This is a genomic window from Alteromonas sp. KUL17 (assembly GCF_006538305.1).
GTDB classification, from domain to species: Bacteria; Pseudomonadota; Gammaproteobacteria; order Enterobacterales; family Alteromonadaceae; genus Alteromonas; species Alteromonas macleodii.
Genome location: NZ_BJKJ01000006.1, coordinates 115,343 through 173,013 on the forward strand (window position 1 = coordinate 115,343; position 57,671 = coordinate 173,013).

Sequence of the window (57,671 nt, forward strand, 5' to 3'; positions counted from 1 at the left end):
TAGAACACTTGGAAGTTAGCTGAGTCACTAATGCCTACTAACGGGTTTTGCTGTTCAAGGTTGTACGGGTCGTATTTTACATCACCGTCAACAAGCGTTGCGTTTGCGCCAAAACCAAAACCTGTTTCACCAAACGTATGTTGCACTGCAAGTTCAATACCTTCGACGGTTCTTGAATCGCTCAGATTACGAGGCTTTACTACACTCCATTCCATAAGCGGGTCATCTGAGTTTGGCTCAATTACACCTTCAGTGGCATAACCCGCTGATAAGAAGTAATCGTAAATGTTGCTATCAGTAGCTTGGATTCCATCAGCCTCAAGAGTAGTCACAGCCTCTTGCCATCTTGGGCCCTGATAAATATCGTAAAGGCCGTCAAAGATTTCAAGTGCACCTTGCGTATCGATGTAGTTTTTCACAGACTTTCTGAATATTCCGACTGACGCATAGCTCGCTTCGTCGTAGTACCACTCGAAAGACAAATCTAGGTTAGTTGACTCGTAAGGCTTAAGGTCGGTACTCCCTTCAGACACTACTCTAGAGCCAATTTTGGGGCTACCGCTAAATGAGCGTCCGCCTTGCAAGAAGCCAATAGGTGCGCGTGTAATCGATTTACCCCAAGAGAAGCGGGCAACAATATCGTCCGTCACATCGACTTTTACGTCGAACATTGGAAGAAGAACATCATACTTACCGGTAAAGTCTTGCTCTTCAAAGCCATCTTGGAAAACAGTGATCCACTCGCCAGCGGCAACCCAGTTTACTTGAATGGGTACGCGAACTTCAGCTGTGCTTGGCACTTCAGATTCTTCGTAGCGAAGGCCCGCATTAATTTGAACGTAATAATCGCTAATTTCAAAGTCCCATTCAGTCTGCACGTATATGGAATCGGTAGTTTCTTCTACACTGCTCACCGTTGGATCGCCGTTAAAGTATGGGTTGATAGAGTAAGCGTTACTCTCGCCAACAACATCACCGGTAATGAATGCAAGTTGACGGGCAATGGCTTCATCAAAATCATAGGTGTAGTAGTAACCTGGATTCATACCTGCGCCGCCACCATCAAAGGCGTCTAAGAAGCCTGAGGTGTCGTTGCGAACGAACATACTGTCTGGGAAGATTTCCGTGAAAGATGGACTGAAACCTGGACCACCGCGTAACCCACTCCAAGCTTCAAAGCCTGTTAGTGACTGCTCTGTTCGGGCGTAACCAAAGTCAACTTTAACGAGTGGAATGTCGAACGTTGAGTTGTACCACGTGCCGTCAAGCTGCAGCTGCTCAATATCAGAACGACCCGGTGAGTAAATGAATTGGCTGAAGTTAGAGTCAATTTCACCCGGCATAATTTCATTAGTGCCGTTATTCCAGTTTACATAGACCTGAGGGATTTCACCTTCACGGTAGTCATAAACTTTAGACTCTAACTGGTTTGAACCAAGAATGATCTGCCCGGCGCTACCCAGTCCTTCGTCATAACCATTGTCGGTTTTGTTGTAAGAATCATGGTAATCCAAACGTAAATGCCAATCGTCATTTATCATCCAGTCTAAGTTTACACCAAGTGAACGTGCGTCAACGCGGGTAGTATTGCGGCTTGCGGTAAATGAGCCGTCATCGCCACTGATATCTGCATAAACAGCCGTGCCATTCTCATCCAGTTCGTAGGCATTGATATTTGCGCCAAAATTATTCCATATACCCCAGCCCACAGTGTTAGTACCTGTTGTTGCACGAGACGCGGTATAGTCGATGGTTGCGGTAAACTCATCCACAGGGCGGAACTGGAAAGTTACCTGACCATTTGAACGCTCACGCTGAACGTCAGTAATGCTGTAGTTCATGTCTTTAGGGAAGAACGCAGCGTCGGTAATATTGGTGCGGTTATCAACAACATTGCTTGGGTCTATATTTTGAGGAAGGTCGTCATTCTCTTGAAGGACCCAGCCTTGGATGCTAGCGGCTTGTTGTTGAAAATCACGCTCTTGATGAGAGAATGAAACACCGAACCCGAACATGTCATCGGCAAACGTATTGGTGTATACACCCGCAATTTCAGGGGTTACGTCATCACCTGCTTCGTTAGACGAGTCGTAAATACCTTTCACTGACAACGTGGCATTTTGCCCTGATTGCGCCAACGGCTTCATAGTAATAATGTTTACCGTTGCACCTAGTCCCCCGCTGGGATTTTCTGCTCGGGCAGTTTTGTGAAGCTCAAGCGTGTTTACACCTTCAGAAGAAAGGTTGGCTAAATTGAAGGAACGGGTAAAGCCCGTCCCCGGCATTTGTCTACCGTTCAGGGTAATTAGGTTGAACTCAGGACCAAAACCACGAACGGTAATTTCACTACCTTCACCGTTTGAACGACTAATACTTACACCTGTAATGCGTTGAAGTGCCTCAGCCAGGTTGGTATCAGGAAATTTACCTAGTTCTTCAGCGGATATGGCATCTACTACGCCGCTTGAGCTGCGTTTCAAATCCATAGAGCGGATCATACTGCCGCGAATACCGCTTACTTGAATAACTTCAACTTCGCCCTCTGCCGGTGTTACCGCTTCTGATTCTTGTGCGTAAGAGGGAAGAGCTAGGGTAGAGCCCATCAACAAAGCCATTGATGTGGCAAGCTGGGTCTTTTTAAATGGTGTGTTTTTCATAATTGCCCTACTAATTCTTATCAATTGGTCACTGCCGCTTTAAAGGCTAAAGCGGCATTTGCTTTGTTACTGTGCTGCTATTTCTACATTGTCGATGCGATAAACTGCACCTTCGCCTTGTCCCCATGCTGGGAACATCATGATGACGTTGATAGCGCTGATATCTAAGCCTGCGTCATATAGGGTTTGTAGTGGGAAAGTGTATGTTTGCCATTCACCTTCAACCGGATCAGCACCTTCCAAGCTGGCCGACATTGGAAGTTCAACAGCAGAAGAGACATTAATGGACTCTACTTTGAACAACCAAGGTGCAGAGGCGTCGTTAGGCATTGAGCTTACTTTCATTTCAAACTTAATCGCGCCATTTGAAAGTAGTGATGAAGCATCGAATGATACGGTTTCATCAGCTAAGAAACCCATCACCGTTGGTGTAGCGCCAATGCGAAATTCTGCTACTGTGCCGTGTTCCGCGTCGTCTACTTCTTCAGTTGGCGTTGAGCCACCACAACAATCCCAGATTGACCATTGTTCAGCTGCTGTATCAGCAAAGAGCGTGATGCCCGCACCTGACGCATCTTCGCCGCTGTCAGGGTGGTAAAATTTCACATTGTCTAAGCGATAAACCGCGCCTTCACCTGTGCCCCAAGCTGGGAAAACCATAATGACGTCGATAGCACTTACGTCCAAACCACGTGCCTGCAATTCTGAAATAGTAAATGTGTAGGTTTGCCATTCACCTTCCACAGGCTCCTGACCCTCAACGCTATCAGAAAGTGGCAATTCAACAGCAGTAGATGCGCCATTAGACTCGATTTTGAATATCCAAGATGCTTCGGCGTTACTAGGCGCACTCACTACGCGCATATCAAACTGCAATAAGCCACCGTCGGTAAGTGCTGTAGCATCGAACGGGGTGTCACCGCCGCCAGATTCAGGACGCGTGATAAAGCCCATTACAGTCGGTTCTGCGCCAATTCGAAATTCTGCAGTTAGACCGTGTTCTTCGTTGTCCATTTCTTCAGTAGGGGTAGAGCCGCCACAGCAGTCCCACATAGGCCAGTTAGGGTTTTGCCCATCTTCGAAGATGACTAATTCTGGGTAGCTAGCTCCGCCTTCTTGCGAAATTTCAACATTAGCCATGCGATAAACCGCGCCATTGCCGGTATCCCACGCAGGGAAAACCATGATGACATCGATAGCACTTGTATCTAAGCCTGCTGCTGCAAGCGCGCTAAGTGGAAATTCGTAAGACTCCCACACACCCTGTTCAGGCGCAGCACCAGCGGTGTCTGCGGGTCCCACATAGCCGTCCATCAGTGGAAGTTCTGCGGCAGTTGAACCTTCAGAACTTTCAATCTTAAATAGCCAATTAGTTGTCGCATTTGCAGGCAGCGATGTAACTTTCAGATCGAATTTAACACTGCCAGTTTCTTCCATTGGAGACGCATCAAACGGAGACGCTTCACCTTCTGGGTCGGTAATGAATTGAGCTCGACTGATAAAGCCCATTACCGTAGGTGTTTCATTAATAGCAAATTCGAAAACCTGTCCTTGCTCTGCATCTTCTACAAGTGCTGGTGTTGACCCACCACAGCAGTCCCACGCAGGCCAGTTTGGATTAGGTGTTCCGTCGAAAATAGTAAGGTTTTGTGCAACACCGGTTGACGGTGGTGAAGGGATAGGCGCCTCGCCTTCCACTAATGCATCGTCTAGTGAGTTGTAACCTGGGCGAACAGTTTCACAGCCCTTGCCGGTGTCTGGGTTCGATGCACATTCGTACACTCGAACATAATCGACCTCGTAAGTCTGACCTTCGGCAAACGCTTCAGCATCAATACCTGTTTCGTTTACGTTAGCTGGCCAGTCGCCACCTACTGCAAAGTTAAGGATAATGTAGAATTCTTGATCGAATGGCGCATTGTCCCAGTGAGTGGTTAGCTCACCTGTGCCTTGCTCAAAGTATTCCGCATACCAGCCGCGGTGAGAAAGTCCAGTTGCGTCACCGTTTACGTTATAACGAACTTCTGAACGACGCTGCGTAGCGTAAAGGTAATCGTCCATGTACCAGCGAATTTCGCCTTCTTGCCATTCAACGGCGTAGGTGTGAAAGTCGTCTGCTGGATTCGCTCCATCAGGAAGCGAGTAGGCTTTGCCTGAGCTATCGTTATTTGGCCATTCTTGACCATAGTGAAGGGTGCCGTGAATATGGCTTTCAGGATTGCCGTCAGCATTTAGTGCCTTAAGGTTTACGGCTTCCATGATGTCAATTTCGCCAGAACGAGGCCAGCCACCGTAAACCTCATCAGTAGGCATCATCCAAAACGCCGGCCAACTGCCTTGACCAGAGGGTAATTTAGCACGCATTTCAATACGGCCGTATTTAAAGTCTGCTTTGTAGCGCGTGTTTAGACGGGCTGACGTATAAGGCTTTTGCGCTCCTTCTTCCGCGGGTAGAGCAACAATTTTTAGGCTACCGTCAGACACAAATGAATTGTCTTCGCTGTCGGTATAACACTGAGATTCATTATTGCCGCCACCGTCGCAGTTTACTTCGTGAGTCCAGTTGTCATCGTCAATACTGTTCCCATCGAATTCGTCGCTCCATACCAGCTCCCAGTCAGAAACGGGTGCCGCAGGATCAACAACGTCGATGTCTGTAGATGTGGTTGCTCCGCCTCCACAGCCAAATAGGGTTGCGACTGAGATCGCGGCAGCTATCCGCGAAAGTTGAGATGCTTTTTTCGTCATTGTTTTCAGCCCTGATCTAAAGAAATTGGGTTTTTATGTAGTGGCAAATGCCACGTAAAAAGCTTTTTGTAAGCGCTTACAATTTAGGTCAAATAAAAATGGCTGTTTGAAAGCGCTTACATTACATTAAGCGACTGACACATAAAGATCAATACTGTTCTCAAAAAATTAACATTTGGCTGTCGGTCTTATTTTTGTTGTTTTTCGTTTATTTTCAAATAAAACAATAATATAAGGTTGTATTAGAGGGTGGGTTAAAATTTAAAGGTGCTTGTTTCACTCACTATTTACAAATTATCTCAGGGACTTGTTAATGATCTGTGCTCGATATTTTGTTCGCACCTGGGTACACATCACGTTAAGCTCAATATACGATCTCATGTGAGTTGTTATTATGCATCACCACAATCACAGCACTACCGCCTCCAATCATCATAAAGGTCAGCATCACGGCCATCACCACGGTGCGCATGCTGAAGCGCTAGGCACAGATTCCACACGCATTGGATGGGCGTTCTGGCTAAATTTCATCTTTACTATTATTGAATTCATCGGGGGTTGGCTTACTAACAGTGTCGCCATAATGGCAGATGCTGTTCACGATTTAGGAGACTCTCTATCCATAGGTCTGGCGTGGTATTTAAGTAAGCTCGGGAATAAAGCATCTACCGAAAAGTATACGTATGGCTTCAAACGGCTAAGCCTTATGGGAGCTATGATCAACGGCGTTATCTTGGTGATTGGCTCAATTTGGGTGTTGTCTGAGGCCATCCCTCGTTTATCTAACCCCGAAATGCCCGTTACAGAGGGTATGATTGGATTAGCGATCCTCGGTATTGTCGTGAATGGATTTGCAGCTTATAAACTCCACGGCGGTCATTCGATGAATGAAAAGGTGCTTAACTGGCACTTAATTGAAGACACGATGGGGTGGGTAGCGGTACTGGTAGTAGCCATTGTGCTCCATTTTGTTGAATGGCCTATACTTGACCCAATTTTATCTATTGGTTTTACGCTATTTATTTTGGTCAATGTTGTTCGGTATGTTGTGCAGACCATGTCTTTGTTTCTACAGGGTGTACCTGACTTGGCTACAAGGAATGCTATTAGCAACACGCTTTTGAAAATCGAGCACGTTGAAGAAATTCACCATGTACATTTTTGGTCGCTTGACGGAGAGCAGCACGTGCTTACTGCACACGTGGTAATAAACTGTGCAATAGACAATGACAAACTGAGAGCACTCAAAAAGGAAGTTCACGAGCGTTTAGCCCCCTTTGAACTTGCTCATACCACGATAGAGTTTGAGTTGCCGGGTGAGCCATGTCGTGATGATAATGACCATTTACACGCCCACTCTCATGAACACCAGCACGAAGAGATAAATTAATACTATTATTTGGTCAAAGGCGTTTGTTTTGATTTTCAGGGACTAACAGTCTGTAGTTGTGCAAAAAAGAGGGGCGTTCACACGCCCCTTTCAACACACACGTTTTTTAATTTATAACGAGATTAAAACCTTGCTTTAAATGCTACGCCGTAATAGCGATCTGCATCGCGCGGTATTTGATAGCGGAAGTTGTCGCCGCTATATGTGGTCGCGTAGCTTTCATCAAGCAAGTTCTTCGCAATCAAAGATACGCGGAAGGCATCGTCTTTGAATGAGAAGCTAACGCTTGCGTTAAGCATGCTGTAGTCAGGTAACAATGAGTGAGGATTGAATACACCCGTGTTGCCTGGCAAGTCAGAGTACTGTTCATCGGTATAGATGTAAGACGCGTTGTAGTAAACGTCAAAACCATGCTCTGTTTCCATGAAGTACTCCGCTGACAGTGAGTATTTCATGTCAGGTGAGAATGGAACATCCAATCCCGAACGGTCGGTACACTCTGCCTCTTCAGGACAATTAAATCTATCGATCTCAGCCTTGGTGTACGCAGCGCCACCGATTAGCGTTAGGTTGTCGGTTGCGTTCCACATAAAGTCTACTTCAACGCCTTGGGTCGTCACATCACCAGCATTGGTAAGGCGCGTGATACATGCGCCGTCAGAACAATCAAAGTTGTTTGCTTGGAAGCCTTCAATGTCAGTGCTAAATAGCGCGATATTTAAAAGTAGATCGCGACTTGCGTACTTATAGCCAATTTCGTAAGCGTCAGATTCTTCCGCGCCAATAGGGCGTCCGTCATTCTCTGGGTTGAAGTTATAGTAAACATTGAAACCAGGGCCTTTGTAGCCTTGAGAATAGGTTGCATAAACCATTTGATTTTGGTCGAGATCGTATTGAACACCAAGGCGGCCAGACAAATTGGTTTCATCTACCACACCTTCTGCATCGGTGTTCTCGGTCGCAGGGCGAACGCCCACACCACGGCGTCCATATTCGTCGTTACTTATACGACGGTGAGTGTAAGACACTTCATCATCGGTATAGCGAAGACCGAAGATAAGGCGTAAGTCATCGCTTAAGTCGTAGGTGCCATCTCCGTAAACGGCCCAGTTATTAAACTCAGTGCTCATGAATGCCGTGGCAGACACAATGTCGTTGGCATTACATGTCGCACCTAGCGAATTAGCGTAAGCGTCTAGGTCAGAAAGTGCGTCTGTCAGCGCGTCTCCAGACAGGTTATTCTGCGCATAGAATGTCAGTGCTTGGTCAAGTTGAAGGTTATTGTTTTGGCAACTTGCATCACGAGTGAAGTTACGCTCTGAATCCATGTTCCAGTAGAACATACCGGCTAAGAAGTTGAATGGGCCAGCTAGGTTTGATGCAACACGGAATTCTTGAGAAAACTGACTCCATTCTTGCTCACCTACGTCATGCAGCTGAAACGGCACTCCAAATACTGGCTGGTCGCTGTCGCCAGCAATAGACGTAAAATCACCTTCGCGGAATTCTGTATTTTCCCATGAGCGCTGGGCAGTGATCGACGTGAAGGTGTAGTCACCAATGGTTTTGTCCACTTGTACGGAGAAGGCCGAATGGTCGTCAATAGTGCGAGATTCGAAGTCATGATCAATTTGTCGCTGTTCTAAATCGATACCGTCGGCAATGGTTTCACTGTTGGGCGCTGCCTTTGAGTCGGGATTTCGACCGCTAGATACGCCTTCTAAATCAGCACAACAGTCGTCATCCGCGCTGTAAATTTCGCTAATGAACTTTACTTTTAAATCATTGGTTGGCTCGTAAACCACAACTGCACGGGCACCTTCACGGTCATAACCGTTTACTTTTTCATTGTTGTAAACGTTGTCGATATAGCCGTCGAATTTACCTTGGAAGACGGTTAAGCTGGCTGAAATGTCGTCGGTTAAGCCACCACTTACTGTGCCTTTTAAACGGTATTCGTTATCTTGATAAAACTCGGTAGAAAGGCTGCCTGTGAGCTCCTGAGAAGGATCTTTTGTGGTGATGTTTACCACACCAGCAGAGGCGTTCTTGCCAAATAAAGTACCCTGTGGACCACGTAATACCTCAATTCGATCTACATCGTACAAATCGGCAAACGCTTGACCAGAACGCCCTAATACAACGCCATCTACCACCGTGGCTACGCTTGGCTCTGCGGCGATACTAAATGAAATTGTTCCAATACCACGAACGGTTAAGGCTGAATTTCGAGTTGTTGTCCCTTTGCGGAAGCTCACAGAAGGCACAAGCGCTTGTAGATTTTCAACATTGTTAGCAAAGGCAGATTCTATCTGGTCACCGCGTAACACTGATACAGCAACGGGCACATCGCTGATGCTTTGAACACGCTTTTGCGATGTAACGACAATTTGTTCAAATGATTTATCATCTTTTGAGGCGTCGACTTGCTCTGTATCTGCCTCTTGCGCAAATGCATTGGTGTGAAGTAGCAATCCAGATGTCATAGCAAGAGTTACCGCCTTGCTGATGAGTGATCTCTTTGTATTCATGTTGTTCTCCAGGGTGTTTCGCTTATCACGCCCTCACTTACACCTTGCTACCTTTAGTCGGATACAAAAGCATTTGAGCAAGTAATCGGCGTTTCGTTTTTATTCTGGCTGCGTAGGGTACAGCGCTACGCGTATTATTCTTTCAATAGCAAAATTCAATAGCGTAAAAATACGGTCTTCTATATAAAAGATATCTTGCATCTGATGTCTTATATAAGAGTAATTAAGTTAAACAATTGTTAAGCCGTTTGCAAACGTTATGTTAATTTTTTGTGTTTTTTCTATACAAAAATGATGAAGGAGAGTTAGGCGTGCTGAGAAGCAAGGCGCTTCAAGCCTTGCTCATACTTTACTCGCCACCATTTCAGACTTATACCAATTGCCACGAAACATGTTGCCCACAAGCCGACTAGTGCAGGGACAAACGCGTTGCTTAGTCCATTCACAAAGCCTACAGGAGAGAACATCAGGTAAAGCGTTGCGATAAGGCCAACAAGCACGATGGCGCAGGGAATGGCATAGCGCCATGGCGTCATATTGACTTCAGCCTTTGCAGTGAAATGCCATGGAGTAGTCATTGGGTAGAGCCTGCCTATAGTCAACATAATAGCCAATTCAATAGCGAACAAAATGGCGTAGATATGGATAAAGTTAATATCGACTTCCCATACGAACTTAAGCAGCCCATAAGCAATTACGTGGAAGATAATCGCGACTTTTGCCGCCAGCGCAGGAACGCGTTTTGTAAATAAGCCAACAAGCACAATAGTGATAACGGGAATATTGTAAAAGCCGGTAAATATGCGAATGATTTGCCACAATCCTTCAGGGGCAAACATAAGTAGCGGCGCCGTGATAAAAGAGAGCACAGCAATAACAATACTGGTGATCTTGGCAACGCGAATAAGCTTTTCGTCGCTCACTTTGTCTTTTTTGAAGGGTTTGTATACGTCTAAGCAAAATAGGGTGGCAGCACTGTTAAGCAGTGAATTAAAAGAGCTAAACACCGCACCAAGCAATACTGCTAAAAAGAAACCCGACAAATACTGTGGGAGTACATCTTTAACTAAATGAGGGTAGGCAAGATCGATGGTTTGAAGATTTTCATCTTGATATAAGTGATAAGCAATCACGCCTGGTAACATCATCATAAAGGGCACAAGCACTTTAAAATAGCCAGAGAACAACACCCCTTTTTGGCCTTCAACCAGATTTTTAGCGCCTAAGGTTCGCTGAATTACGTATTGGTTAGTACCCCAGTAAAACAAATTGGCTAAAATCATACCCGTGAAAATAGTACCAAAAGGAACAGGGTCGTCGGGACCACCTATAGCATTGAGCTTTTCAGTTTCCGTTGTAGCAATAGTAGATAGACCTTGGCTAAAGCTGCCGTCGCCTAAGGCCACCAAGCCAAGAACGGGAACCAATAAACCCACAATTAAAAGGCCAACTCCATTAATCGTGTCTGATACGGCTACCGCTTTTAAACCACCGAAAATGGCATAGAGAGCGCCAATCGTACCGACTATGACGATGGTAAGTACCAGTCCCACCTCATAGCTTACGTTGAAAAGCCCGGGTACATCAAAAAGCCTAAGCACGGCAATAGAGCCAGAGTAAAGCACCGATGGAATGGTAACTAACGAATACCCCACCATAAACAAAACTACCGTCATTCTGCGAACGCTATCGTCGAAACGGTCGCGTAAAAACTCAGGTAGGGTGGAGAAAGCGCCTGCTAAGTAACGAGGCAAGAAAATAAGCGCCATAATAATGGTAGAGATACCAGCGGTAACTTCCCACGCCATAGCGCTTAAGTTATACCCAAAGGCAGAGCCATTTAATCCAATAAGCTGCTCTGCGGAAAGGTTGGTAAGGATCATGGACCCAGCAATAAAAGTGCCGGTCAACCCTCTTCCTGCAAGGAAGTAACCGTCTTGCGTGTTTACTTCCCCTTTTGTTTTCATGTAAGAAATAACGGCAACCAGTGCCATAAATGCCATGCATGACAATAGGGTAAGGGTGATATCCATGAACTGCTCCTATGCGCTACGCTGGCCAATGTGTGGTGTTCGACATATCCATATCGGTATGTTGAACATCTGGACCCATTACAATGCGACTGCCTTTTTGGATGAACACCGCCACATCGTTAAGCGCAAGTATTTCTTCTCTGTATTGCTCACCCTGCACGACTTCTTCGGTACCAAAACGTATCCATTCACCTTTTGGTAAGTAGTATTTAATTTTCCCGCCGGGCACCACGCAAGGCACAACAAGTAGGTCATCACCGCACATAAATTGTTGTTCAAAACCATGCGAGAGCGGCTGTTCAGGGAAGGCTAAAGCCATGGCGCGCTGAACCGGAAGTCCTGTTTGTGATGCTTTTTCTGCGGTTTCCTTTAGGTATGGAATAAGCTTATATCTTAGCTTAAGGGCCTCAAATACTGCATTGGAAGCGGCATCGCCGTAGGACCAGGGTTCACGAGGGCCAATACCGTGCAATCGCATGTGGGCACTAAACACTGACGCTTGTGCCCATCTTACGTAAAGTTCTGCATCTCGGGTGTCTTTGTAAAACCCGCCTATATCGGTAGCGAAAAACGGCCCGCCTGACATCCCCCAGGACAAACTGCCACGAATACTTGCGGCTAGGCCATGCCAGTCGGCTTGCGGGTCGCCGCCCCATTGTGATGGGTAGCGCTGACTTCCTGTCCAAGCTGAACGGCTAAATAGGAAAGGACCTGTTTTACAGTAAGCTTCTGCGGCTTCGTAAACACAACGGTTGTAGAGCATACTGTAAACGTTATGTAGACGATTACCTGAATCACCGCTATACGACAGCATGTTGTCGTCTTCAAGTTGTTCGCCAAAATCGGCTTTTATCATGTCCACGCCAAGGTCAAATAAAGGCTTGTGCGAGGTTTTCCAAAATTCGTAAGCGTCTGGGTGGGTAAAGTCTAGAATACCCGAGTCTGGTAGTGGCGTAAGCACTTCGCCAAAAGGGCTTAAATCCCACTCATACCGGTAAGCTTCTCCGGTTCGTTTGTCCTTTATCAGCCAACCCTTTTCGGCCGCCTTTTTGTAAAGGGGGTTTTTCACTGAAATCATGGGGTATTCCCATACGCAAATCTTAAAGCCTAACGCTTTAAGTTCATCAATAACCGGTTGAGGATCGGCGTAGCGTTTAGGGTCCCACTCAAAAGCAAAGCGGGTATCTGTGTCTTGCCATGCGCGGCCATCAAGGGTAATAACATCGCAAGGCATATTCTTTTCGCGCACTTCGCGGGCAACGGCGAGTAGCTCGTCGGCGTCTTTATAATACGCTTTAGACAGGATTACGCCTAAGCTCCAAGTTGGAGGTGTTGGCGCAAAGCCTGTTAACTCACTGTAGGTTTGAAGGCATTTAGCTGGCGAGTCTTGATGGAACAAGAACATGTCGAGTAGGTTATCTTCTACTAAGCACACGTAAGCTCGCTGTGACCAAAGTGCGTAGCCGACTCCATGGGTGACGGGGGCTGGAGTGTGCACAAACAAATTCCAGCCTTCAGGACTCCATGCGTAAGGTGTGTTTTTATAAGACTTTTCGGCGTTTACGCCTAAAGCGTCGTGGTTGTATGAGCGAATTAGCTGGCCGCGTTTATCAAGCTTGCCCCATTTCTCTCCAAGACCATAAACGGCTTCGTCGTAGCTAAGCTCTAAACTTACTAACCAACCTTTGTCGGTTTTAGCGAATGGCGGTAAGCGATGCTGACGTACAAAGTGGCCGTCGGTGGCGCTTTGCTGAACTAAAACGTCATTTTTATACAGCTTGAAATGAAGAGGTGCGGCAAAAACTTCTAATCGATAATCGCCTGCTGCCAGGGTGCTGTGAGACTGATCACCGGAAAGTACTAGCGATAGCCTCTCCGGCGCTTGAGTAAGCATACCAAAATCATCTGCTGCATTTACGTCACTTTGAATGCGTAAACCAAACTGACTAATACTTAGACTCAACTCACCATATTGGGTGGGGATAATAAGTGTCTTATCATCCGACAAAAAGGGCTGCTCAGTAATGTCAGCGGCTTTAATATCGTTCCATTCTGGCTCATTTACACAAAACGCGTTACTCATTTCTACATTACCCTTCATGTCTTATATAAGACATAAGTTAATGAAATGTAACTTGGGTGTCAATCTGCAATTAGAAAATTATGAAGATTTAGATCCGCGTTCACTATCAAGCCGTCTTATATACTGACATTTTGGACAATAAGGGTTACGCCACTTAATGCAAGCATGGTTAAGGCTAACAGTCGAACAGCGGCAGCGGATACGCGAGCAGCGAGAATTCGTCCTAATCGCGTGAAAATTAAAATGACGGGAATGGCGAAAACAGCAGACAGAAACACTTCTGTTGAAGGCAAAGTACCAAACGGTATTATAGCAAGGCGTATAAGTGAGGTAACACTAAATACGGCCAGCAGCGTTATCCTGATTTCATTAATTGGCCAGGTTTGTCGATAACACTGAAATACCACAGGTGGGCCAAAGGTAGAAAAAAGACCACCTAGCAATCCACCTAGAGCGCCAGCGATAGAAAAACCGTATGCGCGACCAGATGGCTGTGTCCGCTTTCTTTTTATTAATAAAAGGCCACAGCAGCTGAGAATAGCCAAGCCAAGCAGTAAATTGAGCCAAGTTGCCATCCCAACGGACAGGTATTCCAACAATGCGTAGCCTACAGCCATAAATGGTATACCGCTAACCAGTATAATAGTGAAAGCACGTCTATTTATTTGCTCCGTGTTTTTCACTACTAAGCTGATGGAATTGAAAAGACTTAGAAAACTCACCATAAAGGTGGTCGCCGTAAGCGGCAAGATGCCGAATAACGTAAAGCTTGATACAACCATAAGGCCAAAACCAAACCCGCTTAAGGTCTGTAGCAGTGTCGCAAGCCCTAATAGCGCAAACATGGGAAGCAGTGTTTCCAAAAGCATCACGTGTAATTCCTGCAATGTATGTGATTTATATCAAAAGTGCGCTATAACTCTTGTGTATGATATAACAACAAAAATTAAGCGTTTAGGTTAGGGTTCATGTCTTCATCTCAATTCGATCACAAACTCAGCGGTCCAAGTCTTGCCTTTCAGCCACTGTATCAACAAGTCGCTGAATACATAAAGCAGCTTATTGTCGAGCGCCGTTGGCAACCAGGCGAGATGCTACCTAGTGAGTTTAAGCTTGCTGACGAATTCAATGTTAGCCAAGGAACCGTTCGCAAAGCGCTAACATTGCTGACAGATACCAAAATTGTAACCCGTCGTCAGGGGGTCGGTACATTTGTTTCTGAGCATACGGCACAAGATGCGCTGTTTCGTTTCTTTCCGTTACAAGCTGACGGAAAAGGTGCTGACCTACCCAAAGCTGAACTGTTAAGTAAAGAGCTGGTCGAACCAATTGAAAGTGTCCAAACTGCACTATCAATTACCGCTAAAGACAAAGTAGTGAAGCTTAAGCGTAGGCGAATTCTCGATAACGAATTTTGTATGCTTGAAACTATTTATTTACCGTCTAAGCGATTTCCTGACATCGAGAAGCGAGAAGATATTCCGCATACTCTGTATCATTTTTATCAAACGGACTACAACCAAACTGTATTTAAGACCCGTGACAGCATTAAAGCGGTTTTGGCCTCAAAAAGTGATGCAAAAAGCTTAGGTATCGAAAAAGGAATGCCGTTACTTATGGTTACGCGCGTCACTGAGTCTATTGACGGTAAACTCATTGAATATCGTGAAAGCAAATGTAGAACTGACCACTACCATTACCAAGTTGAACTTGATTAATCCTTTGCTATCAGCGCCAAACTGTTCAACCACAACGTTTTAAACGTCCGTTCCTATCAAATTGTTTCTTACCGACTCTCGAACACCTAGCATAACAAGGTAACGCTTTATCTTGTTATGCCACCGCTAGACATTTCTTTTTGTTGCACTTCAAACTTTTCATTAAGTTTGTTAACACTTTGTTGACATCAGTATATCTGTGTAATAACTTATGTCTTATACAAGACTAAAGTTTGAAGCTAAAGTTATACAAGAGCATACTGCAAAAGTAAACCGCGGCTTTTTATCTTTGCAGTACGTTTAAGAGAAAGTCCGTACTAGCTTAAAGCAACGAATTCTAAGGTGAATGAAACAATGAATAAGATACCAGAGGTAGGTTTTGGTTTTTGGAAGGTCGATACTGCCATATGTGCGGAAACCACGTACCAAGCGATTAAGGCTGGCTATCGACACTTAGATTGTGCCGCTGATTACGGCAATGAAAAGGAAGTGGGTGAAGGCATTAAGCGAGCGATTGATGAAGGCTTGTGCACCAGAGAAGAGCTTTGGGTTACTTCTAAACTATGGAATACCTTTCACGCCCCTGAGCACGTGGGTCTTGCTTTAGAAAAAACCTTGTCAGACTTACAGTTAGATTATGTAGACTTATACCTGATCCATTTCCCGATAGCGCAGAAATTTGTGCCTATCGAGACCCGTTATCCACCAGAATGGTTTTACGAACCTGATGCTGCCGAGCCTAAAATGGAACTCGCGCCTGTACCTTTGCATAAGACATGGGAGGCAATGGAGTCGCTTGCCGATAGCGGAAAAGCAAAACAAATTGGTGTGTGTAATTACAACACCGGTTTGCTTAACGACCTGATGAGCTATGCGCGTATTAAGCCAGCCATGCTGCAAATTGAATCTCACCCGTACCTTACGCAAGAGCGACTAATTCGTTTGGCAAAAGACTATGGACTGGAGGTGACGGCCTTCTCTCCGCTAGGTGCCTTATCTTATCTAGAGCTTGAAATGGCTGATCAGACGGAATCAGTGCTTGAGCAAAGCGTAGTAAAAGCCGCGGCAGAAGCCCATGGTAAAACGCCCGCGCAGGTTGTCTTGCGTTGGGGAATTCAGCGCGGTAACGCCATCATTCCAAAAACGTCAAAAGTTGAGCGTATGAAAGAAAACCTCGCACTTTTTGACTTCTCACTCAGCGACAGTGAAATGCAGGCAATATCTGCATTGAACGTAAATCGCAGATTTAACGATCCAGGGCACTTCTGCGAAGCTGCCTTTAACCGTTTCCACCCTATTTACGACTAGGAGTTAGCTATGAAAAACGTCAATGACAGCTCTGCGGTAGCCTACGCAAGTGTACCTACTCAGCACAATTATAACGGCGGTGTGTTCCCTGAAATAGTCGTGAACAACGAGGGTTGTACAACGGTAGAAGAGACCGTTGCATTTGTAAAAGCAAATCAATCAGAGCTTGAAGCAAAACTTGCAAAGTCGGGAGCACTACTTTTCCGAGGGTTTCCAATTGATTCCGCAGAGACCTTTGACGTTTTCTCAGCAGGCTTCGGCTATCCTAACTTTACCTATCAGGAGTCGTTGTCTAATGCCGTGCGTATTAACTTTACTGAGCGCGTATTCACAGCAAATGAAGCGCCGAAAGACGTAGAAATTTTTCTACATCATGAAATGGCGCAGACGCCTATTTCACCTAGCAAGCTGTTTTTCTTTTGTAAGACTGCAGCGGATGAGGGGGGAGCAACGCCTTTGTGTCGCTCCGACAAATTGTTTGAAGCATTGAAGGAAGAAAATCCTGCGCTTGCTAAAGACTTTAAAGAGAAAGGCCTTAAATATACGACTACTATGCCAGCAGCCAATGATGCCAATTCTGGCCAAGGAAGAAGCTGGAAAAGCACGCTAAGCGTTGAGTCATTAGAAGAGGCAGAAGCTAAATTAAAAGAGTTAGGATACACCTGGCAATGGTTGGAGGATGGTAGTCTAAGAGCCATTACGCCTGTCTTACCTGCGGTTATCGAACTTAGTGACGGCTCAGAAGTGTTCTATAACCAGCTAATAGCTGCGTATATGGGATGGAAAGGCGTAAGGGAAAACCCGTCGTCGGCAATTACTTTTGGCGATGGAAGTGCAATTCCTAAAGCCGGTTTAGAGCGCGTTGCAGAACTGTCTGAAACTTACACCTTTGACTTAGAGTGGCAAGATGGTGACGTGGCTATTGTTGACAATTACCGTGCAATGCATGGCCGCCGCCCTTATTCTGGCGAGCGAAAGCGCGTAGTGCTTGTTGCGCTTGTGGCCTCAGAGCGATAAAAGAAAATGAACGATATAGCAGTAAAATGTAAAAATATTTGGCCCGGGCTAGGAATTGCAACCATTACCGGTATGGCGGCGCTCTTTTTGAGTGAGCATTACAATGCCCCTGCTATGTTGTTCGCATTACTTTTGGGTATGGCCGTATCGTTTTTGTATCAGAACGATACGCCCTGTGCGTGTGGTATCGATTTCACGGCAAGTACTCTTCTTCGCGCTGGAGTTGTTCTGCTTGGTCTACGCATTGCGCTAGGTGACTTAGCGGTACTTGGGTGGCAGACCGCTCTTATGCTGGCCGCTGCCATACTCACAACAATTATTGTCGGAGTGGGTCTCGCCAAATTACTCGGGTTACAAAAGCGTTTTGGTGCATTAACGGGAGGCTCAGTAGCCATTTGTGGTGCGTCTGCGGCTCTCGCCATTTCCACCATTCTTCCCAAGGGAGAAAACCACGAAAGAGACACGTTGCTGACGGTTATTGGCGTAACCGCTATGTCGACCATCGCCATGGTGCTCTACCCAATTGTGGCGGCGCAGTTGGGCATGAATGATACGGAAGCTGGCATTTTCTTAGGCGGCACTATTCACGATGTGGCGCAAGTTGTGGGGGCAGGTTACTCGGTGTCTGACAGTGCAGGCGACATGGCGACACTGACCAAGCTGGTACGAGTAGCCATGCTAATGCCAGTAGTACTCATTATGATGATTGCCATTAAACACTTTTACAAAGCCAAAAGTCAGGCTGACGGGGCGCAAGTGCCTAAAATGCCGATGTTTCTAGTTGGCTTTATTGTACTTATGTTACTCAACAGCTTTGTAACCCTACCCGAAGTAGTTATTGAAACGGGGACCCAGATATCACGCTTCTTCTTAGTCGTTTCAATTACGGCAATCGGTATGAAGTCTAACCTTGGTAAGTTAGCCGAAGTCGGTATGCTGCCAATTGTGATGATTGTGGCAGAAACGCTGTGGATTGCACTGCTTATATTGGGCTATTTGTTCGCAATATAGTGGGATTTTTTGCGCGATTTATCACAATTATTCTTAATGCACTCTTAATACACAAAGCACTCAATGACGAGGTGGTAGCAGTGAAAAAACATGGCCTTCACGAACTGTACGCTAAGGACCCTGTAAAGGCCGACGAGCAGGTTTTTCAGCGAACTAGCAACGCGCTGACTCGGCGTGGTTTTATCAAAGGTCTGAAGTCTCTGTCTTTGCTACTTGGTGCTGAAGTCGTTTACGGTCAGTTCATGCCAGCAGGACTTATTCCCGCTGCATTTGCTCAGTCGAATACACCTTTTTCTATCAAGGGAAAAGACGGGCTAACAATACTTAACGACCGGCCAATTAACGCTGAAACGCCAGCGCACCTACTTGATGATGCGGTTACGCCTGCCTCTCGATTTTTCGTAAGAAATAATGGTATTCCCCCGCAAAAGCCAGACGCGAGTACGTGGACGCTTACTATTGAAGGGGAGTCGGCCGAGCAGTCAAAAACCTTCACGTTGGAAGAGCTCAAAACCCAATTCAAACATTACACCTACCAACTAACGCTGGAATGCGGCGGTAATGGACGTGCCGAGTTCTCGCCAGCAGCGACGGGGAACCAATGGGCTACCGGAGCTGTGGGATGCCCTAAATGGACAGGTGTAAGGCTTAAAGATGTACTCACGTCAGTGGGCGTAAAAGATAACGCTGTTTACATTGGCTATTATGGTGATGACCAGCATTTAAGCCGTACACCGGGCAAAGCGGCTATTTCTCGCGGGGTGCCGATAAACAAAGCGATGGAAGACGAGTCGTTGATTGCATGGGCAATGAATGATGAACCTCTGCCTTTAATGAATGGCTATCCGCTCCGACTGGTATTTGGTGGTTGGCCAGCGTCTACGTCTGGTAAGTGGCTTAAGAAGATAGTGGTCAGAGACCGCGTGCATGACGGTGCAAAAATGCTGGGCAAAGCGTACCGACTCCCTTGTAAACCCGTTGCTCCGGGGGCGAAAGTAGCCGATGAAGATATGTGTATCATTGAAGCTATGCCTATTAAGTCACTCATTACTTTTCCACAATCGGGCACTGATCATCCTTTGGCCAAGAAACTAAGCGTGCGCGGTCATGCATGGAGTGGTGAGGGTAAAGTGGCTGAAGTGTACACATCTATTGATTTCGGACAAACGTGGCAAATAGCAGAGCTCACGCTACCCGTAAATAGACATGCATGGCAGCAGTTCACTACAAAAATAGCCTTTCCTCAACAAGGTTATTTCGAAATATGGGCCAAAGCCGTAGATGAAAATGGAAAAGCACAACCTATGGTATTGCCGGGCTGGAATCCAAAAGGCTACTTAAACAATGCCTGCCATCGCATTGCTGTGCGGGTTGTGTAAAACACATGGTACCGAGTAACGTGTTTGAGATATGGCGCGCTCGCATGCGCCGTCTATTCGTTTTTGTTTCTATTATGGCAGGGTTAGTTAGCACACCACTGGTTGCGGCCATCAATGAAAGTAGCGATAAAAATAGCGGCTCAAGTATGCATTCCGCTGACGCCACGACTGTGTCTGTTGACCCCCAGTCAGGTCTTACTGTAGCGCCCGGCTATAATCTAGTGGTTGCACACTGTAGCGCATGCCATTCGCCTTCACTAATTACACAGAACGCAATGAGCAGAGAGAGATGGCTTGAAACTATTCGATGGATGCAAGACACGCAAAAGCTATGGCCATTAGGTGATGCAGAGCCCGCTATCCTAGACTATTTGACGTTGTGGTATGGTCCTAAAAAAGGCGCCCGTCGCCCGCCCCTAGAGCCGCATCTACTGCCACAAAAATAAAGCTCGTTTCAACCGAGCGTTTTATTTCATCAGTTTTTCAGTTTTCCGCCGATACTCATAGCATAACGCTACTTCAGACTAATAGTTAAATGGTCTGGATATCTGTTAATCTGAACAAAATAACTCTATAAAAAACATATCGGTAACCACACATGTTTGTATCTCGCAGTAAATACGAAGAAAAAGAAGCGCAAGTACGTAAATTAGAAGCAAGAGTGCAAGAAGCCTTAGACAAAATTGACGTTTTAGAGGCAGAAAATAGTGAACTCATTAATGCCATTGAGGCTGCGAACGGCCAGCATGCATCGTCGAACGATTCCGTTGTAATGAAGTGCATCGTTGATGCAATGCGTCAATTAGAAGGTATTCGTGAAACGGTGTTGGCTACTTATCAACGTATCGATGCTGAGAACCAGTCTGTTGCTAATATTAATGAGTTGTTTAGTGATTCTGCGACTACATTAAGCAAAATTGTTACCGACATGAGCGGGCTTAATGTCCAAATGGGCAGCATGAGCGAACGTATATCGGGGCTATCAACAACAGCAGATAACATTAATAAATTTGTTACTACTATTACGAGTATTTCTGACCAAACTAACTTACTTGCGCTAAACGCTGCAATCGAAGCTGCGCGAGCAGGCGATGCAGGCCGCGGGTTTAGTGTTGTTGCTGATGAAGTACGTGCATTGGCGACAGAAACCAACAAATCAGCAACAGAAGTATCTGAGTTGGTGAACGGTATAATTCAGTCTACTTCCAAAGCGGTTTCAGGTGTCAATGAACTGCGCGGAAACAACGAGCAGCTAGAGACCGGCATTAATCAGCTAAATGGCAGCTACGAAGTTATGGTGCAACACTGTGACAGTATGAAGTCCACCATTAGCGAAGGCGCAATTGCTACGTTCATTCAAACAGTAAAATTGGATCATGTAGTGTGGAAGGCCGAGGTTTATGCAGTGCTGTGCGGCTACAGCAATAAATCTGTGGCGGACTTTGGCGATCATAAGAACTGCCGCCTTGGGCAGTGGTATAGTGACAATGCTAACAAAGCGATTGGCCAGACAACGGCATTCAGAGAGATTGAAGCGCCGCATGCAAAAGTGCATAGTAGCGGTATCGCTGCCGTTCTAGCTAAACAAAATGGCAACAATGCTGAGGCAGATGCTAAGCTTATGGAAATGGAACAAGCCAGTGAGAGAGTACTAACACTACTTGATAGGCTAGTTAATTAGCGCCCGTAGAGCCTTGCGGTTCAACTGGCCCTATTGAAAAGCGTGGCGCCCGAATTCATAGCGGCGCCCTAAACGGAGGGCTTTTTGGTGAGTGAAACATCGTATTCCACCGAACAAGAGCGCATTCTAGCGCTGGAAGCCCGCGTTAACTCTTTAGAACGACAGCTTAAACGTCAAAAAATAGCGCGTAAAAACGCAGAGTCTTTTCTTGAAACCTACTCACAAGATGCTTACTTAGCGAATCAAGCGCTAAGAAAAGCCTTAAAAGATTCAAAACAGCGGGAAAGGGAGTTGTTGTACCTTAACCGTGCTGCATCACAGCTTTCAAATGCTCAGCCGGGTAAGAGTTTTATATTTTCTGCGCTGGAATCGGCGGTCGAATTTAGCGGTGCTCATTGTGGAAAAGCATTTATTGTAGAAGGTGAAGCGCTAACGGTGGGGGATGATAGCCAGGTGCTATCTCACGAAAATGGATGGTATAGCTCTCCCGAGCTCGCCAAACTTCTCAAAGACGAAACCCCTCTGACATTGCGTGAGAGCTATTCCCACTGGTGCGTTAATGCAGTGGAGCGACCAGATACAAAAGAAGAAGCAAGGCTACTTCACTTTATGCATGAAATGGCAGACGGCGAATTCGCTTGGCTCGTGTTGCTTACCAAAGACGATCACTTAGAAGAAGAAACGCTACACGTTCTTGATACCACCAAACATTATCTAAACATTACGTCTCGTTACCAGAACAAAAAAACTGAGCTCACCAGTCGGCAAATAGAATTGAGTTCGGTTAAAAAAGACAGAGACTTTCTAGAAGAAAGGCTGGTTAGTGCAGACAAGATGGCGATGTTGGGACAACTTGCTGCGGGTATAGCACACGAAATCAATAACCCTATCGGTTATGTTCGAAGCAATACGGTGGTTGCAAAAGAAATTTTTAGCGATTATCAACACGCGTTAGAAGAAATAGGCAAGCTTTGTCGCACTGCTGGTGGAGAGGTAGAGTCGCAGTTCGAGGCGCTGGAAAAACGCTTTTCGCTACAAGAAAGTGCGAGCGAAATTACAGAGATGTTCAATGAATCTCACGAGGGCATTGAACGTATTATTGAAATTGTAAAAGCGCTGCGAAGTTTTTCGTATCCTGGTTCAGGAAAGCATACACAAATTAGTGCCATTGACGCCATGAACACGGTGATCAAGCTCACGAATAACCTGCACAGGTACAAAAACAAACTTAATGTAGAAGTACCCGATAAGGATGTCTATTTCCTTGGTAATGCAGGACAGATTCAGCAGGTGTTGGTTAACTTTGTGACCAATGCTATTTATGCAACCCCAGAAGGGAAGTCCATAACACTAAAAGTGCAGCAAGATGACAAAAGCGCCATGCTTATCGTAGAAGACGAGGGTATTGGTATGTCGAAAGAAACGCTGGATAGAATATTCACGCCCTTTTTTACAACTAAACCACCCGGCGAGGGAACAGGGTTGGGAATGTCTATTTCCATGACTATTGTTGAAGAGCACAACGGAAAGATAAATATCACTAGCGAAGAAGGAAAAGGTACGCGCGTTACCGTTTTGTTACCTCTAGCCTAAAGTATAAATTGCTTTCCTAAATAGCTGATAGAATATAGAATTTCTCTAATTTTTTCTTCCTGCTAGACAGAATTTGTTTATGTTCTAGTCTTAGGAGGTAAGCAACATTTCCTACGATTAACGGATGATTGCTTTGCTACATGGAGAAAGCACCCAATGAGAAATAATCAGCCAGTTACCCAAAAAGAGTACAAGTTTCCCGCACATCATCGTCTTATTTCATCTACCGATAAGCGCGGTGTAATCCAGCATTGTAACAGCGCATTTGTAGAAGCAAGTGGCTTCAGTCGCGAAGAGCTCATTGGCAAAAATCACAACATTATCCGTCATCCAGATATGCCTGCTCCTGTCTTCAAAGAAATGTGGCGTACTTTGGAATCAGGGCAAAGCTGGATTGGGTTAGTCAAAAACAGAAGAAAAAATGGCGATCACTATTGGGTTTCGGCGTTTGTGACTCCCGTTTATGAAGGTAAGTCAGTAGTAGGCTACGAATCTGTTCGAGTGCCGGCGTTAAATGACGAAATAGCACGCGCATCTAGCGTTTACGCCAGAATGCAGGAAGGAAAATCTGCGGTATCGCCGATGTCGCGACTGGGGCAAGGCCTCATGCACATGGCGCCAACAATACTGTTAAGCGCCCTACTTGTTTTAGTACTCGCGTTTACCCATGGTTGGGCAGCGGCAGGCATTGCGCTGCTTGGCGCTGTAGTTTTAATGATTGCTCAAGAAACCAAGACAAGAAAAGACTGGGGCACGCTGCTTTCTCTTAGCCCAGAAAGCTACGCTAATGAAACTGTGGCACAAACCTACTTCCCAGACCCCCCTCACATAAGCCAAGCCAAACTTGCACTGGGGTGTGAACTTGCCAGAAATCGCACGGCATTAACCCGAATTAAAGATGCGTCAGCGGGGCTCGAATCAATTGCTAGCACTACGCATCAACAAGCAGAAAGCACCAGTGCCGCGGTTGTTCAGCAAAATCAAGCTACACAGCAAATTGCGTCTGCGGTAACGCAAATGAGTCAAGCGATTCAAGAAGTTGCCGAACGAGTAGAAAGTAACGCAAAGAGCGCAAGGACAGCGGCATCTAATGTAGAGACAGGCAACCAAAAAGCAGAACAAGCCATGCAGGCGATTGTCGCCTTACGCGAGGCGGTTGAGTCTATCTCTACCACAGTGACAGAGTTGGCTCAGTCAACCAGCGATATTGGCGAAGCGGCCAATATCATCTCGACCATCGCTGAGCAAACTAACCTGTTAGCGCTTAATGCTGCGATCGAAGCTGCAAGGGCTGGCGAACAAGGAAGAGGTTTTGCGGTTGTTGCCGATGAGGTTCGTACTTTAGCTTCGAAAACTCGCGAATCGACCGATAAAATCCACAACATCATTAATGAATTGGCTGAGCGTTCTGATCGAGCTGTAAGGGTATCGACGGAAGGGCTAGCTTCAGCTGAGCACGGCAGCGCTATAGTAGAAGAAACCCGAGGTGCATTGTTTGAAATTAACAATGCAGTGAAAGGTATCGCTGATGCCACGGTAGAGATGTCTTCAGCGGTAGAAGAACAAAGCACGGTGGCAGAGCATATTAACCAGCAGTTAGTAGAAGTCGCTGACGGCGCGTCTGAAACCCAGCGTTCATCTGAAGCATCGCTTGCAGCAAGCCACGATTTGCGCGCAACGGTTAATCAGGTTCACGAGCTAATATTGCGTTTCAGTACAGATAAGCGAGTGGGAGAGTAATACTCTCTCCAGCTCGCTTAAGCTCGCTCCATTAAAAGACCTATTGCCTATTGGCGCACAGATGTGGGGCTAAATAAAAGCCTATAAAACCGGAAACAACGCTGTAGGCATGGGTATTTATGAGTTCGCGTTTAGTCCCGCGTGTAGGCCGCGTCTGTAGGCCGCCACAGCGGGGAATAGCGAAACCAAGTATGTGCACCCCAGTATCAGTAAAATGATAATGACACTGCTTTGTCCAAACAGCGGGCTGCTTAAAAACAATCCATAGGTACTGCTTAACCAAGGTTTTAGTGCGCTCATAAGCCCAGCTACCAAGCCTAAACTCAGTGCGGCACTCAAAATCGTAAGCAGCATCGCTTCAATCTGTATGAGTAGCAGTAAGGTAAACGGTCCTGCGCCTATAGTTCGTAAAACGGCGATTTCTTGATAACGCTCTCTCATCGTTGCCAGCAGCATAGTCGCAAGCCCAATTAGCGCGCAGATGACGATAAGACCGGAAAGGCCAAGCAATAGCGATTCAACATTTCCCATAATTTGCCAAAGTTCTGCGAGTGCCATGCCCGGTAGAATAGCCATTAGCGGCTCTTTTTTACTTTGATTAATTTGATACTGAAGCTGCAGTGCAGTTACCCGATGTTTAAGCCCCAGCATCACCACGGATACTGACTCAGGCGTAAACGCTTCGCTATTGTAAACTGCATGTTCTTTTGTATGCTCGTCATGCTCATGCTCATGCTCATGCTCATGCTCATGCTCATGCTCGTTCGCCTTGTCAGCAGATTTACGGCCTAACATTGAGGTGGGGGAATGTTTAGGTCCTGTGTGGGCTTCTTCAAGTCCCTGTAGGGTAACGTATACGGCTTTATCTACGGGCGTACCGGTTTTCTTAACTATGCCTGAGATAGTGAAAGGGTGATCATCATGGTTGTTGAACGATACGCTACCCAGACCATGGGAAATAATAATCTTATCTCCTACCTTGTACCCCAATGATTTGGCGATGTCTGCGCCAATAACGGTAGACAGTGGCTGCGTAAATGTCGAGCCTGCTGCCATTTCAAGTGATTGCATATCACCGTATTTAAAGTGGTCGAAAAAGCTGTTGGTCGTACCTACTACTCTAAAACCTCTGTGGGTATCACCCAAAGATAGTGGGATAAGCCACGATACCTGCTTGTTAGATTGAAGCGCCGCAATACTTATATATTCAATACCTTTGGTGGGAGTGCCTATATTAAACACTGACGACAGGAGTAAATTAAGCTGTCCACTTGGTGCGCCAACGATAAGATCAACACCAGAAACGGTGCGCGTAAAACTGGTTTTAACTTGGGTGCGAATAATGTCCACGCACAAAAGTAAACTAATGCTGATGGTAATGCTTAAAAGTGTGAGGATTGCCGTTGTTTTCCTGCGCTTTAAGCTTTCAATAGCAATGGTACTTAGCATTACGCACGCTCCTGTGCTTTTGGGGCCTCATCGCCTCGCGTTTTTATGTGGTTTGTACTTGGGCTTAATTCACTCATGCTGAAGTGGCGGTCAAAATAACTCTCCATGGCTTTATCGTGACTAACAAAAATCATGGTGCTTTCACCTGCAACGTCTTTTAACAGCGACATAAAACTATCTCTGGCATCGGTATCTAGGGCAGAGGTAGGTTCATCGACAATTAATAATTGTGGGTCGTTAATCAGTGCTCTGGCAATGGCAACGCGCTGCTGCTGACCAATACTCAATGCGTCAGCTTTCGCATGCAGCACGTGAGAAGGCAACTGTAGCTTGTCCAGTAAATGACGAAGCTTTGCGTCTGATGCTGTCTTGCTGACGTTTGTACTTGCAAAATACACCGCCGCATTAATGTTCTGTGCCACAGAAAGGTAGGGAATAAGATTAAATTGTTGAAAAACAACGCCGATATTGCGTGCTCTAAACTTGTCCCGCTGTCGGTTCGATAATGCGGAGAAAGGCTGCGCTAATAAGGCAATGTCGCCCTGAGTTGGAGCTAATGTTCCGCACAGCAAATTGAGCAATGTGCTCTTTCCGCTACCCGAAGGCCCTGAGAGAAAAACGTGCTCACCTTGCGAAACTTGCCACGCTTTAATGTCAATGATGGGGGGGCTTTCTTTGGTGTACGAAAACTGTAAATTGCTAACTTCAATCGCTGTGTTACGCCCTTCAGACACTGCGTTGCGCTGGGAGTGAGTGCTATTTTTTTATTGATGGTATTCACGCTAAGCCCGACCTGTATTTACGTCTTATGTTCACATTAGCAAAAGCGACACGTCTGTTCACCCAGTTAAAAACCAGAGAAAACACATTGCCGCGTTGAGGTAATGTTATCAAATAACATTTTTGCGTATAGCTATGCTATCAGATCTCATCAGCCTAAAGCGGCAATTGCTCTTATTAATTGCTCATCATAACGACGCAAAAGAGAGGCGCGCCTAAATTATCAGCCGTTAGCTTGTAGCTTTACCACTTCTGCGCTTTCATCTTCTAATACGCTTTCTGCGGTAGCGCCTTTGAAAATCTTACTGATTTTATCTTTGTTTTTAGACAGCATGATGGTGAGCTCTTCCACTACGCTATCGTCTAGCTTGATGCCCTTCGCATGAATGTAGTCAGCAAGGTTATCTGCTGCATCGAGCATTTTGTCATACTGATCGGCTTCTTTTTTGTCGGTAGTTACCAATTTTTCTACCCCTTTGTGCGTAACAACATACTGTGTGGTAATGGCCATGGTAGGTCCCCTGTTTATTAAAGACACAAAAACTGTACAGTATTTTACTGTATAAATAAACAGTATTTTGATTAAATGTCTGAGCGTAGTGTTTGGGGAAAGGGCAAATGATTGTTCTAAAGGTGATTAATGCTTGTGCAATTAGTAACTGCTGCGTATAATGCGCGCCCTTACAGCCATCCCAATTCGTTCCTTGTCTCCATACAGTCGGCTGTACTGTCGAGGCTACAACCGTAAGGAGCTATAATGCGTCATTACGAAATCGTATTTATGGTTCACCCTGATCAGAGTGAACAAGTACCTGGTATGATCGAGCGTTATACCACAATCCTAAAGCAAGACGGTGGTCAGATTCATCGTTTAGAAGATTGGGGCCGTCGTCAACTGGCTTACCCAATTGAAAAGCTGCACAAAGCCCACTACGTACTAATCAATGCTGAAGCGTCTGCAGAAGCTGTTGATGAATTGGAAAATGCTTTCCGTTTCAACGACGTGATCCTACGTAACATGGTTATGCGCACTAAGACTGCTGTGACTGAGCCTTCTCCAATGATGAAAGAAGAGCCTCGTCGTGAGCGTCGTGACGATTCTGCTCCTCGCCAAGATCGCGCGGAAAAGAAAACTGAAACCACTGAAGACAACGCTTAAGGAGATCACCCATGGCTCGTTTTTTCAGACGTCGTAAGTTCTGCCGTTTCACTGCAGAAGGTGTGACTGAGATTGATTACAAAGATATCGCTACTCTTAAGAACTACATCACTGAGAGCGGTAAAATTGTCCCTAGCCGTATTACTGGTACAAGCGCAAAATATCAGCGTCAGCTGTCTTCTGCGATCAAGCGCGCACGTTTCCTTGCGTTGCTTCCGTACACTGATTCACACAAGTAATTTGGCGAATATAAGGGTTAGCTAAGATGAATATCATCCTACTAGATAAAATCGCCAACCTTGGCGGCCTGGGCGACCAAGTGACTGTTAAGTCTGGTTACGCTCGTAACTTCCTTTTCCCACAGGGTAAAGCGGTTCCTGCAACTAAAGACAACGTTGAAAAGTTCGAAGCACGTCGTGCTGAACTTGAAGCGAAAATTGCTGAGCAACTAGCTGCTGCTAACGCACGCGCTGAAAAAGTTGCTGAGCTTGCTGAAGTTACAATCGCAGCTCCTGCTGGTGACGAAGGTAAACTATTTGGCTCTGTTGGTACTCGTGACATCGCTGATGCAATCACTGCAGCTGGCGTTGAAGTACAAAAAGCAGAAGTTAAACTACCTACTGGTACTCTTCGTGAGACTGGTGAGTATGACATCGACTTACAACTTCACTCTGACGTTATCACTTCAATCAAAGTGATCATCATTGCTGAAGCGTAATCGCTGACGTATTTGAAAAAAGCCGCTCCTAGAGCGGCTTTTTTTTGCTCTAAATTTTTGTTCGATACTTAAAGACCAATACCAATCCGCATAGATGATTGCCCACCCAGAAGGCGCTGGCAAGTTTCCTAACAAAGCGTGGGAATGCAGGAATGGCCGTTGCTTTTTAAATTCCCAGAGTGAAGCTTGCCAGACCTTCCCGAAGGGCGAGTTTAAAATATCCCTACCCTCACTCCACGTCGCGACGCCTAATTAACGGTGGGTGTAAGCAAATATGTCCAGCGCCGACAAATGGTGTATTTTTGAGGTCCACTCATCTGCGATAAATAACGTTTTTTAAACGGTATTTAAACAAAATGTTAATAATCGCTGAAATTCTTAGTGTCATGGCTTTAAACTTTTTCTGTCATTCCTGCGACCTATAGTAAACCAAACAATAAAAAGCATAAGTGCCATATTATGGACATCACTAAGCAAGCAATAAAAAACGCGACTGGGGTAGGTATAGGAATAATACTGCTGGTATTTTTAGGGCTATATAGCCTGTTTAATTTACCTGTACAGCTGTTTCCTGACATTGAAAGACCGAATATTAATATCCAGACCTCGTGGCGCGCTGCGTCGCCCCAAGAAATTGAGTCGGAGATCATTGAACCTCAAGAGGAAGTGCTGCAAGGGATCCCTGGCCTTGAGTCGATGAATGCATGGGCAAACCAAGGTAATGCGTGGATTAATCTAGAGTTTGGTTTAGATACGGACATGCAGAAAACGCTCATTGAAGTGATTAGCCGCATGAATCGCGTACCGCCACTACCTCGCGATGCCTTGTCCCCTAATATAATGCTTGCTGGAAGTGGGGGAGACGCCCCCGCTTTGACCTACTTTTTTCTTCAGCGCCTTCCGGGCAATCCAAATGAAATTAATACCTATGTAACCTTTTTTACCGATGTCATTAAACCTCAGCTTGAGGCTATTCCAGGCGTGGCCAGAGCACGTATGGAAAGCGGGGTTGGCGGCGTTGAGGAGTTTCAAATTGTTTTCGACCCGTTTAAAGCGGCGCAGTTAGGCATTGACCTAACGGCAGTTGCCAACGAGTTGGGTCGTGCGAATGATATTTCAGGCGGCTTTGTCGATGTGGGCAGAAGACGCTATACCCTGCGTTTTGAAGGTCGCTACGAGCCTACGCAAATGGGTGAAATGATCCTTGAATGGCGAGACGGCAGCCCTATCACGCTAAATGACATTGCCGAAATTAAAGTCACCCGCGCTGACGGTGCAAACTACAGTGTGCAAAACGGCAATCCGGCTATATCTATTCGCGTAGACAGACAAAACAACGCCAATGTTTTAGCTACCTTAGAAGCCGTAAAAGCAAAAGTTGCACAAATAAACGAACAGGACTTGGCCCCTGAACAGTTAGTAATGGCGCAAAGCTTCGATGCCTCAGTGTTTATCTATAGAGCGGTGCAGCTAGTTACCAGCAATTTATTTATAGGCGTGCTGCTTGCCATTGCCGTGCTTTGGCTCTTTATGCGCCAGCTGCGGGCAACGCTCATTGTGGCATTGGCCATTCCTATCTCACTACTTAGCACTTTTGTGGTGCTTCAACTTACCGGTCGCTCGCTCAATATCATTTCACTGGCAGGACTCGCCTTTGCGGTAGGTATGGTGCTAGATGCCGCTATTGTCGTGCTGGAAAACATTGTAAGAACGCGCAAGAGCGCCGAAGCCGAAATCGAAAATAAAGACCCAAATTCACAAACGCACATGGACGATTGTGCCCATCGGGGAACGAAAGAAGTGTTTGGTGCCCTCATGGCGTCAACAGCCACCACCGTTGCTATTTTTATTCCCGTCATGTTTTTGGAAGATGTTGAAGGGCAATTGTTTGCTGACCTCGCTCTTACCATTGCCATTGCAGTGTGTATGTCGCTAGTGGTTGCGGTAACGGTATTGCCTGTTGTTGCCGCTCGATACCTTAATGGCAATATGCCAGCTGATAGCTTACAGCGGGTATGGGCAAAAATAACCCGCGCTATTATGTCGCTATCAAGTACGCCGCTTCGCCGCCTCGTATTAGTCATAACACTCATGGGCGTGCCTATTACAGGTAGTGTTCTGCTTATGCCTTCCATGGACTATTTGCCACCCGTAAAACGCGATGCCGTTGACGCCTTCTTAAGTTTGCCTGCGGGTGCCAGTGAAAACTTTATTAGCGAAGAAGTGATGCCAATTATTGTTGAGCGATTGCAGCCTTATATGGACGGAGAAAAGCAGCCAGCGCTGAAGAACTACTACATTATTACGTGGCCAAATGGCGGAAATTTGGGTGTGCGCGCTAAAGATCAATCTAAGGTCAAAGAGTTAGAAGCCATTGTTCGCGATGAAATTTTAAAGGATTTGCCGGATACACAGACCTTTTCACAACAGGGCAATTTGTTCGGCGGCTTTGGAAACGGTCGCTCAATCGACATTCATCTTCAAGGTACCGACCAAGCCATGCTCGGCATCGCTGCGCAAGCAGGTTTAGACAAATTGAGAGAAGTTTTCCCTAACGCTAATGCGCGTTCGAATCCTCCACTAGAGCAAGCTGAACCAGAGCTTCGCTTTTACCCCAATGATAGCCGAATGATGGAAGTCGGGTTAAATCGCGGCAGTATGGGGAACCTGGTACGTGCCATGGGTGATGGTATGTATGTGGGGGAGTACTTCGATGGCACCAAACGCATGAATATTATCTTTCGCTCAGCACCTTGGTTTACACCCGAAGACTTAAACAGCACGCCAGTCATGACGCCATCAGGCGAGGTGGTACAATTAGGCGAACTGGTAGGTATTGAAAGAGCCGTAGGACCAAGCCGTATTCAGCGCATTGATGGTCGAAGAACCCTTACGCTAAACGTAAATCCGCCAGAGGGGATGAGTTTAGAAGAAGCCATGAAAGTGATTACCTCTGAGGTTGAGCCCGCCATTATGGCCATGATGCCTACCGATGGCGCTATTAATTATGGTGGTAGCGCGGATAGCTTAAAAGGCGCTATTGCCTCGATGGCTGATAACTTTCTTTTTGCCATGGTGTTACTACTGCTGCTAATGGCGGGGTTGTTTAAATCGTTAAAAGACAGCGTGCTGGTAGTACTTTCTATTCCGCTAGCCACGGTGGGCGGGGTGATTGCTATTCGTATCATGAACATCTTTACCTTCCAGCCCATGGACCTGTTAACCATGATTGGCTTTATTATTTTGCTAGGGCTTGTAGTAAACAATGCCATTTTACTCGTGCATCAGACTCGCCTAGGAGAGCAAGAAGGGCTGACCCGTGATGACGCGGTAGAACAAGCCATCAAACTACGTTTACGGCCTATCTTTATGAGCACGCTGACTTCAATCTTTGGCATGCTGCCCCTGCTGTTACTACCAGGTGCAGGCAGCGTTATTTACCGAGGTCTTGCGGCTGTTATTGTGGGAGGAATGACGGTGAGTACCATATTCACCTTGCTATTACTGCCTACCTTGCTGCGTATGACGGCTTCAACGTCACCTGTAAATATACTCAAACCCCTGGCCGAGCGCATAGAGAGCACTGGCGCTTCGCCGACTACCTCATCCACCGTAAAACAAAATAAATACAACGATCATGTGTAAGGAAAAGACAACCATGAAAGCAATGACTTCTACTCTCGCCCTTAGTGTGTTTGCCTCTAGTTTTCTTGCTTTGCTTATAAGCAGTGTGTCGTTGAGCGCGCAAGCACAGGATAGCAATCAACCACCGCCAGTGCTGGTTCAAATAGATGAAGCCAGAGAGCAAGCGATTTCACAACTAACCTGGGTTCCTGGAACGGTACTAAGCGTTATCGATGCAAACCTTGCTTCTGAGGTAGACGGTCGCATCACTTGGATGGCAGATGTAGGTGATGTGGTGAAAGCGGGGGAGCCTTTAGTTAAAGTCGACGATACTCGCTTAAGCATTACCCGCAATCAAAATGCCTCAAATATTGCCAGATGGCAGTCGCAGGTTGAACTGTTTACCAAACGACTCGGGAGGTACAAAAACCTTCAGGCCAGTCAAAACACGTCCAGAGGCGAGTTAGAGGAAGTGGAAGCAGACTTAGAGAATGCTAAGCAGGAGTTAGCGCAAGCCAAATTGGATTTAGAATTCACCGAATATCAGATAGCACAAAGCAGTATTCGTGCTCCCTTTACGGCTTTGGTGGTTGAAAGGCAGCAGTCGCCGGGCGAATACACTGGGGTAGGGCAAACCCTGCTTCGCGTGGTAAACCCTGATAGCGTTGAAGTTCAAGTGCGCGCACCGCTCAACGTATTACCCTATATTGCTAACGGCATGAGCGTTAGCGTTCACAATAACGTGAACCAAGTAGAAGAATCTATTCGTGCCATTGTACCGGTAGGCAACAGTACATCGCGCATGATGGAGCTACGAATTGCCATCAACCCCGGTGACTTTCCTATAGGCAGTGCAGTGCGCGTGGCGCTGCCTAGCAGCGATACTCATGATGGTGTCACCATACCCCGCGATGCACTGGTACTAAGAAAGTCGGGCACCTTTATCTATCAGCTCAATGAAAATAATGAAGCGGAGCAAGTTAAGGTGACAACCGGGGTGGGGATGGGCGATAGAATTGAAGTGTTTGGCGATGTGAACCCGAAGCGCTCGGTTGTGGTGAGAGGAGCTGAACGTCTGCGTGCAGGCCAGAAAGTACGTTACAACAGTGAGCGTGAGTCTTTGACAGCGAAGAACTGAGAGAATTGTAACAAATGTAAAAGTGCTATCCATTTAGACTAAAGTTAATGAGAATGTTTCTTATTTGTAATTGTTGATTATCAAATGGAGACATCCTTGAAAAAGTTAGTTTTAGCCAGTGCAGTATGCACGCTATCCAGTCCGGTAGTATTTGCGCAATCCCTAGAAAACCAGAATGAAGAAACCAAGTCTATAGAGCGAGTTGCTGTGGTAGGCGCAGCAACTAACTTGAGCATTACTGCCGAGGATATTGAGCAGTTTCAGGCAAACGATTTAGCTGATGTTTTTAGAGAGTCTCCGTCGGTCAGCGTTGGCGGTTCAGTAGGTGTAGCGCAGAAAATCTTTATCCGTGGACTAGAAGATGCCTACCTGAATGTAACCGTAGATGGCGCGCAACAAACCTCAACCCTATTTCACCACATTGGCCGCGTAACGCTAGATCCCGATCTTTTGAAGCAAATCGATGTGCAGGCTGGTGCAGGTGAAGCAACCAGTGGCCCAGGTGCCATTGGTGGTTCAATCCGCTTTAAAACCAAAGATGCGCAAGATTTATTGAGAGGCGACGAACAATTTGGTGGTCGAGTAAAAGCGAGTTATTTCTCAAACGAAGGCACGCGATATAGCGGCAGCCTTTATGGAAAGCTAAGTGATTCATGGGGCTTGCTAGGTTATTACAGCACGGTTGACAGAGATAACTTTGAAGACGGCGACGGCAACGAAGTGCTGGGTACTGCTGCAGATCAAGATCTCATGTTCCTTAAAGCCAGTGGTTACATTGCGGATAATCAATACCTTTCAATAAGCGCAGAGCAGCGCGATGAAGAGGGTGAGTTTTCGGCAAGACCTAACTGGGTAGTACTAGAAGGTGCTCCACTTTATCCTAGTGAAGCAGAGCGTGATACCTACGTAGCGAACTACCGCTTTGACCACAGCGCATTGGTTTTCTTAGAGGCCACTGCATACCAAACTTCATCATCGTTCCGCGGCGGCCGTTTCGATTTCTTGTCTGATATCGATACCTATGGTTTCGATATTAGAAACACCACTGACATTTCAAATCACGTATTCACCTACGGTATCGACTATCGTAAAGATGAGGTAGAAAGTGGTCCTGGCGTAGGTCCTGTGCAGAACGCAGAAGAAGGCAGCGTAATGGGTATTTACGCGCAAGCTCATAGCAATATCACACCAGAGTTGTTGTTGAGCTACGGTGTTCGTTATGACGACTTTGATTTTCAGCAACAAATCTTGATTGATGACTATTACGGCACACCCGTTACCGATGAGCCATCTGGACTAGACGACAATGAACTTAGCTTTAACGTCGGTCTTGAATATCAGCTTACCGAAGCTTGGACCCTTGGTCTTGGTTACGCAGAAGCGGCGCGCGGTAAGCAAATTGGTGATGGTTTCACGCTTGACGAATACTTATATGATGGTGAGGACGTTCCCGTTGTAGCCAGTGACGTGGTGCCTGAAACTGTCACCAATATTGAAGCGTCAATCGAATACAGCGCGAATAACCTTAATGCGCGTCTTAGCGCCTATGAATCTACTATTGATGATGTGCTATTTAGCGGTTATCAAGGCAACTCGGTATTTAATAATATCGGTGACCTAGAATCATCTGGCGTAGAGTTTAACCTTGCGTATCGCTGGGACTCTGTTGACGTGTACTTTGGGTTTTCAAGCGTAGATGTTGAATTGATGCCTCGCGAAGGTCTGTACAGCGTACCTTATAACAGCATCGATATTAACGGATACGAGTTTGTTGGCTTAGGCAATAGTCGCGGTGATACGTGGGTACTTGGTGCAGATTACACCGTTACTGCAGACATTAGCGTCGGCTTTAACATCACTATGGTTGACGACATCAACATAGATACACTACATCAGGCCTTGGAAAACGGTTGGACCGACTCGCTTTATTCACTTAACAAAGCAGACTATACCCTAGTGGATATTTATGGCGAGTGGGAAGTCACAAACGACCTTCGCTTAAATCTGGCGGTAACGAACTTGTTTGATGAAGCGTATATCGACCATTCAAGTGTGGGTGACTACAGCGAAGTATTCCCAAGCGTTATTGGTCCGCAAGAAGCTGGACGAGATATTCGTTTGTCTGTGACTTACGATTTCTAAGCAACGCCTTTAAATGAACTTTTCCACGTTTAAAAGGTGGGTCTTTTGGGCCCACCTCTTTGCTGGCTTATTGACCAGCATTGTCGTTTTCATTATGGCTTTTACTGGTGTATTACTCACTTACGAGCGCCAGTTCAAAGAGCTAAGTGAAATGGCTTATGCACAAACGATTGATATCGAAAAGTCGGTAATCTCGACTGAGCGGGTTGTATCAATACTTCGTGAAAAGCATCCTAACGAAGCGCATATTTTTGTTCGATGGGTCAATAGCGAGGGAGCGGCAATTCCCGCATGGGCCGGCGAACACAGCTATCTTATTCACCCCTATACCGGAGATATATTAAGAGAAGGAGAAGGGGTCGTTGAAGAAGCATTTCATGTCATAACTGACCTGCATCGATACCTTTTAATGGAAGGGGATTACCAATTAATTGGCAAAACCATAACGGCTTATAGCAATCTTATTTTTATTTTTTGCTGTTATCGGGAGTCATCATATGGTTGCCCAAACACATATCGAAAAAATCCTTAAAGCAGCAAATGTGGTTACGGCAAAAGTACACTAATAAACAGCACCGTCGCCGACATTGGCATTTTGTTTTTGGTATGTGGTCACTGCCTTTTTTTAGTTGTGATTGGACTAACGGCTACCCTGTTTTATTTTGAGTGGGCAAACAAAGCATTGTATGGAATGTACGGTGAACAAGTCCCTACTCGCGAAAAGAAAGCTACGCCTGAGACGCTAGACGCCGACGTTGTCAGTTACGACACGCTATTTACCAAAGCTCAGCAACACGCCAATGAAAATGGCTATCAGGATTGGTATTCCATGTGGATGGAAATTGGCAAAAGTGAGGGTGTTGCACGGTTTTATATCGATAAAAGTATAGGGCACAGGCAAGAGTTAGCGTATTCACTGTATTTCGACACGGGAACCGGTGACATTATTAGGACACTGTACAAAACCGATTGGCCCAAAGGGAGTCAGGCTTGGGGTACTTCCCGCTTTTTGCATACGGGAGAATACTTTGGCTTTATAGGGCAGACCATCGCAGGGCTGGTAAGCTTGCTTTGCTGTATCTTAGTTTATACTGGCACACTACTTGGTGTGCAGAGACTTCTCAATTTGCGAAAGCAGCATTAAAAGACTTAGGCAGGGTAATGGTAACGACTAGCCCTGTTTGCTTTGTAGCACTAGCGTCTCTATGTAATGCGTTGCCTTTGATTAGTGCAGCGCGATTTATCGCCGAAATGTCGCCGCCCACAGCGGCAATTTGACGTTTCGCCAGTGCAAGCCCAAGACCAAAGCCAGAGCGCTTTGCGGCATGTACGTAGTTTTTGGCTGCCCGTGCCTTGTCTACCCTGAAAAAGGGTTCAAATATGGCGTCTAGCATTGATTCAGGGACGCCAGTGCCCTCGTCTGTAACCGTAATAACATAGTTATTGTTATCGCTGGTCAGCGTTAAACTCACTTTGCTTTGCTCAGGGGTATGACGCAAAGCATTACGAATAATATTTTCTAACGCCTGCCCCAAAGCAAGCTGGCTGCTCTTTTCAATATTCGCGCATTCAGGTGTGTCGACATGCAAGGTTCTATCAGGGTATTCAAACCGCGCATCTTCACAAATAACATTGATAAGTTCTACCAAGTCAAAGTCATCGCTGTTCAATTGTGGCGATTCTGTATTTAGCCATGCAAAGGTTAGGGTATCTTCAACAAGCTCCCTCATCGTGCTCGCTTCATAACGCAGGCGTGAAAGTGCTTGTTCACGATTAATGTCTTGCTCTACAAAGTCTATTGCCATATCAATGCGGGCAAGAGGCGTGCGAAGCTCGTGAGAGAGATCAGCAAGCAAACTTCTTTGATTATAAATGAGACTGCTGGTTCTTTGGGCCATCTTGTCGAACGTTTGGGCAAGCCCAGTAAGTTCGTCATTTCGCTTGGGCATTGCAGCCATTGCACGGGCTTCTAAATTCCCATTTGCGAAATCTTTTGTGGCATTTTCTAATTGCTTTAGTGGCGTCATTAGGTGTCGATACAGCATAAAACTCAACAGACTTAATATCACTAGAGGTAATGCAATTTGAAGCGTTAAGCGTGTGGCGAGCAATAACGAACCTGGGCGCATACGCTGTGGAAGTTAATTTAAAAAGTGCGTATTGTCATCGACGAAGGGGACTTCCATCACAGGGTTTTCAGAAAAGTATAAATGTATTTTCCATTCGGGGCTGCGGCCTATTTGAAATCGGTCAACAAACTCATCTAACATTTGGGTGTTAGCGAATGTGGTCATTTGGGAGTTAACTACGGCAAGCCATGTGTCCTCTTTTGTCTTCACTTCTTGCAAAAAAGCAGCTAACGCTTGTTCTCCATCCTCCAGGTAGATTTTCTTCGCTTCTTGACCATAGGAATAAAGGGTTTCTTGATGAGCTTTATCGATAAAACTCATGCTGGTCTCGGTATGATTGGTAAGCCACGCGATGGCCCAAAATAACAGAACAGTACCAACGGCAATAAATGCGCACAGTCGCCATAGCAGTTTATTTTTCACGAAAAGCGATATCCTTGGCCGTGGACAGTGGCAAGGCGTTCAGGGGGCATGCCAGTCTCAACGAGCTTTTTGCGTACTCTAGACAAATGCATATCTAAGCTTCGGTCGTACCTCGAAAAGGGTTTGTTAAGCACGCTGTGATAAAGAAATGCTTTGCTCAACGTTTCCCCTTTGTTATCTACTAACATCCAAAGAAGCTTAAATTGTATTGGCGTGAATTCGAGTAGTCTTGAGTGGTATTTGGTAACTTGCTGAATGCGATTTAAATAAAGCACATCAACAATGATTTCCGACTTTTGCGTGCCTGAGTCGTTTAGTGTTTTGCTGCGTCGCAACAGTGCGTCGATGCGAAGCATCATTTCAGTAAAATTGAAGGGCTTGGGTAAGTAGTCATCTGCGCCCTTACGGTAGCCTTCAATCCTTTCTTGCTCGGCACCTGACGCGGTGATCATCATCACCGGTGTTTGCTTTATTTGCCTTAATTGGTTTAACAGCGACAAGCCGTTTAAAGAGGGAAGGCGTATGTCGAGTAACACAAGGTCAAAGTTCTCCTCAAGCACAGCTTGTAATCCAGCATTACCGTCACTTTCGTGGCGAGTGTCAAATCCTCGAGACTGCAACAGCTGTGTGACTTGTTCACTTAACGTCGCGTCATCTTCAACAATGAGTATTCGGGTTTTACGCATAATGGCTTCAGGAAAGAATTTTAAACATACTATTAATAATAGTTATCATTTGCAACTAATCGGTTTGTGACGATAAATGGGGCCGCTAACGCGCGCTTTTATATTGTTACAAATTTACTGTGGTGCTGATGGTTTCTCGCTTTACAATAACGGTTAACAGCTATCTTAGTGCTTGCGCTAAACTGCGGTGCTCTTGATGTCTGCACAATTGAGTAAATAAAGCATAGACGCAGCAGTCAACTAAGCGCTTTGCCTCCTAGGTTGGAGCTACAAGGACACGATCTTAAAAATGGTAATGAGTTTAAAGAAGTTAACGACGTTGTCGGCGTCGTTAGTAGTAGCAGGAAGTGTCGTGACTGGTTGCGCCAGCTCTAACCATGTTACTCAGATAGAAGGTGAAAATGCTGTAATCAAGCACGCCAATGAGCCTGGGTATGAGGACAGATTCAGCAATATTTACGACAGTTTTAAAGCATACCCTGTCACGTGCACTAATGATTGCTACCCAGCGTCTGCCGATATTGAATGTGAAAGTGACATGCAAAATTGTCAGTTCGTTGGCAACAACCCGAAAGTGAACTTGCACACCGGCTTTAATGTCACCTGGTTAGGGCACGCAAGTTTTTTACTTAACACCGCAAGTGGTGAGCAAATACTTATTGACCCTGTGTTTGGGCAGTTTGATTGGCCCGTTAATTGGGCTTTTCGATTGGCGGAGGGGTTCAGCCGCAACGAACCCGCTGAGGTAGGTGAAGACAAACTCGCACAAACCGATGCTGTGGTTTATTCCCATATTCACTATGATCATTTCAATAAAGCCGATATTGCCGAATTAGGCACAAAGCCCGAATATCTTGTTCCGTTAGGTTTCGCAGAGCACTTCCCTAATAGAGGCTACACCATTAAAGAAATGGCGTGGTATACCAGCAAAAACGTAGGCAAAACCTCTATCCACTTCGTGCCGGCCCATCATTTCAGTAACCGAATTTGGGTGCCTTATTTGTACGAGGACGACAATGCGACACTGTGGGGGGGTTGGGTATTTGAGAGTGAAGGCAAAACATTGTTCTTTGCGGGGGATACGGGATATTCACCGCACTTCAAGGATATTAAAGCGCGCTTTGGTGAAATAGATGTTTGCCTGTTACCTATAGCGTCTTATTTCAGCGAAACCTCACCTAAATGGTATCGCAAGGTACATACTACGCCAGAAGATGCCATTGTTGCGGCCCAAGACCTAGGCTGTAAAGCCGTAGTGCCTTGGGGCTATGGAAATGCCAGCTGGATGATGGGTGACAAGACGTCACATTCTGCGCTATTTCGTCTTATGAAAATGAAGAAGCAGATAAACCCTGCAATGCCTTGGATTATTTTGAATGAAGGTGAGCAGGCGTCTTTTTAATTTAAGCTACGGATAAATGGCCTATTTATCCGTAATCTTATCCGCAATTTTTTGGCATTTTCCGCGCCATTCGTCATCAAGCGCCTCAAGATTCGCTAGCTTTTGGGCCAGGGCTTTGTCTGCTTTGGTATGGGCGCATTGCATTAGGGTGTGAACATTAACGGTATCGTCCTCACGGTGCAGTAGTGTTACTTCGTCGCCAACACTGATGGTTCCTGTTTTAACAACCCGGTAATACCAGCCAGTGATACCTCGTTCTCCGACAAATCTATCTAAATTGGGCACTTCGAAGCGTTGCGAGATTTTATTGCAAGGGGCACGGGGTGCACTTACTTGCAGTTCTACCTCGCCGAACTTCCATATATCGCCGATATAAACGGTAGCATCGTCCATGCCCTCTACACTGATGTTTTCGCCAATGCTGCCCAGCGAAAATTCGCCTTCAGGAAAATGCTTTCTTAATGTCAGATAGTTGGTCGGGTTGAACTGATGCAGCACTTTCTCCGGTCCACCGTGAAGACGTTTGTTGGCCTGTTCGTCTTCATCGGTTCGGTCCATATGCACCGTTAACGCATCGACGGGGGCTTTAACAATACTGCTTGGTGCCCCACGAGGGCCTAGCGGCTGAGGTTTTCCAGCAAACAGAGCGTTAACAGAAAATGAGGTAGACATGGCATCTCCAAAAAATATTTTTGTGCATTTAAACCTTTCTACTATAGGGTACGACTAACCTTATAACACTAACAAGTGCTAATGCTAATCAGCACCACAAATAACAAAGAGAAAAGAATGGAACACACACAACAACGTGTTGTACACGCCAATGTGGTGTTTGGTAATAAAAGCGAAAATGAGCTGATATCTAAAGCGAAAAAGGGCGATAAGCAGGCATTTCGGTCCCTTTACGATGAACATATTGGGCGAGTCTACGCGCTTTGTTACCGGCTTACAGGTGAAAAGGGAATGGCAGAAGATGCTTCGCAAGAAGTCTTTATTCAGCTATGGAAAAAATTGGGTAATTTTGATGGGCAAAGCCAATTTTCCACGTGGTTACACAGCGTTACGGCAAACATTACCATCTCTTATATGCGTAAGCAGAAGGGGTGGGTGCAGCGGATGTTTAACTTGGAAAACAGCGGCATTAACGAGATGCCGGCTGAAGAAAACAGCACCGATGTGGATTTAGAAGCATTAGTTATTCGCTTACCCGAGCGAGCCAGAATGGTTTTTGTCCTCCATGCAATTGAAGGTTACAGACACGAAGACATTGCCAGCATGTTGAACATGGCAGTGGGCTCAAGCAAAGCACAATTTTTCCGTGCTAAGCAATTATTGAAAGATTTTATGGGAGTCGATGATGAGTAATTTTGACGACAAGCTTGCTCAGCATATTTCTGGGATATCGAAAGAGAAGCAGCCAGAACGAGATTTGTGGCGAGGTATTGAACTCGGCATAACATCGCAGCAAGGCGACGCTTCACAAGACGACGCTTCATCATCTACGGTTACATCAAAACAGTGGAGGGCAATAGCCGCAAGCGTTTGTTTAGTTACTGTATTGTGGTTCGCGGCTCCTTTTGCGTTTAAAGCTGATGAAAGTCGAAGCGATGGCTATGCCCTGATTGACGCAATGAGTATGCAGCAGCAACAACAAGTGAATAGTCTTCTTGCTAGTTATGAAAGTACCACGGCGCTAACTGAAGATTGGCAAGAGCAATTAAAAGAATTGGACGATGCTGCAGATGTTATTAAAGCGGCATTAAAGGACGATCCAGACAACTCAGCATTAATCAAAATGCTGCATCACGTATATCAACAGCAGATTGCCTTAATTGAGCGAGTGCACGCGCCAAAGTGGCAGCAAATTTAATAAGGGTTTAAAGATGAATATAAATACGAAAAGCACATTTTTGCACACGTTCATGGCACCTTTGGGGGCCAAGGTATTACTTACTACTGCGCTGCTAAGTATCGCTACTGCGGCGTTTGCAGGAGAAAAAGTAGATAAGACCATCGACACATCGTCTTCGCCGAAAGTGGACATTGAACACATCAACGGAAAAGCAGATATCCGAGTTTGGGATAAGTCTCAGGTTCGTGTCACCGGTGAACTGGGCGATCAAACTGAAGAGTTTATCTTTGAAAGACGTGGAGATGTCGTGGTTATACACGTTGAAGTCGAGCGCCACTCAAAGAGCTGGTTTAATAAAGGTAAAGATGGCGACGACCTTGTTATCTATATACCTTCAGCAAGCGACCTTCACTATACCGCGGTCAATGCTGATCTTATTGCAGAAGGTATAACAAAAGCAGTAGATGTTGAGGTGGTAAACGGCGACGTAACCCTTAAAAACATAGGTGAGCGGGTTGAAGTTGAGTCGGTTAATGGCGATATCGTGCTTGAGAATGTGAGAGGCCGTTTAGAGGCGGAAACAGTGAATGGCGAAATTGAAGCGTCACACTCAGGAAACACGCCAGTGAGCTTTGCGTCAGTTAATGGCAAGCTCGACATCACTTCCGATAGCCCAGACGTATCAGTAGAAACCGTCAACGGTCGAATCGATGTGTCTCTTCAAGCGGTGGACGTACTGCAAATCAATACGGTTAATGGAAGGACTTACGCAAGTTTAGGTCTTAATAAGAACGGTAGCGTAAAAGCGAATTCTGTAGGCGGTGCGATGGAATTTGTCTTTCAAGATGGCGTATCGGCACAATTTGATATTGAGACGCACGCTGGCGGCAACATTGTAAACAATATCAGTGATGAAAAGTCGCAAAAGCCTAAGTATGGCCCAGGTAGCTGGCTACGCTTTATCCACAACGGTGGGGCTGCAAATGTAGACATCTCTACGGTACACGGGCGAATTGAAATAGACCAAAAGTGAATAAGCTATAGGCAACACAATTGAAACTTTAGGTTGAAAAAATGAATTTAGTCCACATTTATTAATCAGACATGTGGTGATTAATGAAAAGCTGCGAATGATCGCAGCTTTTTTTGTTTGGTCGCTAAAAATGTGTAGCTGAGCGTTTGTAAGTAACAAAAGTGCGTTTTAATGGCTCTTAGTTACAAGTTAGCGGACCTGCACGCTTCACCCACATCATCACATGGTTTGTTATTTTTTGATTGGAGGTTACATTGAGTATTGTTGGACACGTCAAAAGGTTTTGGCGATTTCATAGTCTAATTATTGGTGCGTTTGGAATATGCGCATTTACGCTAGGCTGTGCTGTTCATGAACCCGCTTATTACGAAGGTACTTGGGTGGTGACTAAGGCCTATAATGTAGGTGTTTCAGCTCACTCATCAATAGAGTCAGAAAAGTTCTTGGGTCGCTCGGTAACCTATGCTTCAGACTCGGCTAAACTCGATCAGGCATTTTGTGAGTCACCGGTGTATTCAACGAAAAATATCAGTAATCAAGATTTTTATGCTGCTTTCAAAGCCTCTCCATCATCGCTCGGCTTTAGCGACGACAAGATTACTAAAGTAAGTTTGTCGTGCCTTGATAATTCGGCAATCATGGGTTCTACACTCATTTTTCAGGAAGGTGGCAGCGCCTACACCTTGGTTGATGGTACGTTTTTAAAGCTGGAGAAAACGCTTTAAACGATGTTGTCTTTTTGCGCTTTCGCAACAAAATGACGACTTCCTTTGTTGAGTGATGGACGTTAAAAGCGCATAATATCCAACTGACTTTTGTGCATTGGAATAGGTTTCACTCGTGGCGTCTGCGTCTAAAAACGATAAGAATGTTGAAAAATTGAAGGTTCCACCTCATAGCATTGAGGCTGAGCAATCTGTTTTGGGCAGCATGCTTATTGACCCTGAAAGCTGGGACAAAGTCGCGGAGCTTGTTACCGATAACGATTTCTACAATCGCTCACACCAAATTATCTTTCGTGCTATCACTCGACTACTAAACAGTAGCCAGCCAATAGATCTTATAACAGTATCAGAAGAGCTGGAAAAGCATGATGAACTGGAAGATGCCGGTGGTTTTGCCTACTTAGGTGAACTTGCCAAAAACACGCCAAGTTCTGCGAACGTTGTGTCTTATGCGCAAATTATCAGTGAGCGCGCGATAACCCGAGAGCTTATTGGCGTGGCGCATGAAATAGCGGAAGTTGGGTACAACCCCGAAGGCCGTGACAGTGCAGACATTCTTGATCTGGCCGAAAGTAAAGTATTTGAAATTGCCGAGCGAAGAACTGGTGAAAACGAAGGTCCTCGCGATGTCGAATCTATTTTAGGGAAGACCATTGACCGTCTAGAAGAATTGGTGAAAACCAATAAAGACGTTACCGGTGTTACTACCGGCTTTACCGACCTAGACAAAATGACCAGTGGTATGCAGCCCTCTGACCTTATTATCGTGGCGGCTCGTCCATCGATGGGTAAGACCACCTTCGCCATGAACTTGATTGAAAACGCCATGATGGCAGAAGATAAACCTGTACTTGTTTTCAGTCTTGAGATGCCCTCAGAACAAATCATGATGCGTATGTTGGCGTCATTAAGCCGCGTTGACCAAACCAAAATTCGTACTGCACAGCTGGATGATGAAGATTGGGCACGTATCTCCAACACCATGGCTATGCTCAAAGACAAAGATTGTTTGTTTGTTGATGATTCATCAGGCCTTACACCAATGGACGTGCGAAGTCGCGCAAGAAAACTCGCTCGCGAACGCGGTGGAATCAGTCTAATCATGGTGGATTATCTTCAGTTGATGCGCGTACCTTCTCTTAGCGATAACCGAACATTGGAAATTGCAGAGATCTCTCGCTCATTGAAAGCATTGGCTAAAGAGCTTGAAGTGCCGGTAGTTGCCCTTTCACAGCTTAACCGTACGCTAGAACAACGCGCCGATAAACGTCCTGTAAACTCTGACCTTCGTGAGTCTGGCTCAATCGAGCAGGATGCCGACCTTATTATGTTTATTTATCGTGATGAGGTTTATCACGAAAACAGTGAGTATAAGGGCATTGCAGAGATTATTATTGGTAAACAGCGTAACGGCCCAATTGGTACCTGTCGACTTACGTTCCAAGGCCAATTCTCACGATTTGACAACTATGCAGGCCCTGCCATAGCCGACGAATATTAGCCCCTCTTATAGCGACTAAAGGCTTCGACTGCGGCCACGGTCTACATTTTAAAGGTTAACAAGTTAAAGTATTTCAGACACAAAAAAGGCGCCGTAAGGCGCCTTTTTCAATTCATTGTATATGAATTACTTTTCTTCAGCTACTTTCACTGTGTCTTTAACTGTCACTGAAATGCGACGGTTAACACGGTGTGCTTCAGCATTCTTACCATTGTCTAGAAGCTGAGTTTCGCCGTAACCGATAGTCTCTAAACGAGAACCTTCGATACCGTACATGTCTACCATTACTTCTTTGAAGTTCGCAGCACGACGCTTAGAAAGGTCCATGTTGTAAGCTTCACTACCTGGTGCAGAAGTGTGACCTTCAATTACCGCAGTTGTTGAAGGATACTGCTTCATGAACTCAGCAAATTCAGAGATTTCTGGATCTTTTGGCATTTTAACTACAGCACTTTCGTTGTCGAATAGAACGCGTAGTGTGATTTCTACTGTCTCTTCGTCAAATACTGTACAACCTTTTGCATCAACTTTTACGCCAGCTGGTGTATCAGGGCACATATCTTTGCTGTCTACAACGCCGTCGTTGTCCGAATCTTTAATTGCACAGCCAGTTGCATCTACTTTAGTGCCAGCTGGAGTGTTAGGACACTGGTCAACGTTGTTTAGAACGCCATCGTTATCATCATCGATGCTACAACCATTTGCGTCAACACGAACACCCGCTGGTGTCATTGGGCACTGGTCTTTGCTGTCTACAACGCCATCGTTGTCGCTGTCTTTAGGTGCGGCAGGAGTGCCTTTACCAAATGGGATCGCGATACCAACTTTAACACTGTAGTCATTGTAATCTTCACCGAAGTCGTGATAAGCGGCGATTTCAGTAACAAGTTTAACATCTTCGTGGATGTCCCAGTGTTTACCGATACCGATGTTACCAAGCGTAGTTGATTCGCCTACTGCTTGACGCTTAACACCACCAAAAACGAACCATGCATCATTTGGCATGAAGTATAGTGCGTCAACACCAACCATTTCACCGCTTTCATCACCGCCGCCTGCATAATCAAGGTCTAGGGCTGTAAATTCAACACGTGCTGCCCAGCTTTGAGTAAAACGGAAACCGTATTCAAAAGCTACGCCACGACCATCGTCGTAAAGGCCGCCGTCAGTTAGATCTAACGGACGTGAGTCGTCAGTGTTGTAATACATGCCAGACAAACCAAACCAGTTTTTGTACTCTGGCTCAGAAGAGTCTTGTGCAAATGCATTAGTCGAAGAAATTACAGCAAGAGATAGCGCTGCCATTTTAAAGTGTTGTTTCATAGTCACATCCTGTTTAACGTTGAGTGATTATCGATTTTTGATAATTTTGTGTTGTGCTTAACGTTTAACGCTAGCACAAATTGTGCCATTTATAATATGGGTTAGGCTGCGATCCCTTGTAATGTGGCAATAATTGTTCGTCTTCCACCATGATCTCGGTGTTCGCCGAGCATGATACCCTGCCACGTGCCAAGTGCAAGCTTGCCTTGTTGGACAGGTATAGTAAGTTGACACCCTAGTATACTCGATTTTAAGTGAGCAGGCATATCATCTTTACCTTCATAAGTATGCCTGAAAAAAGAAAGCTCTTCTTTTACACTATGGTTGAAGAACGCTTCCATATCATGCCTCACTGTAGGGTCGGCATTTTCATTGATTGTCAAACTAGCGCTTGTATGCTGAAGCCATAGGTGCAAAAGGCCGACTTCAACATGACGAATACTGGGTATTGCAGATTCCACCTGCTGTGTTATCAGGTGAAATCCTCTCGGGTAGCTGTCGAGTGTAATTTTTTCAGACTGCCAGAAATTATTTGTCAAAACAGATTTCCAAATGCGCTAATCCTTCGTCGCACATGAAAGGAAGAATAATTTTAGCACCATCAACCTGGTGACTAATCGTATGTTGCTTTCCTGATACAACGATGGGTGTTGCCATTCCAAACTCGTAACCCCGCTCAGCAAGGTCTCGCTTTGCGTTACCGCAAATCATGTTGGTAACTTCGCCAACCATGTCGCCTACTTCTGCATCAAGCTTCTCAGGGCGCTCGCCAACCATTCTCTCCATTATGGTCAGAGCCAAAGACTCGTCAAAAGTAATAGACATAGAGCCGCGAACGTCAGGGCCCACCATGCCAATTAGCCCCGATACATCGCCTTTGGCGATATCACTTTGTTTGCGCTTGGGCTTGCCCGGGGTCAATTTAGTTTGAGCCATGGTTTCAAGCACGTTCAAAAGACCAGCAATAAACGGGTTCACAAAATCAGCATTCATGTACACTCTCCTGGGCAGCGTGATCTTCCGTTTGTTGACAATCGGCACATAATCCATGGGCCTCTATAGTTTGTTTCGATACTTTGAATCCGTGTTGCTTTGCTTGGCTATCAAGGGTCTCTTGAAGACCTTCAGATTGAATTTCAGCAACATCACCACAGCTGTCACAAATTAGAAACTGAACAGGGTGGTTACAACCAAAATGATAGCAGGCCACAAACGCATTGGTAGACTCTAAACGGTGAATAAACCCAAAATCGAGAAGAAAATCAAGGGCGCGATAGACTGTCGCAGGTTTGGCACTAGACTCTGTTTCTTTCAGTGAGTCGAGTAGTTCATAAGCACCCATAGGGCCGTGCTTTGAAACAAGAATTTCGTACACCTTTTCTCTAAGCGGTGTGAATCTGGCGCCGCGTTGCTCGCAATAAGCCCGTGCCTTATGAATAAGTGTGGTTTTGTTCATTGATGATAACCGTAAACTCGACTTTCATTGTTATATTAAAGCGTCACTTCTGGATCACGTTTTTTAGTGTGTACATGAGCTATTAACTCATCTTCCAAGGCAAAACGCTCTTCTAATGTCTCACCAAGCTTGGCTAGCGCTGAGTCAAATTCAGCTGCCTGCTCGGGCGTTACTGCTTGTGCAAACGTATCATTAAATGCGAGTGCTGCGTCAGTGGTTTTTGTCAATCTGGGGTAAAGTTTATCTCGTAGTGCAAGGCCTTCATTGTCGTTTTCAACCAACATATCGAAAACCTCAAAGTGTCCTACCGACAAATAATCGAGTAATGCGCTGCAAAAGTTGTCTATTTCATCTGGGTCAGGTAAACACTCGCTTCGCTTGTTAATACCTGCTAGTTCACAGAAAGAAACTAACAGTGCCTGTCTGTCCATTAACCAGCGGTCAATAACCTGGCTTTTCCCGCCCCATTTTGATTTAACGCTTTCTAACTGTTGCAACATTTTGATGTGTTACCCGTTTAGCGACAATAAGTTTCAGTATAACACTGTGCACTAGCGACACAAATTTTGCGCGAAAAAGTTCGTTTCAAAATGTATGGTGGCGATCTATACGCTCAGTATTTAGTGTAGTATGAAGCATTAAAGAACAGGAGTAATGTGCAATGATGATAAAGTTGGATGAGGCGAAACTAGCTGCTCAGCAAGCCCTGTGGGTAGTTTTTAGTCGCGGCAAAATTGTAGTACAAGAATCGTCTGAGTCTATCCCAGTTGCTTACCTGAGTGATATTCCTTTCTTAGCATCTTATGTCGATGAAATTCATCAACTTCCGCCGCTCAATGAGACGGCGCATAGAGACCTGCCCGTATATGTTGTTGATTTGGGCGCTGAGCATGTTGACGAGCCCGGTTGGGAACGGGTAACGCTTAGGCAGCTTCTTTTTGCCGAATACGATATTGCCTTTTCCGTCATTGGGCGAGCCTGGCAATACATCCATTTCTTGCGTACTCATCAATTTTGCGGGCAATGTGGAGCCAAGACTGAACGCGTAGATTGGGAAATGGCAATGCATTGTCACCGCTGTCAACATCGCAGTTATCCAAGAGTGTCTCCCTGCATCATTGTTTCTATACACGACAACGAAAAAATACTTTTGGCCAAAGGCGTTCGCCACCGAGAATCCAATATGTATTCAACCCTTGCAGGCTTCGTAGAAAGTGGTGAAAGTCTGGAGCAAGCGGTACACAGAGAAGTTTTCGAAGAAGTTGGCGTTAAGGTTAAAAACTTGCGCTATTACAATAGTCAGCCATGGCCATTTCCACATTCCTTAATGGTCGGGTTTATTGCCGAGTATGACGAAGGGGAAATTCGTTGTCAGGAGAACGAGATAGATGATGCGCAATGGTTTGATATAGATGCGCTGCCGACTATTCCACCTAAAGTATCCATCGCTGGACAGCTAATTGCTGAAACGGTGTCTCTAATCGGCGACAAATAAAAAACCCTGCCGAGGCAGGGTTTCAATAAGTTTAGCACGGTCCCATGTAGGGCTTCTTTTCTTTAACGGTTATAGTAATAGCAAACACTCACTTTAAGTGCAAGCGTCTTTTTAAAGTAATGTTCAAGTATTGTTTGTCTTTAATAATCGACACTACACCGATTTGTCGTTAAAACATTGATTTTTTAATACAGGTTTTAGCACACCTTAGTTAAGAATACTGGTATACTTTCGCGCTCAAATATCTTCAGTAATTTAGGTGAGTTATATGTCGCAAAATTTCCCCAGTGTTGATAAGCCCGCGTTAAAGAACGATCGTTACTTACGTGCGTTACTTAAGCAGCCGGTTGATGTCACACCTGTATGGATGATGCGACAAGCCGGGCGCTACCTCCCAGAGTACAAAGCGACTCGTGCAGTAGCAGGCGATTTTATGTCGTTGTGCAAGAATGCAGAACTTGCATGTGAGGTGACGCTACAACCTTTACGTCGTTTTCCTCTCGACGCTGCAATTCTCTTTTCGGATATTTTGACCATCCCAGATGCGATGGGTCTAGGTCTTTACTTTGAAACAGGTGAAGGCCCTCGCTTTAAAAATCCAATCACGTGTAAAGCGGATGTGGATAAAATCGGCCTTCCTGATCCAGAAGGTGAACTACAGTACGTAATGAATGCCGTTCGTACTATTCGCCATGAGCTTAAAGGTGAAGTGCCATTAATTGGTTTTTCTGGAAGCCCTTGGACACTCGCGACTTACATGATTGAAGGTGGTTCAAGTAAAGCCTTTACCAAAATCAAGAAAATGGCATTTGCTGAGCCAGCAACGCTTCATGCGTTACTAGCAAAACTGGCTGATTCTGTTACTGAGTATTTAAATGCTCAAATCGCTGCGGGCGCGCAGTCAGTCATGGTATTTGATACTTGGGGTGGCGTGTTATCTCCTCGTGACTACAAAGAATTCTCGCTTCAGTACATGGAGCGCATTGTAAGTGGGCTGACCCGTGAAAATGAAGGCCGTAAAGTACCTGTTACCTTGTTCACCAAAAACGGTGGCATGTGGCTAGAATCGATTGCGGCGACAGGCTGCGACGCAGTAGGTTTAGACTGGACTATCGACATTAAAGAAGCGCGTGCGCGCATTGGCGATAAAGTTGCACTTCAAGGTAATATGGATCCATCAATGCTGTATGCTCAACCGCAAAGAATTGAGCAAGAAGTGGCGTCCATTCTAGAAGGTTACGGTGAAGGTAGCGGTCACGTATTTAATTTAGGTCACGGTATCCATCTAGACGTACCACCTGAAAATGCAGGTGTGTTTGTTAATGCGGTACATGAACTTAGTAAGCAATATCACAAGTAAGCGACTTCGATAAAGGAAGTAAAATGAAAACGTGGCTTGTGTTGTTGCTGATAGCGTTTGCATTGATAGCAGGGTATAAATTTTCTGGCTATCAACACCAACTCAGTGAATCCAATGCAGATAAAGAGCGACTAACCAATGTGTTAGCGCGCTCTCGTGCCACCGAAACGAGTGAGCTGAAAGTTATTAAGCCCGCCGCCAAGTTGGTTTCAAATGAAACAGGTGCGGTGCTCTTGGATACAAGCGTTACGAAAAACGGCGAGATGAATGTTGCCCCCGTTGCTGAGAATGTCCAAATCATGGCGCCAGAGGTTTTCTACACTAAAACCGAAGGCTCACTCAATACGTTTTTTGCGCTGCCGCCTAACAACGAGCGCTTTGTTTTAGACTCGGTAAAATGTGAGAACGGACATTGCGAAATAACGGGTGAGTATGACGGTTCTGAAACTGAGCTGTCGCGAGTTATTGAAGCATTGGAACAGGAACCGTGGTGGGAATTCGGCTCGCCTATCATAACCACGCAAGTGGCACAGCGAGGCCTCAAACTTAACGTTTCTTTCGCCGCATCCCATTCGCCAAATGCTCGTGTGCGTTATCGGAATAGCACTCAGGCCGATTTAAACAGTCAGCTTGCCTCAGCGGGTTAACCCCAAAACGTGTATATCGCCAATTGAATTCGCGGTATGCCTTATTCAAACGTGTACTGGCGTTAGGCGTCTCTTGGTAAACCTTTTTCAATTACGCGAATAAGCCGCGCTTGCTGCCTGTTTTTCGCATCAGACGCTTGTTGCTTCTCTTGCTGCCGCTTAAGAGCCCAATCAATATGTCTGTCCACCAAGTCACTCACGCTCCCTCGTCTTTCTTTCAAAAGCAGAATGCTTTGTTCATCATACGGAGCGTTTCCTAACGCAACGGCAATATTACGCTGCCACTTCTCAAAGCCAATCCGCCTGATGGGAGAGCCTTCCGTATTGCGTAAGAAGGTTTCTTCAGACCAGCCGAAAAGCGCATTGAGACTTTGGCCGTGAAGCACTTGTCGCGGGTGGAAATCTTCTTCACTGGTAACATCGGCAAAGCGATTCCAAGGGCAAACAAGTTGGCAATCGTCACAGCCATAAATGCGATTGCCCATCATGGGACGTAAATCTTCGGGAATATCTTTGTCTGATTCAATGGTGAGATAGGAAATACAGCGACGGGCATCTACTTTATAAGGCGCAACAATTGCATTGGTCGGGCAGATGGTTAGACACGCCGTGCAGGTGCCGCAACCCTCTTCAATTGGTGAGTCAGTGGGTAATGGCAAATTGATGAACAGCTCACCTAAGAAGAACCAAGAGCCGGCTTCTTTGTTGAGTGTCAGGCTGTGTTTCCCCGTCCAGCCAATACCCGCTTTTTCAGCAATAGCGTGTTCCAATACGGGGGCTGAGTCTACAAACGGGCGATATTGGGTATGCGCCAAGGATGCGGTGATTTTCTCTCCCAATTGCTTCAGACGTTTGCGCAGCACTTTGTGGTAGTCACGGCCCAATGCATAGCGGCTGATGTATCCTATTTCTGCCTTTTTTAAATGCTTAGCAAACGAGGCGTCAGGAGGTAAGTAGTTCATGCGAACGCTGATAACCCGTAATGTCCCTGGGACCAACTCATCAGGCCGGGCACGCTTCATCCCATGACTCTCCATAAAGGCCATGTCACCGTGATACCCATTGTCTAACCATTCCTGAAGGTGTGCCTCGTGCTGATGTAGATCAATATCGCTGATGCCAACCTGCTGAAAGCCTAGCGCTGTACCCCAAGCCTTGATATTGTTGGTTAATTCAACAAGGTCGATAGAACTAAATTCGGACATGTGCTCATGCTAGATACTCAATTAACGTCAAGTTTATCATACAAATTATTTCGGGCCGATCAGGTTAGGGAAAATGAGGGACAAGCCGCCGCGAATTCGGGCTGCGATATGTTCACGTTGATGCAACGAGCTGGTGATGTGGTGTTTAAGCAGTGTCTTGAGCTTATGCCAAACTCAGACGTTTACTTAGTGCTGGTGGGCCAAGGTAACAATGCGGGTGACGGCTACATTGCAGCAATAAACGCAAAACTTGCGGGTAAACAAGTGCATTTATGTGCGGTTGAGCCTGAACGTACGCTGGATGGTGATGCTGGCAAAGCACAGCAGCGCTGGCTCGATTCAGGAGGCAGTATCAATGGGTTTGACGCTGCGCTCCTCGAGAAGTCTGACGTAGTGATAGATGCGCTTCTTGGTACAGGTATTAATAGCTATATTCGCAATGAGTTTGCAGACATCATTGATGCGGTGAATGCGTCATCAACACCGGTTGTAAGCGTTGATGTGCCGTCAGGGCTTGATGCAAATACAGGACAGAGCCTGGGGCGATGTGTTCAGGCTGATATCACCGTTACTTTTGTGGGCATTAAGCCGGGGCTTGTTACTGGTGCGGGTAAACAATCGTGCGGTAAGTTAGTGTATGCGGACTTGGGTATCGGCAAAGCGTTCCAAGCATTAGCTAAAGCGAGCGCGACCATGCTAAATATCGACCACTTTAATGGTATGGGGCCACGGGAGATTAACAGTCATAAAGGGACTTATGGTCGACTGTTGTGCATTGGCGGTAACCGCGGAACAGCAGGTGCCATTCGACTCGCCAGTGAAGCCGCGCTGAGAAGTGGTGCGGGCATGGTACGCGTGTATACCCATGAGTCGTCAGTCGTTCAGGTCAGTGCAGGCAGACCTGAACTCATGGTCACCGACTTTAATTTGGAAGATGCATTAGCTTGGGCAACCTGTGTGGTTATTGGACCGGGTCTTGGGCAAGATGAATGGGCAGAAAGCGCATTTGAAACCACCATGAAGCACTGTCAAAGCCAAAATAAGCCTGTGGTCATTGATGCTGACGCGCTAAATCTGTTGTGTCAGCAGTCAACCGCGTACACCTTGTCTGACAGTATTTTAACCCCTCACGCGGGCGAAGCTGCGCGTTTACTCGGTGTTTCTATTGATGATGTAGAAAGCGACCGTTTTAACTACGCAAGGCAGTGCTCACAGCGATACCATGCGGTCTGTGTACTAAAAGGGGCGGGCACGCTTATCGACAATGAAAAGAAAACCTGGGTTTGCCGTCACGGTAATCCTGGTATGGCTACCGCAGGAAGTGGTGATGTATTAAGCGGAATATTGGGTGCGTTGCTCGCGCAAGGTGTAGAAACAGACATTGCAGCAAAATATGGTGTGGTGCTTCATGCAAAGGCCGGTGATGATATTGCCCAACTGTATGGTCAACGTGGTATGATAGCGAGCGATTTGTTCGACGCAGTACGTGCGCTTATCAACCACTAAATAGGTTGGTTTTGTCTTAAACGGGCAGGCATCTACTGTGTTTCTTTGTATTACTGTGGAATATTGTCGATGTCTTACCCGCATACCTCTTTTTTTGCTAATGAAGTAGATGATACTGCGCAGCTTGCCAGAGATTTAGCGCAGGCTGTTTCGAGTCAACTCCCTACCGATGCTGTTATTTATTTAAACGGCGACTTAGGTGCAGGGAAAACGACATTTAGCCGATATTTCATTCAATCTTTAGGTCATTCAGGTAGCGTTAAAAGTCCAACCTATACATTGGTTGAACCTTATGAGTTGGACGGCGTCAATATCTATCACTTCGACCTGTATCGCTTAGCCGACCCAGAAGAGTTAGAGTTCATGGGAATTCGCGATTACTTTGGTTCGGGCGCTATCGCGCTTATTGAATGGTCGGAAAAAGGGGGCGAATACTTGGCATCCCCAGACTTAGTGATTAGTATAAATATTACGCCATCGGGTAGGCAGTTTAATTTGGAAGCAAAAAGTGCCCACGGTGCGAAATTGCTTCAGCAATGCAAGCGCGTTTAGCGCAAATGCGAAATGAAAGAAAAACTGAATAAATAGCCGCTCCGGAGTTGACGAGAGCAGCATAACAATAACAGAAAGGCTAATTATGGTGCGCAGTATAGTTTCGGTATTATTATTGTGTTTCGTCGTGCAATTCGCACACGGTGCGCAAAATAACATCGACGGGGTTAGGATATGGCCGTCGCCGGACAATACGCGTGTTGTTTTCGATATGAAATCAGCGCCAGAGTTCACCTATTTTACGCTCAAAAATCCGCTTCGGCTTGTCATCGATCTTAACAACACCAGCGACACCGCTAAGCTTTCTGGCATTGAAAACAGCGGTGATTTGATTAAAAAGCTGCGCTACTCCACACCGAAAAACAAATCATCTGCCAGAGTGGTTGTTGAGCTTAATAGAAATACAAAGCCTTCGTTATTTGCAGTAACCCCCGATGGTGCTTACGGACACAGGCTGGTTGTCGATTTACCAGATAGCGCGCCGAAGCCGTCGCCAACGTTATCAGCGTCGGCATCAACTGGCTCTGTCGTTATTGATGATTCTACCAGTGCCCGAGACCGAGACATTATCGTCGCCATCGACGCCGGGCATGGTGGACATGACCCAGGTTCAATCGGTCCGGCTGGTACCTATGAAAAGCACATCACCCTGAGTATCGCCAAAAAACTGGAAGACATGATAAACCGGGAGCGAGGTATGCGCGCCATCATGACTCGTGGCGATGATTATTATGTTTCTCCTAATCGACGTCCTGAAATTGCGCGCGAGAAAAAAGCCGATTTGCTTATTTCCATCCACGCCGATGCGTTTAGTCAGCCTCAACCGCGAGGTGGTTCGGTGTGGGTACTATCCATGCGAAGAGCAGACACTGAATTAGGCCGCTGGCTAGAGAAATCTGAACGTCACTCTGAATTACTCGGTGGTGCAGCTGAAGTGATCAATGATAAATCAAGCGAGCGATATCTTACTGAAACCATACTGGGTTTATCGATGGATCACAGCATGGCGACCAGCCACGATTTAGGTAATAAAGTGGTTGAAGAGCTAAAGCAGGTGACCAGTCTGCATAAAAGAAAACCACAAGCCGCCAGTTTTGCAGTTTTGACCGCGCCTGACATCCCCTCTATTTTGGTCGAAGTTGGTTTCATTTCTAATCCGCAAGAAGAGAAGAATCTGAACTGGTCTAAACATCGCGAACGCTTAGCGAACGCCATGTTTAATGCGACTAAGCGTTACTTCAAGCAAGTTCCCCCTGATGGTACACTGTGGGCACAAGAAAGGGCGAACAACCGAACGCACAAAGTAAGAAGCGGCGAGTCGCTCTCGTTATTAGCACAGCGTTACAATGTAAAAGTAAGCAGCATCAAAGCAGCGAATGATCTTTCAAGTGATGTTGTACGCGTAGGGCAGGTACTAAATATTCCGAGAACATAAACCAAGGTTTTGTTTCATCGGCTTTTTCAGCACTCATTGCACTTACATATCGTATCGCCACGAATCCATATAGTTAATATCATAGGGTAGTCCTTTGCCTATACAGCTTTTATCTCCCCAACTTGCAAACCAGATTGCCGCTGGTGAAGTGGTTGAGCGCCCCGCGTCTGTGGTTAAAGAATTACTAGAAAACAGCCTTGATGCTGGTGCCACCAAAATAGAAGTCGATATTGAAAAAGGTGGCCACAAGCGCATTCGAATAAAAGACAATGGGTCAGGCATTGTCAAAAGTGAACTGCAGCTGGCATTGAGTCGCCATGCAACCAGCAAAATCACCACTCTGGATGACTTAGAACAAATTCTCTCTCTTGGCTTTCGTGGCGAAGCGCTGGCCAGTATTAGCTCGGTAAGCCGGTTAACACTGACATCGCGCACTGAGTCTCAAGGTGAGGCGTGGCAGGCCTATTGTGAGGGTAGGGAAATGGCGGTAAATATCCAGCCAGCGGCCCACCCTGTTGGCACCACAATTGACGTGGCAGATCTGTTTTACAACACGCCAGCAAGACGTAAGTTTTTACGCACCGAAAAAACCGAATTTCAGCATATTGAAGAAGTCATAAAACGCATAGCACTGAGCTATCCCAAGGTTTCATTTGTTTTAAAACACAACGATAAAGTAGCAAAGCGCTTTATCGCCGACAAAGCAGGCAGTTTAGCCACCCGAATTGGCGCTGTGGTTGGACAAAAGTTTGTTCAAAACGCCGTACATATTAGTACTGAGTATGAAGGTCTTCACATTGATGCTTGGCTAGGTAATGAGGCCATGCTTCGCAGCAGTAATGATTGCCAGTTCAGTTTTGTTAACGGCAGAGGCATGCGAGATAAGCTTATTATGCACGCTATTCGCCAAGCGTACGAAAGCGTTTGGGGGGTGGTGGAGCAACCAAGCTTTGTGGTGTACTTAACGGTTAACCCTAAAGATGTGGATGTAAATGTTCATCCCGCCAAGCATGAGGTGAGGTTTCAACAAGGCAGATTGGTG

The 57,671-nt window shown here is 45.8% G+C and carries 46 protein-coding genes and 2 pseudogenes (2 of these 48 running past the window's edge); 30 read left to right on the plus strand and 18 right to left on the minus strand.

The genetic code is table 11. The annotated features are described in order from the left end of the window. Nucleotides 1-2,657: the 5' portion of a TonB-dependent receptor gene (locus KUL49_RS07710; protein ID WP_131136937.1), read on the minus strand. It extends 289 nt beyond the left edge of the window; only the first 2,657 of its 2,946 coding nucleotides appear in the window; the start codon lies at nucleotides 2,655-2,657; its stop codon lies beyond the left edge, outside the window. Between the two features lie 66 nt (nucleotides 2,658-2,723). Then, the gene (locus tag KUL49_RS07715) at nucleotides 2,724-5,405 is read right to left on the minus strand and encodes a family 16 glycosylhydrolase (RefSeq protein WP_131136938.1); all 2,682 of its coding nucleotides are present in this window, start codon (nucleotides 5,403-5,405) and stop codon (nucleotides 2,724-2,726) included. Nucleotides 5,406-5,799: 394 nt separating this feature from the next. Here KUL49_RS07715 and KUL49_RS07720 point away from each other — a divergent pair, with 394 nt between their 5' ends. After that, nucleotides 5,800-6,795, plus strand: a complete 996-nt coding sequence (locus KUL49_RS07720; protein WP_039229202.1) for a cation diffusion facilitator family transporter — start codon at nucleotides 5,800-5,802, stop codon at nucleotides 6,793-6,795. Between the two features lie 122 nt (nucleotides 6,796-6,917). Here the strand turns inward: KUL49_RS07720 and KUL49_RS07725 are convergent, their stop codons facing one another. From KUL49_RS07725 to KUL49_RS07740, 4 genes are all read right to left on the minus strand, one after another. Then, nucleotides 6,918-9,326 carry a TonB-dependent receptor gene (locus KUL49_RS07725; protein WP_131136939.1) on the minus strand — a complete coding sequence of 803 codons (2,409 nt, stop codon included), beginning with the start codon at nucleotides 9,324-9,326 and terminating at the stop codon, nucleotides 6,918-6,920. A gap of 305 nt (nucleotides 9,327-9,631) precedes the next feature. Beyond that, nucleotides 9,632-11,359, minus strand: a complete 1,728-nt coding sequence (locus KUL49_RS07730; RefSeq protein ID WP_014951135.1) for a solute:sodium symporter family transporter — start codon at nucleotides 11,357-11,359, stop codon at nucleotides 9,632-9,634. A gap of 16 nt (nucleotides 11,360-11,375) precedes the next feature. After that, nucleotides 11,376-13,442 carry an alpha-xylosidase gene (locus KUL49_RS07735; protein WP_131136940.1) on the minus strand — a complete coding sequence of 689 codons (2,067 nt, stop codon included), beginning with the start codon at nucleotides 13,440-13,442 and terminating at the stop codon, nucleotides 11,376-11,378. A 116-nt stretch (nucleotides 13,443-13,558) separates the two neighbouring features. Further along, nucleotides 13,559-14,311: a TSUP family transporter gene (locus KUL49_RS07740; protein ID WP_131136969.1), complete on the minus strand. Its 753-nt coding sequence runs from the start codon at nucleotides 14,309-14,311 to the stop codon at nucleotides 13,559-13,561. Between the two features lie 99 nt (nucleotides 14,312-14,410). Between KUL49_RS07740 and KUL49_RS07745 the strand changes: the two genes are divergently transcribed. From KUL49_RS07745 to KUL49_RS07785, 9 genes are all read left to right on the plus strand, one after another. Then, nucleotides 14,411-15,160, plus strand: coding sequence for a GntR family transcriptional regulator (locus KUL49_RS07745; protein ID WP_014951132.1), 750 nt, complete (start codon nucleotides 14,411-14,413; stop codon nucleotides 15,158-15,160). A 354-nt stretch (nucleotides 15,161-15,514) separates the two neighbouring features. Then, nucleotides 15,515-16,468, plus strand: coding sequence for an aldo/keto reductase (locus tag KUL49_RS07750; RefSeq protein WP_014977675.1), 954 nt, complete (start codon nucleotides 15,515-15,517; stop codon nucleotides 16,466-16,468). Nucleotides 16,469-16,477: 9 nt separating this feature from the next. Continuing rightward, nucleotides 16,478-17,485 carry a TauD/TfdA family dioxygenase gene (locus tag KUL49_RS07755; RefSeq protein WP_014951130.1) on the plus strand — a complete coding sequence of 336 codons (1,008 nt, stop codon included), beginning with the start codon at nucleotides 16,478-16,480 and terminating at the stop codon, nucleotides 17,483-17,485. 6 nt (nucleotides 17,486-17,491) lie between these two features. Beyond that, complete coding sequence (locus tag KUL49_RS07760) at nucleotides 17,492-18,496, plus strand: YeiH family protein (protein ID WP_014951129.1); 1,005 nt, start codon at nucleotides 17,492-17,494, stop codon at nucleotides 18,494-18,496. Then, the gene (locus KUL49_RS07765) at nucleotides 18,496-19,875 is read left to right on the plus strand and encodes a sulfite oxidase (RefSeq protein ID WP_131136970.1); all 1,380 of its coding nucleotides are present in this window, start codon (nucleotides 18,496-18,498) and stop codon (nucleotides 19,873-19,875) included. Before KUL49_RS07760 ends, KUL49_RS07765 begins: the two co-directional genes overlap by 1 nt. Before the next feature lie 44 nt (nucleotides 19,876-19,919). After that, on the plus strand, nucleotides 19,920-20,321 hold the full coding sequence (locus KUL49_RS07770) for a hypothetical protein (RefSeq protein ID WP_069945128.1): 402 nt from the start codon (nucleotides 19,920-19,922) through the stop codon (nucleotides 20,319-20,321). 152 nt (nucleotides 20,322-20,473) lie between these two features. After that, complete coding sequence (locus KUL49_RS07775; RefSeq protein ID WP_014951126.1) at nucleotides 20,474-21,556, plus strand: methyl-accepting chemotaxis protein; 1,083 nt, start codon at nucleotides 20,474-20,476, stop codon at nucleotides 21,554-21,556. Nucleotides 21,557-21,643: 87 nt separating this feature from the next. Next, a complete protein-coding gene (locus tag KUL49_RS07780; protein WP_039229215.1) occupies nucleotides 21,644-23,149 on the plus strand; it encodes a sensor histidine kinase in 1,506 nt (501 codons plus the stop codon). A gap of 156 nt (nucleotides 23,150-23,305) precedes the next feature. After that, complete coding sequence (locus tag KUL49_RS07785) at nucleotides 23,306-24,889, plus strand: PAS domain-containing methyl-accepting chemotaxis protein (protein ID WP_131136941.1); 1,584 nt, start codon at nucleotides 23,306-23,308, stop codon at nucleotides 24,887-24,889. A 117-nt stretch (nucleotides 24,890-25,006) separates the two neighbouring features. On the opposite strand, the gene KUL49_RS07790 is transcribed toward KUL49_RS07785, so the two are convergent. The 3 genes from KUL49_RS07790 to KUL49_RS07800 all read right to left on the minus strand — a co-directional run bounded on the left by KUL49_RS07790 (nucleotide 25,007) and on the right by KUL49_RS07800 (nucleotide 27,629). Next, on the minus strand, nucleotides 25,007-26,338 hold the full coding sequence (locus tag KUL49_RS07790) for an ABC transporter permease (protein WP_131136942.1): 1,332 nt from the start codon (nucleotides 26,336-26,338) through the stop codon (nucleotides 25,007-25,009). Next, nucleotides 26,338-27,072: an ABC transporter ATP-binding protein gene (locus KUL49_RS07795; RefSeq protein WP_131136943.1), complete on the minus strand. Its 735-nt coding sequence runs from the start codon at nucleotides 27,070-27,072 to the stop codon at nucleotides 26,338-26,340. The genes KUL49_RS07790 and KUL49_RS07795 overlap by 1 nt, the downstream gene beginning before the upstream one ends. 269 nt (nucleotides 27,073-27,341) lie before the next feature. After that, complete coding sequence (locus KUL49_RS07800) at nucleotides 27,342-27,629, minus strand: YebG family protein (RefSeq protein WP_014951121.1); 288 nt, start codon at nucleotides 27,627-27,629, stop codon at nucleotides 27,342-27,344. Nucleotides 27,630-27,875: 246 nt separating this feature from the next. Between KUL49_RS07800 and rpsF the strand changes: the two genes are divergently transcribed. The 7 genes and pseudogenes from rpsF (at nucleotide 27,876) to KUL49_RS07835 (ending at nucleotide 37,043) form a co-directional block, all read left to right on the plus strand. Next, the gene (gene rpsF / locus KUL49_RS07805; protein ID WP_014951120.1) at nucleotides 27,876-28,277 is read left to right on the plus strand and encodes a 30S ribosomal protein S6; all 402 of its coding nucleotides are present in this window, start codon (nucleotides 27,876-27,878) and stop codon (nucleotides 28,275-28,277) included. Nucleotides 28,278-28,288: 11 nt separating this feature from the next. After that, nucleotides 28,289-28,516, plus strand: coding sequence for a 30S ribosomal protein S18 (gene rpsR, locus KUL49_RS07810; RefSeq protein ID WP_012519954.1), 228 nt, complete (start codon nucleotides 28,289-28,291; stop codon nucleotides 28,514-28,516). Between the two features lie 26 nt (nucleotides 28,517-28,542). Further along, the gene (gene rplI / locus KUL49_RS07815) at nucleotides 28,543-28,995 is read left to right on the plus strand and encodes a 50S ribosomal protein L9 (RefSeq protein WP_012519953.1); all 453 of its coding nucleotides are present in this window, start codon (nucleotides 28,543-28,545) and stop codon (nucleotides 28,993-28,995) included. Between the two features lie 459 nt (nucleotides 28,996-29,454). Further along, nucleotides 29,455-32,640, plus strand: a complete 3,186-nt coding sequence (locus KUL49_RS07820) for an efflux RND transporter permease subunit (RefSeq protein WP_131136944.1) — start codon at nucleotides 29,455-29,457, stop codon at nucleotides 32,638-32,640. A 13-nt stretch (nucleotides 32,641-32,653) separates the two neighbouring features. Beyond that, nucleotides 32,654-33,757, plus strand: a complete 1,104-nt coding sequence (locus KUL49_RS07825; RefSeq protein WP_131136945.1) for an efflux RND transporter periplasmic adaptor subunit — start codon at nucleotides 32,654-32,656, stop codon at nucleotides 33,755-33,757. 96 nt (nucleotides 33,758-33,853) lie between these two features. Continuing rightward, complete coding sequence (locus tag KUL49_RS07830) at nucleotides 33,854-35,899, plus strand: TonB-dependent receptor (RefSeq protein WP_110288848.1); 2,046 nt, start codon at nucleotides 33,854-33,856, stop codon at nucleotides 35,897-35,899. A gap of 13 nt (nucleotides 35,900-35,912) precedes the next feature. Further along, nucleotides 35,913-37,043: pseudogene (locus KUL49_RS07835) on the plus strand (PepSY-associated TM helix domain-containing protein). Here KUL49_RS07835 and KUL49_RS07840 read toward each other — a convergent pair. Further along, nucleotides 37,021-38,451 (minus strand): annotated as a pseudogene (locus KUL49_RS07840) (histidine kinase sensor domain-containing protein). The pseudogenes KUL49_RS07835 and KUL49_RS07840 overlap by 23 nt on opposite strands. Continuing rightward, nucleotides 38,448-39,137: a response regulator transcription factor gene (locus KUL49_RS07845; RefSeq protein ID WP_131136946.1), complete on the minus strand. Its 690-nt coding sequence runs from the start codon at nucleotides 39,135-39,137 to the stop codon at nucleotides 38,448-38,450. The pseudogene KUL49_RS07840 and the gene KUL49_RS07845 overlap by 4 nt, the downstream one beginning before the upstream one ends. A gap of 289 nt (nucleotides 39,138-39,426) precedes the next feature. On the opposite strand from KUL49_RS07845, the gene KUL49_RS07850 reads away from it, so the two are divergent. Beyond that, nucleotides 39,427-40,539, plus strand: coding sequence for an MBL fold metallo-hydrolase (locus tag KUL49_RS07850; RefSeq protein WP_131136947.1), 1,113 nt, complete (start codon nucleotides 39,427-39,429; stop codon nucleotides 40,537-40,539). 21 nt (nucleotides 40,540-40,560) lie between these two features. Here KUL49_RS07850 and KUL49_RS07855 read toward each other — a convergent pair whose 3' ends face one another. Then, nucleotides 40,561-41,211 carry an MOSC domain-containing protein gene (locus tag KUL49_RS07855; protein WP_131136948.1) on the minus strand — a complete coding sequence of 217 codons (651 nt, stop codon included), beginning with the start codon at nucleotides 41,209-41,211 and terminating at the stop codon, nucleotides 40,561-40,563. A 117-nt stretch (nucleotides 41,212-41,328) separates the two neighbouring features. On the opposite strand from KUL49_RS07855, the gene KUL49_RS07860 reads away from it, so the two are divergent. The 5 genes from KUL49_RS07860 to dnaB all read left to right on the plus strand — a co-directional run bounded on the left by KUL49_RS07860 (nucleotide 41,329) and on the right by dnaB (nucleotide 45,650). Further along, on the plus strand, nucleotides 41,329-41,904 hold the full coding sequence (locus KUL49_RS07860) for an RNA polymerase sigma factor (RefSeq protein ID WP_014951111.1): 576 nt from the start codon (nucleotides 41,329-41,331) through the stop codon (nucleotides 41,902-41,904). Beyond that, complete coding sequence (locus KUL49_RS07865) at nucleotides 41,897-42,409, plus strand: hypothetical protein (RefSeq protein ID WP_131136949.1); 513 nt, start codon at nucleotides 41,897-41,899, stop codon at nucleotides 42,407-42,409. Before KUL49_RS07860 ends, KUL49_RS07865 begins: the two co-directional genes overlap by 8 nt. Before the next feature lie 13 nt (nucleotides 42,410-42,422). Next, the gene (locus KUL49_RS07870) at nucleotides 42,423-43,424 is read left to right on the plus strand and encodes a DUF4097 family beta strand repeat-containing protein (protein ID WP_014977658.1); all 1,002 of its coding nucleotides are present in this window, start codon (nucleotides 42,423-42,425) and stop codon (nucleotides 43,422-43,424) included. 254 nt (nucleotides 43,425-43,678) lie between these two features. Further along, nucleotides 43,679-44,149, plus strand: coding sequence for a hypothetical protein (locus tag KUL49_RS07875; RefSeq protein WP_131136950.1), 471 nt, complete (start codon nucleotides 43,679-43,681; stop codon nucleotides 44,147-44,149). 115 nt (nucleotides 44,150-44,264) lie between these two features. Continuing rightward, a complete protein-coding gene (gene dnaB / locus KUL49_RS07880; protein WP_014951107.1) occupies nucleotides 44,265-45,650 on the plus strand; it encodes a replicative DNA helicase in 1,386 nt (461 codons plus the stop codon). A gap of 126 nt (nucleotides 45,651-45,776) precedes the next feature. On the opposite strand, the gene KUL49_RS07885 is transcribed toward dnaB, so the two are convergent. The 5 genes from KUL49_RS07885 to KUL49_RS07905 all read right to left on the minus strand — a co-directional run bounded on the left by KUL49_RS07885 (nucleotide 45,777) and on the right by KUL49_RS07905 (nucleotide 48,929). Beyond that, nucleotides 45,777-46,973 carry an OmpA family protein gene (locus KUL49_RS07885; protein ID WP_014951106.1) on the minus strand — a complete coding sequence of 399 codons (1,197 nt, stop codon included), beginning with the start codon at nucleotides 46,971-46,973 and terminating at the stop codon, nucleotides 45,777-45,779. Between the two features lie 101 nt (nucleotides 46,974-47,074). After that, nucleotides 47,075-47,512 (minus strand): secondary thiamine-phosphate synthase enzyme YjbQ, encoded by a 438-nt coding sequence (locus KUL49_RS07890; protein ID WP_014951105.1) that lies wholly within the window; start codon nucleotides 47,510-47,512, stop codon nucleotides 47,075-47,077. Further along, nucleotides 47,502-47,966, minus strand: coding sequence for a chemotaxis protein CheX (locus KUL49_RS07895; protein ID WP_014951104.1), 465 nt, complete (start codon nucleotides 47,964-47,966; stop codon nucleotides 47,502-47,504). The genes KUL49_RS07890 and KUL49_RS07895 overlap by 11 nt, the downstream gene beginning before the upstream one ends. Next, nucleotides 47,956-48,429 (minus strand): transcriptional repressor, encoded by a 474-nt coding sequence (locus tag KUL49_RS07900; protein ID WP_014951103.1) that lies wholly within the window; start codon nucleotides 48,427-48,429, stop codon nucleotides 47,956-47,958. The genes KUL49_RS07895 and KUL49_RS07900 overlap by 11 nt, the downstream gene beginning before the upstream one ends. A gap of 35 nt (nucleotides 48,430-48,464) precedes the next feature. Next, on the minus strand, nucleotides 48,465-48,929 hold the full coding sequence (locus KUL49_RS07905) for an Rsd/AlgQ family anti-sigma factor (protein ID WP_014977657.1): 465 nt from the start codon (nucleotides 48,927-48,929) through the stop codon (nucleotides 48,465-48,467). A 161-nt stretch (nucleotides 48,930-49,090) separates the two neighbouring features. Between KUL49_RS07905 and nudC the strand changes: the two genes are divergently transcribed. The 3 genes from nudC (at nucleotide 49,091) to KUL49_RS07920 (ending at nucleotide 51,931) form a co-directional block, all read left to right on the plus strand. Beyond that, the gene (gene nudC / locus KUL49_RS07910) at nucleotides 49,091-49,924 is read left to right on the plus strand and encodes an NAD(+) diphosphatase (protein WP_131136951.1); all 834 of its coding nucleotides are present in this window, start codon (nucleotides 49,091-49,093) and stop codon (nucleotides 49,922-49,924) included. A gap of 268 nt (nucleotides 49,925-50,192) precedes the next feature. Further along, nucleotides 50,193-51,284, plus strand: a complete 1,092-nt coding sequence (hemE, locus tag KUL49_RS07915) for a uroporphyrinogen decarboxylase (RefSeq protein WP_131136952.1) — start codon at nucleotides 50,193-50,195, stop codon at nucleotides 51,282-51,284. Nucleotides 51,285-51,307: 23 nt separating this feature from the next. Next, complete coding sequence (locus KUL49_RS07920; RefSeq protein ID WP_014951099.1) at nucleotides 51,308-51,931, plus strand: hypothetical protein; 624 nt, start codon at nucleotides 51,308-51,310, stop codon at nucleotides 51,929-51,931. Between the two features lie 62 nt (nucleotides 51,932-51,993). On the opposite strand, the gene queG is transcribed toward KUL49_RS07920, so the two are convergent. Next, nucleotides 51,994-53,136 (minus strand): tRNA epoxyqueuosine(34) reductase QueG, encoded by a 1,143-nt coding sequence (gene queG, locus KUL49_RS07925; RefSeq protein ID WP_131136953.1) that lies wholly within the window; start codon nucleotides 53,134-53,136, stop codon nucleotides 51,994-51,996. Nucleotides 53,137-53,142: 6 nt separating this feature from the next. Between queG and KUL49_RS07930 the strand changes: the two genes are divergently transcribed. From KUL49_RS07930 to mutL, 4 genes are all read left to right on the plus strand, one after another. Continuing rightward, entirely contained in the window at nucleotides 53,143-54,642 is a 1,500-nt protein-coding gene (locus KUL49_RS07930; RefSeq protein ID WP_131136954.1) for an NAD(P)H-hydrate dehydratase, read from the plus strand. Between the two features lie 69 nt (nucleotides 54,643-54,711). Further along, nucleotides 54,712-55,194, plus strand: coding sequence for a tRNA (adenosine(37)-N6)-threonylcarbamoyltransferase complex ATPase subunit type 1 TsaE (gene tsaE, locus KUL49_RS07935; RefSeq protein WP_014951096.1), 483 nt, complete (start codon nucleotides 54,712-54,714; stop codon nucleotides 55,192-55,194). A gap of 85 nt (nucleotides 55,195-55,279) precedes the next feature. After that, nucleotides 55,280-56,629 (plus strand): N-acetylmuramoyl-L-alanine amidase, encoded by a 1,350-nt coding sequence (locus tag KUL49_RS07940; protein WP_014951095.1) that lies wholly within the window; start codon nucleotides 55,280-55,282, stop codon nucleotides 56,627-56,629. A 94-nt stretch (nucleotides 56,630-56,723) separates the two neighbouring features. Continuing rightward, on the plus strand, nucleotides 56,724-57,671 hold the 5' portion of the coding sequence (gene mutL / locus KUL49_RS07945) for a DNA mismatch repair endonuclease MutL (protein ID WP_131136955.1). It continues 912 nt past the right edge of the window; 948 of the gene's 1,860 nt are visible here — the first part of the coding sequence; its start codon is at nucleotides 56,724-56,726; the stop codon falls past the right edge of the window.

Excerpts from the sequence above, each read along its gene's own strand:
- KUL49_RS07715 (WP_131136938.1), bottom strand. The coding sequence starts at position 5,405 with ATGACGAAAAAAGCATCTCAACTTTCGCGGATAGCTGCCGCGATCTCA.
- KUL49_RS07720 (WP_039229202.1), top strand. The coding sequence starts at position 5,800 with ATGCATCACCACAATCACAGCACTACCGCCTCCAATCATCATAAAGGT.
- KUL49_RS07725 (WP_131136939.1), bottom strand. The coding sequence starts at position 9,326 with ATGAATACAAAGAGATCACTCATCAGCAAGGCGGTAACTCTTGCTATG.
- KUL49_RS07730 (WP_014951135.1), bottom strand. The coding sequence starts at position 11,359 with ATGGATATCACCCTTACCCTATTGTCATGCATGGCATTTATGGCACTG.
- KUL49_RS07735 (WP_131136940.1), bottom strand. The coding sequence starts at position 13,442 with ATGAGTAACGCGTTTTGTGTAAATGAGCCAGAATGGAACGATATTAAA.
- KUL49_RS07740 (WP_131136969.1), bottom strand. The coding sequence starts at position 14,311 with ATGCTTTTGGAAACACTGCTTCCCATGTTTGCGCTATTAGGGCTTGCG.
- KUL49_RS07745 (WP_014951132.1), top strand. The coding sequence starts at position 14,411 with ATGTCTTCATCTCAATTCGATCACAAACTCAGCGGTCCAAGTCTTGCC.
- KUL49_RS07750 (WP_014977675.1), top strand. The coding sequence starts at position 15,515 with ATGAATAAGATACCAGAGGTAGGTTTTGGTTTTTGGAAGGTCGATACT.
- KUL49_RS07755 (WP_014951130.1), top strand. The coding sequence starts at position 16,478 with ATGAAAAACGTCAATGACAGCTCTGCGGTAGCCTACGCAAGTGTACCT.
- KUL49_RS07760 (WP_014951129.1), top strand. The coding sequence starts at position 17,492 with ATGAACGATATAGCAGTAAAATGTAAAAATATTTGGCCCGGGCTAGGA.
- KUL49_RS07770 (WP_069945128.1), top strand. The coding sequence starts at position 19,920 with ATGCGCCGTCTATTCGTTTTTGTTTCTATTATGGCAGGGTTAGTTAGC.
- KUL49_RS07775 (WP_014951126.1), top strand. The coding sequence starts at position 20,474 with ATGTTTGTATCTCGCAGTAAATACGAAGAAAAAGAAGCGCAAGTACGT.
- KUL49_RS07785 (WP_131136941.1), top strand. The coding sequence starts at position 23,306 with ATGAGAAATAATCAGCCAGTTACCCAAAAAGAGTACAAGTTTCCCGCA.
- KUL49_RS07790 (WP_131136942.1), bottom strand. The coding sequence starts at position 26,338 with ATGCTAAGTACCATTGCTATTGAAAGCTTAAAGCGCAGGAAAACAACG.
- KUL49_RS07800 (WP_014951121.1), bottom strand. The coding sequence starts at position 27,629 with ATGGCCATTACCACACAGTATGTTGTTACGCACAAAGGGGTAGAAAAA.
- rpsF (WP_014951120.1), top strand. The coding sequence starts at position 27,876 with ATGCGTCATTACGAAATCGTATTTATGGTTCACCCTGATCAGAGTGAA.
- rpsR (WP_012519954.1), top strand. The coding sequence starts at position 28,289 with ATGGCTCGTTTTTTCAGACGTCGTAAGTTCTGCCGTTTCACTGCAGAA.
- rplI (WP_012519953.1), top strand. The coding sequence starts at position 28,543 with ATGAATATCATCCTACTAGATAAAATCGCCAACCTTGGCGGCCTGGGC.
- KUL49_RS07820 (WP_131136944.1), top strand. The coding sequence starts at position 29,455 with ATGGACATCACTAAGCAAGCAATAAAAAACGCGACTGGGGTAGGTATA.
- KUL49_RS07825 (WP_131136945.1), top strand. The coding sequence starts at position 32,654 with ATGAAAGCAATGACTTCTACTCTCGCCCTTAGTGTGTTTGCCTCTAGT.
- KUL49_RS07845 (WP_131136946.1), bottom strand. The coding sequence starts at position 39,137 with ATGCGTAAAACCCGAATACTCATTGTTGAAGATGACGCGACGTTAAGT.
- KUL49_RS07850 (WP_131136947.1), top strand. The coding sequence starts at position 39,427 with ATGGTAATGAGTTTAAAGAAGTTAACGACGTTGTCGGCGTCGTTAGTA.
- KUL49_RS07855 (WP_131136948.1), bottom strand. The coding sequence starts at position 41,211 with ATGTCTACCTCATTTTCTGTTAACGCTCTGTTTGCTGGAAAACCTCAG.
- KUL49_RS07860 (WP_014951111.1), top strand. The coding sequence starts at position 41,329 with ATGGAACACACACAACAACGTGTTGTACACGCCAATGTGGTGTTTGGT.
- KUL49_RS07865 (WP_131136949.1), top strand. The coding sequence starts at position 41,897 with ATGAGTAATTTTGACGACAAGCTTGCTCAGCATATTTCTGGGATATCG.
- KUL49_RS07870 (WP_014977658.1), top strand. The coding sequence starts at position 42,423 with ATGAATATAAATACGAAAAGCACATTTTTGCACACGTTCATGGCACCT.
- KUL49_RS07885 (WP_014951106.1), bottom strand. The coding sequence starts at position 46,973 with ATGAAACAACACTTTAAAATGGCAGCGCTATCTCTTGCTGTAATTTCT.
- KUL49_RS07895 (WP_014951104.1), bottom strand. The coding sequence starts at position 47,966 with ATGAATGCTGATTTTGTGAACCCGTTTATTGCTGGTCTTTTGAACGTG.
- KUL49_RS07900 (WP_014951103.1), bottom strand. The coding sequence starts at position 48,429 with ATGAACAAAACCACACTTATTCATAAGGCACGGGCTTATTGCGAGCAA.
- KUL49_RS07905 (WP_014977657.1), bottom strand. The coding sequence starts at position 48,929 with ATGTTGCAACAGTTAGAAAGCGTTAAATCAAAATGGGGCGGGAAAAGC.
- nudC (WP_131136951.1), top strand. The coding sequence starts at position 49,091 with ATGATGATAAAGTTGGATGAGGCGAAACTAGCTGCTCAGCAAGCCCTG.
- hemE (WP_131136952.1), top strand. The coding sequence starts at position 50,193 with ATGTCGCAAAATTTCCCCAGTGTTGATAAGCCCGCGTTAAAGAACGAT.
- KUL49_RS07920 (WP_014951099.1), top strand. The coding sequence starts at position 51,308 with ATGAAAACGTGGCTTGTGTTGTTGCTGATAGCGTTTGCATTGATAGCA.
- queG (WP_131136953.1), bottom strand. The coding sequence starts at position 53,136 with ATGTCCGAATTTAGTTCTATCGACCTTGTTGAATTAACCAACAATATC.
- KUL49_RS07930 (WP_131136954.1), top strand. The coding sequence starts at position 53,143 with ATGCTAGATACTCAATTAACGTCAAGTTTATCATACAAATTATTTCGG.
- tsaE (WP_014951096.1), top strand. The coding sequence starts at position 54,712 with ATGTCTTACCCGCATACCTCTTTTTTTGCTAATGAAGTAGATGATACT.
- KUL49_RS07940 (WP_014951095.1), top strand. The coding sequence starts at position 55,280 with ATGGTGCGCAGTATAGTTTCGGTATTATTATTGTGTTTCGTCGTGCAA.